This is a genomic window from Lebetimonas sp. JS032, assembly GCF_000523315.1.
Lineage (GTDB): Bacteria > Campylobacterota > Campylobacteria > Campylobacterales > Nautiliaceae > Lebetimonas.
Genome location: NZ_ATHS01000003.1, coordinates 1 through 40,467 on the forward strand (window position 1 = coordinate 1; position 40,467 = coordinate 40,467).

Annotated in this window: 47 protein-coding genes; 36 read left to right on the plus strand and 11 right to left on the minus strand. The window is 32.0% G+C overall.

Annotation, left to right across the window (positions count from 1 at the left end):
• Positions 1-81 precede the first annotated feature (81 nt).
• Positions 82-354 carry a putative sulfate exporter family transporter gene (locus DZ65_RS0109010; protein ID WP_024788289.1) on the minus strand — a complete coding sequence of 91 codons (273 nt, stop codon included), beginning with the start codon at positions 352-354 and terminating at the stop codon, positions 82-84.
• A gap of 97 nt (positions 355-451) precedes the next feature.
• Between DZ65_RS0109010 and DZ65_RS0109015 the strand changes: the two genes are divergently transcribed.
• Genes DZ65_RS0109015 through DZ65_RS0109025 form a run of 3 tightly spaced genes read left to right on the plus strand, consistent with a single transcriptional unit; the run spans position 452 to position 2,219 of the window.
• Positions 452-1,324 carry a LysR substrate-binding domain-containing protein gene (locus tag DZ65_RS0109015; RefSeq protein ID WP_024788290.1) on the plus strand — a complete coding sequence of 291 codons (873 nt, stop codon included), beginning with the start codon at positions 452-454 and terminating at the stop codon, positions 1,322-1,324.
• Complete coding sequence (locus DZ65_RS0109020; RefSeq protein ID WP_024791612.1) at positions 1,321-1,743, plus strand: hypothetical protein; 423 nt, start codon at positions 1,321-1,323, stop codon at positions 1,741-1,743. Before DZ65_RS0109015 ends, DZ65_RS0109020 begins: the two co-directional genes overlap by 4 nt.
• Positions 1,740-2,219 carry a permease gene (locus DZ65_RS0109025; protein WP_024788292.1) on the plus strand — a complete coding sequence of 160 codons (480 nt, stop codon included), beginning with the start codon at positions 1,740-1,742 and terminating at the stop codon, positions 2,217-2,219. The genes DZ65_RS0109020 and DZ65_RS0109025 overlap by 4 nt, the downstream gene beginning before the upstream one ends.
• Here the strand turns inward: DZ65_RS0109025 and DZ65_RS0109030 are convergent.
• A complete protein-coding gene (locus DZ65_RS0109030; protein WP_035907612.1) occupies positions 2,216-3,175 on the minus strand; it encodes a radical SAM protein in 960 nt (319 codons plus the stop codon). The genes DZ65_RS0109025 and DZ65_RS0109030 overlap by 4 nt on opposite strands.
• Positions 3,176-3,242: 67 nt before the next feature.
• Between DZ65_RS0109030 and DZ65_RS0109035 the strand changes: the two genes are divergently transcribed.
• From DZ65_RS0109035 to DZ65_RS0109060, 6 genes are read left to right on the plus strand one after another with little or no spacing between them, the layout of a single operon-like run.
• On the plus strand, positions 3,243-3,596 hold the full coding sequence (locus DZ65_RS0109035; RefSeq protein WP_024788294.1) for a diacylglycerol kinase: 354 nt from the start codon (positions 3,243-3,245) through the stop codon (positions 3,594-3,596).
• A 1-nt stretch (position 3,597) separates the two neighbouring features.
• Positions 3,598-4,734, plus strand: coding sequence for an MFS transporter (locus DZ65_RS0109040; RefSeq protein WP_024791046.1), 1,137 nt, complete (start codon positions 3,598-3,600; stop codon positions 4,732-4,734).
• On the plus strand, positions 4,715-5,146 hold the full coding sequence (locus DZ65_RS0109045; protein ID WP_024791613.1) for a hypothetical protein: 432 nt from the start codon (positions 4,715-4,717) through the stop codon (positions 5,144-5,146). The genes DZ65_RS0109040 and DZ65_RS0109045 overlap by 20 nt, the downstream gene beginning before the upstream one ends.
• Before the next feature lie 31 nt (positions 5,147-5,177).
• Entirely contained in the window at positions 5,178-5,444 is a 267-nt protein-coding gene (locus DZ65_RS0109050; RefSeq protein ID WP_024788297.1) for a DUF2018 family protein, read from the plus strand.
• Positions 5,437-5,814 (plus strand): hypothetical protein, encoded by a 378-nt coding sequence (locus tag DZ65_RS0109055; protein WP_024788298.1) that lies wholly within the window; start codon positions 5,437-5,439, stop codon positions 5,812-5,814. Before DZ65_RS0109050 ends, DZ65_RS0109055 begins: the two co-directional genes overlap by 8 nt.
• Position 5,815: 1 nt before the next feature.
• Positions 5,816-6,676 carry a polyprenyl synthetase family protein gene (locus DZ65_RS0109060; protein ID WP_024788299.1) on the plus strand — a complete coding sequence of 287 codons (861 nt, stop codon included), beginning with the start codon at positions 5,816-5,818 and terminating at the stop codon, positions 6,674-6,676.
• Here DZ65_RS0109060 and DZ65_RS0109065 read toward each other — a convergent pair.
• On the minus strand, positions 6,669-7,331 hold the full coding sequence (locus DZ65_RS0109065; protein ID WP_024788300.1) for a ParA family protein: 663 nt from the start codon (positions 7,329-7,331) through the stop codon (positions 6,669-6,671). The genes DZ65_RS0109060 and DZ65_RS0109065 overlap by 8 nt on opposite strands.
• Before the next feature lie 110 nt (positions 7,332-7,441).
• Here DZ65_RS0109065 and ppk2 (DZ65_RS0109070) point away from each other — a divergent pair, with 110 nt between their 5' ends.
• From ppk2 (DZ65_RS0109070) to DZ65_RS0109090, 5 genes are all read left to right on the plus strand, one after another.
• Positions 7,442-8,347: a polyphosphate kinase 2 gene (gene ppk2, locus DZ65_RS0109070; RefSeq protein WP_024788301.1), complete on the plus strand. Its 906-nt coding sequence runs from the start codon at positions 7,442-7,444 to the stop codon at positions 8,345-8,347.
• Between the two features lie 108 nt (positions 8,348-8,455).
• Positions 8,456-9,439, plus strand: coding sequence for an anthranilate phosphoribosyltransferase (gene trpD, locus DZ65_RS0109075; RefSeq protein ID WP_024791614.1), 984 nt, complete (start codon positions 8,456-8,458; stop codon positions 9,437-9,439).
• Positions 9,440-9,452: 13 nt separating this feature from the next.
• Positions 9,453-9,866, plus strand: coding sequence for a tRNA (adenosine(37)-N6)-threonylcarbamoyltransferase complex ATPase subunit type 1 TsaE (gene tsaE / locus DZ65_RS0109080; RefSeq protein ID WP_024788303.1), 414 nt, complete (start codon positions 9,453-9,455; stop codon positions 9,864-9,866).
• Positions 9,851-10,570 (plus strand): LPS export ABC transporter ATP-binding protein, encoded by a 720-nt coding sequence (gene lptB / locus DZ65_RS0109085; RefSeq protein WP_024791615.1) that lies wholly within the window; start codon positions 9,851-9,853, stop codon positions 10,568-10,570. Before tsaE ends, lptB begins: the two co-directional genes overlap by 16 nt.
• Positions 10,567-11,799, plus strand: coding sequence for an RNA polymerase factor sigma-54 (locus tag DZ65_RS0109090; protein WP_024788305.1), 1,233 nt, complete (start codon positions 10,567-10,569; stop codon positions 11,797-11,799). Before lptB ends, DZ65_RS0109090 begins: the two co-directional genes overlap by 4 nt.
• Here DZ65_RS0109090 and ybeY read toward each other — a convergent pair.
• Positions 11,782-12,195, minus strand: coding sequence for an rRNA maturation RNase YbeY (gene ybeY / locus DZ65_RS0109095; protein WP_024791048.1), 414 nt, complete (start codon positions 12,193-12,195; stop codon positions 11,782-11,784). The genes DZ65_RS0109090 and ybeY overlap by 18 nt on opposite strands.
• A gap of 78 nt (positions 12,196-12,273) precedes the next feature.
• Here ybeY and queC point away from each other — a divergent pair, with 78 nt between their 5' ends.
• The 5 genes from queC (at position 12,274) to DZ65_RS0109125 (ending at position 17,620) form a co-directional block, all read left to right on the plus strand.
• Positions 12,274-12,945 (plus strand): 7-cyano-7-deazaguanine synthase QueC, encoded by a 672-nt coding sequence (gene queC / locus DZ65_RS0109100; RefSeq protein ID WP_024791049.1) that lies wholly within the window; start codon positions 12,274-12,276, stop codon positions 12,943-12,945.
• Between the two features lie 104 nt (positions 12,946-13,049).
• Positions 13,050-13,889, plus strand: a complete 840-nt coding sequence (gene argB, locus DZ65_RS0109110; protein WP_024788308.1) for an acetylglutamate kinase — start codon at positions 13,050-13,052, stop codon at positions 13,887-13,889.
• A gap of 9 nt (positions 13,890-13,898) precedes the next feature.
• Positions 13,899-14,267 (plus strand): flagellar assembly protein FliW, encoded by a 369-nt coding sequence (gene fliW, locus DZ65_RS0109115; protein ID WP_024788309.1) that lies wholly within the window; start codon positions 13,899-13,901, stop codon positions 14,265-14,267.
• Positions 14,268-14,295: 28 nt separating this feature from the next.
• Positions 14,296-16,320: an ATP-dependent helicase gene (locus tag DZ65_RS0109120; RefSeq protein WP_024791616.1), complete on the plus strand. Its 2,025-nt coding sequence runs from the start codon at positions 14,296-14,298 to the stop codon at positions 16,318-16,320.
• A 97-nt stretch (positions 16,321-16,417) separates the two neighbouring features.
• Positions 16,418-17,620, plus strand: coding sequence for an MFS transporter (locus DZ65_RS0109125; protein WP_024791617.1), 1,203 nt, complete (start codon positions 16,418-16,420; stop codon positions 17,618-17,620).
• Here the strand turns inward: DZ65_RS0109125 and DZ65_RS0109130 are convergent.
• Entirely contained in the window at positions 17,606-17,944 is a 339-nt protein-coding gene (locus DZ65_RS0109130; protein WP_024791618.1) for a NifB/NifX family molybdenum-iron cluster-binding protein, read from the minus strand. The genes DZ65_RS0109125 and DZ65_RS0109130 overlap by 15 nt on opposite strands.
• A gap of 19 nt (positions 17,945-17,963) precedes the next feature.
• On the minus strand, positions 17,964-18,692 hold the full coding sequence (locus DZ65_RS0109135) for an NAD-dependent deacylase (protein WP_024791619.1): 729 nt from the start codon (positions 18,690-18,692) through the stop codon (positions 17,964-17,966).
• A gap of 39 nt (positions 18,693-18,731) precedes the next feature.
• On the opposite strand from DZ65_RS0109135, the gene DZ65_RS0109140 reads away from it, so the two are divergent.
• The gene (locus DZ65_RS0109140; protein ID WP_024791620.1) at positions 18,732-18,971 is read left to right on the plus strand and encodes a hypothetical protein; all 240 of its coding nucleotides are present in this window, start codon (positions 18,732-18,734) and stop codon (positions 18,969-18,971) included.
• On the opposite strand, the gene DZ65_RS0109145 is transcribed toward DZ65_RS0109140, so the two are convergent.
• Positions 18,968-19,978 (minus strand): NAD(P)-binding domain-containing protein, encoded by a 1,011-nt coding sequence (locus DZ65_RS0109145; protein WP_024791621.1) that lies wholly within the window; start codon positions 19,976-19,978, stop codon positions 18,968-18,970. The genes DZ65_RS0109140 and DZ65_RS0109145 overlap by 4 nt on opposite strands.
• Positions 19,979-20,186: 208 nt before the next feature.
• Here DZ65_RS0109145 and DZ65_RS0109150 point away from each other — a divergent pair, with 208 nt between their 5' ends.
• The 7 genes from DZ65_RS0109150 (at position 20,187) to DZ65_RS0109180 (ending at position 28,129) form a co-directional block, all read left to right on the plus strand.
• Positions 20,187-21,422, plus strand: coding sequence for a glutamate-5-semialdehyde dehydrogenase (locus DZ65_RS0109150; RefSeq protein WP_024791622.1), 1,236 nt, complete (start codon positions 20,187-20,189; stop codon positions 21,420-21,422).
• A gap of 97 nt (positions 21,423-21,519) precedes the next feature.
• Entirely contained in the window at positions 21,520-22,422 is a 903-nt protein-coding gene (locus tag DZ65_RS0109155; RefSeq protein ID WP_024791623.1) for a phosphatase, read from the plus strand.
• A 60-nt stretch (positions 22,423-22,482) separates the two neighbouring features.
• Positions 22,483-24,180 carry an acetolactate synthase large subunit gene (locus DZ65_RS0109160; protein ID WP_024791624.1) on the plus strand — a complete coding sequence of 566 codons (1,698 nt, stop codon included), beginning with the start codon at positions 22,483-22,485 and terminating at the stop codon, positions 24,178-24,180.
• On the plus strand, positions 24,177-24,638 hold the full coding sequence (gene ilvN / locus DZ65_RS0109165; RefSeq protein WP_024791625.1) for an acetolactate synthase small subunit: 462 nt from the start codon (positions 24,177-24,179) through the stop codon (positions 24,636-24,638). Before DZ65_RS0109160 ends, ilvN begins: the two co-directional genes overlap by 4 nt.
• Before the next feature lie 85 nt (positions 24,639-24,723).
• The gene (gene lpxD / locus DZ65_RS0109170; RefSeq protein ID WP_024791626.1) at positions 24,724-25,710 is read left to right on the plus strand and encodes a UDP-3-O-(3-hydroxymyristoyl)glucosamine N-acyltransferase; all 987 of its coding nucleotides are present in this window, start codon (positions 24,724-24,726) and stop codon (positions 25,708-25,710) included.
• A gap of 83 nt (positions 25,711-25,793) precedes the next feature.
• Entirely contained in the window at positions 25,794-26,966 is a 1,173-nt protein-coding gene (locus tag DZ65_RS0109175; RefSeq protein ID WP_024788321.1) for a cysteine desulfurase family protein, read from the plus strand.
• 197 nt (positions 26,967-27,163) lie between these two features.
• Complete coding sequence (locus DZ65_RS0109180; RefSeq protein ID WP_024791627.1) at positions 27,164-28,129, plus strand: iron-sulfur cluster assembly scaffold protein NifU; 966 nt, start codon at positions 27,164-27,166, stop codon at positions 28,127-28,129.
• A gap of 5 nt (positions 28,130-28,134) precedes the next feature.
• Here the strand turns inward: DZ65_RS0109180 and DZ65_RS0109185 are convergent, their stop codons facing one another.
• The gene (locus DZ65_RS0109185) at positions 28,135-29,694 is read right to left on the minus strand and encodes an L-aspartate oxidase (RefSeq protein ID WP_024791628.1); all 1,560 of its coding nucleotides are present in this window, start codon (positions 29,692-29,694) and stop codon (positions 28,135-28,137) included.
• A 42-nt stretch (positions 29,695-29,736) separates the two neighbouring features.
• Between DZ65_RS0109185 and DZ65_RS10475 the strand changes: the two genes are divergently transcribed.
• The 4 genes from DZ65_RS10475 to DZ65_RS0109205 are packed head-to-tail and all read left to right on the plus strand — an operon-like array spanning position 29,737 to position 33,177.
• Positions 29,737-30,408: a plasminogen-binding N-terminal domain-containing protein gene (locus tag DZ65_RS10475; protein WP_024788324.1), complete on the plus strand. Its 672-nt coding sequence runs from the start codon at positions 29,737-29,739 to the stop codon at positions 30,406-30,408.
• Position 30,409: 1 nt separating this feature from the next.
• Positions 30,410-31,792, plus strand: a complete 1,383-nt coding sequence (locus DZ65_RS0109195; RefSeq protein WP_024791629.1) for an FAD-binding oxidoreductase — start codon at positions 30,410-30,412, stop codon at positions 31,790-31,792.
• A 44-nt stretch (positions 31,793-31,836) separates the two neighbouring features.
• Positions 31,837-32,592: an exodeoxyribonuclease III gene (gene xth, locus DZ65_RS0109200; protein ID WP_024788326.1), complete on the plus strand. Its 756-nt coding sequence runs from the start codon at positions 31,837-31,839 to the stop codon at positions 32,590-32,592.
• A 9-nt stretch (positions 32,593-32,601) separates the two neighbouring features.
• Positions 32,602-33,177 (plus strand): DedA family protein, encoded by a 576-nt coding sequence (locus DZ65_RS0109205; protein WP_024790399.1) that lies wholly within the window; start codon positions 32,602-32,604, stop codon positions 33,175-33,177.
• On the opposite strand, the gene DZ65_RS0109210 is transcribed toward DZ65_RS0109205, so the two are convergent.
• The 3 genes from DZ65_RS0109210 to DZ65_RS0109220 are packed head-to-tail and all read right to left on the minus strand — an operon-like array spanning position 33,170 to position 35,506.
• The gene (locus DZ65_RS0109210; protein ID WP_024791630.1) at positions 33,170-34,072 is read right to left on the minus strand and encodes a hypothetical protein; all 903 of its coding nucleotides are present in this window, start codon (positions 34,070-34,072) and stop codon (positions 33,170-33,172) included. The two genes, DZ65_RS0109205 and DZ65_RS0109210, sit on opposite strands and share 8 nt — an antisense overlap.
• The gene (locus tag DZ65_RS0109215) at positions 34,059-34,343 is read right to left on the minus strand and encodes a Dabb family protein (protein WP_024788329.1); all 285 of its coding nucleotides are present in this window, start codon (positions 34,341-34,343) and stop codon (positions 34,059-34,061) included. Before DZ65_RS0109215 ends, DZ65_RS0109210 begins: the two co-directional genes overlap by 14 nt.
• A complete protein-coding gene (locus DZ65_RS0109220) occupies positions 34,340-35,506 on the minus strand; it encodes a pyridoxal phosphate-dependent aminotransferase (protein WP_024791631.1) in 1,167 nt (388 codons plus the stop codon). Before DZ65_RS0109220 ends, DZ65_RS0109215 begins: the two co-directional genes overlap by 4 nt.
• An 86-nt stretch (positions 35,507-35,592) precedes the next feature.
• On the opposite strand from DZ65_RS0109220, the gene ppk2 (DZ65_RS0109225) reads away from it, so the two are divergent.
• From ppk2 (DZ65_RS0109225) to DZ65_RS0109250, 5 genes are all read left to right on the plus strand, one after another.
• Positions 35,593-36,501, plus strand: a complete 909-nt coding sequence (gene ppk2 / locus DZ65_RS0109225; RefSeq protein ID WP_024788331.1) for a polyphosphate kinase 2 — start codon at positions 35,593-35,595, stop codon at positions 36,499-36,501.
• A 508-nt stretch (positions 36,502-37,009) separates the two neighbouring features.
• Positions 37,010-37,948 (plus strand): DNA adenine methylase, encoded by a 939-nt coding sequence (locus DZ65_RS0109235; RefSeq protein ID WP_035907623.1) that lies wholly within the window; start codon positions 37,010-37,012, stop codon positions 37,946-37,948.
• Complete coding sequence (locus tag DZ65_RS0109240) at positions 37,920-38,816, plus strand: type II restriction endonuclease (RefSeq protein WP_024791632.1); 897 nt, start codon at positions 37,920-37,922, stop codon at positions 38,814-38,816. Before DZ65_RS0109235 ends, DZ65_RS0109240 begins: the two co-directional genes overlap by 29 nt.
• Positions 38,813-39,346, plus strand: a complete 534-nt coding sequence (locus tag DZ65_RS0109245; protein ID WP_024791055.1) for a hypothetical protein — start codon at positions 38,813-38,815, stop codon at positions 39,344-39,346. Before DZ65_RS0109240 ends, DZ65_RS0109245 begins: the two co-directional genes overlap by 4 nt.
• Entirely contained in the window at positions 39,339-40,178 is an 840-nt protein-coding gene (locus DZ65_RS0109250; protein WP_024791633.1) for a site-specific DNA-methyltransferase, read from the plus strand. Before DZ65_RS0109245 ends, DZ65_RS0109250 begins: the two co-directional genes overlap by 8 nt.
• Positions 40,179-40,467: the final 289 nt, after the last annotated feature.

A 40,467-nucleotide genomic window follows, 5' to 3' on the forward strand; every position in this document is an offset into this window, starting at 1 on the left:
AGATGTGTATAAGAGACAGGATAATAAATGTAAAAGTTACAATCATAGTAGATGCGAAAATTCCAGGAATTCCTACAGCCGCTATGTTTGAAATGTGATTCTGAATCCGTAAAATATGATAGCGGCCCTAAGCAGGGTTTTTGTTGAAAAATTAATTCCAGGATTCCATTCTTGGGGCAGATGATTTCTCAAGGTATTTGCATAAAAAGCTCCTATAACTATACCTATAATCAAAGGTGAAAGTCCTAAATTTTTAAAAAAAGAAAAACTTGCAATATACCATGCTGCAGTTGAAAACAGCCCCACAAATAAAATTCCGTTTAGTGTATGGGGTAATTGGGTTTTTGTAAACATATAACTCCTTTTTTTTTGTGAAATTATAAATATTTGTTTTAGGTTTAAAAAATTAAAAAAATTTGTTAAAATAATTAAAAAAATTAATGGATAAAAAATGACCCTTAAAGAATTGAATATATTTTACGAACTTTGCAAATATAATTCTCCTAGTGCGGTTGCCAAAAGATTAAATATTTCTCAAAGTGCGGTATCACTTGCATTAAAATCCCTTGAAGAGGATTTGGGAGTTAATTTATTTAACAGAATCGGAAAAAAACTTGTTTTAAATGAATACGGCCGTGTTTTTAAAGAAAAAACATATAAAAATTATACCGAGTTAATAGATGCCAAGCATCTTTTCAATGAAAATAATTTAATAGGAGAAATGAATATTATTGCCAGTAAAACCATAGGAAGTTTTGTTTTACCTGAAATTATTTATAAATTTAAACAAAATTATCCCAAAATTTCAATAAATAAAAAAAATGAAAATTCAAAATTTATTGTTAATTCCATTCTTGAGGGAAAAAGCGATTTTGGTTTTATTGAAAGTGAAATTGAAAATAAAAACATAATCAGAGAAAAAATCGGGGAGGACAGGCTGATAATTGTAAGCAGTGATAAAAAATTAAAAAAAGAATACTTTATAGATGAACTTTTCAATAAAAGATGGATTTTAAGAGAAACTGGTTCCGGTACAAGAGAAATGTTTTTAAATGCAATTTATGATATCGATTTACCTGTTTTTTATGAAACAAACTCAATAAGCGAAATAAAAATGCTTTTAAAAAATCCTGATGTAATAACCTGTATTTCCGAATATGCTGTTAAAGAAGAAATAAAAAGAGGTGAATTATTTAAAATAAAAATAAAGAATTTAAATTTAAAAAGGGATTTTTATCTTGTTTATCATAAAAATAAAATAAAAACCAAAATATTCGAAAAATTTAGTGAATTTATAAAAAAGAATTTAAAGACCATTCAATGAAAAGATTTTTTTTTATTTTAAAAAATTCTTTTAAAGAGCTAATTTTTATGCTCCCTCTTTTTTTAGCAGTAATCGGGCTTGTGGGGCTTTTTCAGGTTTTTGTATCAAAAGATTTATTGGCTTCTTTTTTTAGCGGAAATCCTGTAACGGATACGCTTAGCGGAACTGTTGCGGGGGCTGTGGCCGTGGGGCAGGCGATTGTCAGTTATATTATAGGCGGAGAACTGTTAAAAGAAGGGGTCTCAATGTATGCTGTGAGCTCTTTCATTCTGGCATGGGTAACTCTTGGTATTGTCCAGCTTCCGGCGGAAGCTGAGATTTTAGGTGTTAAATTTACAGTTTACAGAAATCTACTCTCCTTTATTTTTACCATTATTGTTTCTGTGTCTGTTGTATTGACACTAAAGTCAATAAATTGAATTTTCGTGGAATAAAATTTTTAACAAGTGTTATAGTTGTATATACAATTGTTGCTGTTTTCAATTATGATAAATTTGTTTTTGCTTTGGAAAAAAGTGAAAAAATTTTAATAAGAATAATACCGATTTTATTGGTAGTGGTTTTAATAACGGCTATTATAAATTATTTTGTAAGCCCTAAAAAACTGATTAAATATTTTTCAAATAAAAAAATGGGATATTTTATAGCTTTAATTGCGGGTGTTGTTTCCCACGGTCCAATGTACGGATGGTATCCTCTGATTGAAAATTTGATAAAAAAAGGTTTAAATTACGGATATATTGCAACTTTTTTTTATGCAAGGGCTATAAAAGTTCCGCTTCTTCCTGTTATGCTAAATTATTTCGGCTGGAAATTTACTTTTTTTATTTCTTTGTATACACTGATTGCGGCACTGATGGAAGGGCTGATTATTGATAAAATTTTTAAGAATTAAACAGCTTCTTTTTTTAAAATTCTTGAAAAATAATAATGGTTGTTGTAAAAAGTTTTTTTTATTAACTGTTTTTTTATAAGATTTTCAACATTCTGCCATGAGGCATTGGATTTTTTTAAAAATTTCTCAAGTGCGTCTTCTCTTATCGGATGCACTGATGTAATGGCAAGGATGTCTTTTTCAAAATCATTTGTATATGTAAAATTATCTCCTTCGTATTGAACTAAAAGTTCGGTGTTTAACCCGTAATCATTGAAAATTAAATATGCTCTGTTTATATCTTCTTCATCCGGAATTTGAATATTATTTTCTGCCGGAGGTCTTATTGGAATTGAAATATAGGCTTTATTAGGATTTAAAGTTTTTATAAATCCGGCTGTTTTTTTAAGGGATTCTTCATCGTCATTTATGTTTTTTACAAGCATTGTTTCGGTATTTAATAAACCTTTGTATTTTTTTGAAAAATCAATATATCCTTTTTTTATATCTTCAAAATTCAATTTTCCGTGGGGTCTGTCTATTTTTTTCCAGACGGATTTAACTGCGAAATCAACTTTTAAACTGACCCACTCAAATTGCATTAAATCGTTTTGCACATCTTCCCTGTACATTAAAGAACCGTTGGTTATTATTGCAAGTTTTATGTTAAATTCTTTTAAAAGGTTCGCTTCTTTGGCTAGATTTATGTCTAAAGTAGGTTCTCCGTCGGGCACAAATGCAAGATAATCAATTTTTTCGTTTTTTTCTTTTAAAGAAGAAATCCTTTTTTTTGCACTTAAATAAATATCCTCAGGATTATAAAAAGATTTTCTTTCAATGCTCATTTTTAAAGTGTTTCCCAGCTGGCAGTAAATACACGCATATGAACATATTTTTGCAGGAATATTGTTTATTCCCAGACTTCTTCCAAGTCTTCTTGAAGGAACAGGCCCGTATGTCAGTTTGTTTATATCCATTTTTAAGCTTTCAAATTTTTAATATTTAAAATTATAACATAGTATAATTTCATAAAAAAAGAAAAAAATGAAACCGAAATATTCTTTAAAAAACAATTTTTTATATGCAATGGACGGTGCAAAAGAAGTATTTAAAGAAGTTTCTTTCAAAATAGAAATATTCTTTTTTGTTTTGATGAGTGTTGTATTGGTAATACTTCCTTATCCTTTGTGGGCGAAAATATTTATGTTTTCAAGTATGCTTTTCCCGGTTATTGCGGAAATTTTTAACACAGCTATAGAAAAAACGGTCGATTTGGCAAGCGAAGATTTTCATCATTTGGCGAAAAAAGCAAAAGATATTTCCGCATTTGGGGTTTTTGTAAGTGTTTTTATACCTGTTTTTGTCTGGGGAGGGTTTATAATTTATTTTTGGAGTTAAAATGATAAATAAAAATATTGTGGCTTTAGGGTTTGTAAGTTTTTTTACGGATATGGCAAGCAGTATGGTTACTTCTATTTTGCCTCTTTTTATTGTTTACGTTTTAAACGAAGGTGTTGATAAACTGGGATATGTCGTTGCAATTGCAACTTTTGTGTCATATATTTTCAGAATTTTTTTTGGTTTTTTATCCGACAGATATCAGATTGTAAAACCGTTTGTTGTTACAGGTTATATAATTTCGGCCGTTACAAAACCTTTGCTTTATTTTTCACATACTTATAAAAGCATAGCCCTTTTAAGGGCTCTTGAGAGAATGGGAAAGGCGATAAGGGCGGCGAGCAAAGACAGTTTAATCAGCGCTTACAGCGGAGCTAAAAGTGGAAAAAGTTTCGGTTTTCATAAAATGCTTGACGTCGCGGGTGAAATGAGCGGGGCTGTGATTGCTTTTTTGGCTCTTTATTATCTGGGGAAAAATGAAAATATTTTCAGGGATATTTTTGTATTTACATTGATACCGGGAATCATAGCGGTAATAATTGTCGCTTTTTTTGTGAATGACGCCCCGTACAAAAGAAAAAAAACAGAATTTGATTTTTCAAAAGACAGAAAACTTCTTGGAATTTTAGTTATATATTTTCTGTTTATTTTTTTTATGTTTAACGATTCGTTTTTTATAATAAAAGCTAAGGAAGCAGGAATTGATATGGCTTTTATTCCTTTATTTATAGTGCTTTATAATTTTACTCAGACAGTTTCAAGTTATTATTTTGGAATTCAGATAGATAAAATCGGCAGTAAAAGTATTTTGTCTATAGGTTTTGTATTTGGAATTCTTTCTATGCTTATGCTTTTATACAATGAAATTGTTTTAGCTTTTATATTTTTGGGTATTTTTACGGTTTCAAGCTTAAATGCAATAAGGAGTTATATTTCAAAGTTTGCAGTGAATAAATCAACCGTTTATGGTATATTTTACGGAGGTGTCGCAATAAGCGGAGCTCTTGGGGCAGGTGTTATAGGAAATATCTGGCAGTTTTTCGGGGAAATGAAAGCCCTTTATTTTTCCTTAACAGGTTTATGTGTTGTGTTTTTATATTTTATTATAAAGGAGATTTATGTTAAAACCGATAATTGAACATCAAAAAGAGATAAAAGATATTTATAAAAAAATGAAATTTTTAAGGGATAATTTTAATTTGGAAAATCAGGATGCCTTTTATGAAGAATTAATGGATTTAATTAAAGATATAAGAAGTGAATTAGATTATCATTTTAATTTACAGTTTTATTCTGTTACAAATGAAAAAGCTAAAAAATTTGTTTTGGAAAACAAATTAGTAAGGGATATCCTTTTTAGGATGCTGGATTTTATGAAAGCAAAATGTGTGGAAAAAAGTATGGATGCGTTTTTGAAATTTGATGATTTTGAAGAAATTTTAAGGGCTTATTTTAAAAAAGAAAAAGGTCTTTTTATTCAGGAATTAAAATCGGTTTTAGATGAAAAAGAAATAGAAGAAATTGAAAATAATTTGCAAAAATTGATTTAATATGTTAAATTAAATAAAAAAAAGGTTTATTATGAATGATTTTTTTGATGAAAACAAAACACCCAAAGACAAATTTTTTGAAATTGTTTTTAATGCAAATAAAAATTTAGTAATTGACGAATTGGAAGACGTGTTCAAAAGGCTTGCAGCATTGGAAATTTTGGCTGAAGAGAGTTTTGGGGATGAAGTGGATCAAAAAATAAACGAGGTTGTTTTCAATAAATCTGATGAATTTGAAGAGATGCAAAATGATTTGTATATTGATACCATGTCAAAGATTCTGACAAAAAATGAATAAAATTTTTTTATTATTTTTACCTCTTTTTCTTTTGGCTGTGCCTCTCAGATTCCCGCATACTGTTAAATTAAAAAAAGACCAGCTTTTTAAAATGGATGTTTATTATTTAAAGAAAGTTTATCCGTTTGAGATGAGATGGACTTTATATATCAACGATATTATTACCGTTTTATACAGATATGATAATTTTCCAGGACAGGTTGAGCTTCAGCAGGTTTTTTCCCAAAACGCATTTAAAGTTCCCGTTGCCAAAATTCCCGATAATTATCCATATTTTTATATAAAATTTGACGGTTTTAATGGTAAAATTGCAATATTTACAATATATCTGTTTAACGGTAAAAAAGTAAAAGCGGATTTAAAGGAATAAAATGTATTTTGATATTTTAGATGATATGTTTAGGGATTTTGAAGAATATAAAGATATACAAAAAGGAAAAGGCGTCAGGGGTAAACTGATAACAATTATAAACCCTGAGGCTGAAAAACTGGCCGCTGTGGTAGAAGCAGTGCATTTGGCAAGTTTATTGCATGATGATGTGATTGACGAAGCCGACATACGAAGAGGTGTGAAATCCATTAATGCAAAATACGGGGAATTTAGTGCTGTTATGCTTGGGGATATTATTTATTCAAGGGCTTTTTACGAACTTGTTGATTTTGGTGAAAAAATAGCCAAAATTATTTCAAATGCAGTATATTTGCTTTCTCAGGGAGAGCTTGAAGATGTGAAACTCTCAAACAAAATAAACCTTGATAAAAATAAATATATGCAGATGATTTATAAAAAAACAGCTTCATTGATTGAAGCGGCATGCAGGGCGGCTGCACTTACAAAAGGTTTTGATGAAAACGATTTCGGATTGTACGGTAAAAACATAGGGCTTGCTTTTCAGATAGTTGATGATGTTTTGGATATTACCCAGGATGAAAAAACGCTTGGAAAACCAAATATGCATGATTTTAAAGAAGGAAAAACCACGCTTCCTTATATTTATCTGTTTGAAAGATTAAATAATGAAGAAAAAGAAAAATTGGTTTCACTGTTTAAAAAAGATTTAAATGAAAATGAAAAAAACTGGATAAAAGAGAAAATGCAAGAGGATTTGATTATAGAAAAATGTCTGCTGGAAGCCAAAAATTTGGTGGACAGTGCTAAAAAAGCAATTGAAAAATATAATATACAAAAATTAGAAATTCTGGCGGATAAAATTGTAAACAGGTCTAAATAATCTCTTTTAAAAGTTTTTCATAGGCTCTTGATATTTTGTCTTTGGGATATTTTTCCACTACGCTCATTTTATCAACAGCCATTCTCTCGATTCTTTCGTCTTTTGGAATATACGTTTTAAGATACTGTGATTTAGGAAGCTTTAAAATACATTTTATAATTTCCCTGTGCGTGGGCTTTCTTTCAAAGGCGTTTACAAAAAGTTTAATGTTTTTATTTAAATTCTCTTTTACCAGCTGGTTATAAGTCCTTAGTGATAAAATATTGGGAAGAACCGGAACAATTACAATGTCCGAATATTTTACGATGTCTTTTGTAAGGGGGCTTAAAACCGCAGGGGCGTCTATGATTATTATATCATATAAGTTTTTTATGTCCTGAAGTATTGTTTTTATCGAATTTTTATATCTTTCAAGTGAAGTGTCTGCTGGAATTATGTAGATATTGCTGTATTTTGTATTTTTGATTATTTTTTCTACAGGCTTTTTATAAATTTTTCTTTTTTTCGGATTTTTATTAAAAAAATAACTGCTAGCTCCCTGAATGTCTAAGTCCCATAATAAAACTTTACTGTTTTTGGCAGCCGCATATGTTAAATTAACAGATGTTGTGGTTTTGCCCACGCCTCCTTTTATATTATAAATGGCTATAATCAATAAAATCCCCTTTTTAAAAATTAAAAGTATAAAGTGACATTTTTTCATTTTTCAATTTTAACTTTTCACTTGTTAATTGGTATAATATCAAAAAATACCGGGGGTTGTAAATGCAGGAAATTAACATAAATGAAATTAAAAATCCGGAATATGTATTAGTCGGCAATAAAAAAATGAAACTGGATGATTTGATAAATGATTATGTTGAGTTAAAATATTCCAATAAAAAAGCGTTAAAAAAATATTTGCAGGAACAGCAGTTAAAGCCATATCAGGCCGAGCTTATAAAACTGCAAAATTATTTGGAAGAAAATTCTGTAAGAATGGTTGTTTTGTTTGAAGGAAGAGACGCAGCGGGAAAAGGCGGGACTATTAGAAGAATTGTCAGATATATGAACGAAAAACACTACCGTGTGGTTGCCCTTGGTAAACCGAGCGATGTTCAAAAAACCCAATGGTATTTTCAAAGATATGTAGAACAGTTTCCAAGAGGCGGAGAAATGGTATTGTTTGACCGTAGCTGGTACAACAGGGCAATGGTTGAACCCGTTTTTGGATTTTGCACTCAGCAGCAGTATGAAACTTTTATTGAAGAATGCCCTATGTTTGAAAAATCCCTTGTAATGGAAGGGACAATTTTAGTTAAGATATATCTTTCAATTTCAAAAGAAGAACAGGCTAAAAGGTTTGAGAAAAGAAGAAGAGACCCTTTGAGGCAGTGGAAACTAAGTGAAATAGACCTGCAGGCACAGGATAAATGGGATGAATTTACAGAAATGAAATATAAAATGCTAAAAGCAACTCACACGCATTACGCCCCTTGGACTGTTATCAGAAGTGATGATAAGCATTTGGCAAGGTTAAATGCTATGAAAGTAATTTTAAATGCCGTTGATTATAAAGAGCGCAACAATGAACTTAATTATGTGCCTGATGAAGGAATAGTCGTAAGCGGTGCAAGGGAAATTGAGATTATGGAAGCGGACAGAATCAGAAGCGGAAAGTTTGTAAGCTAAATTGAGAGTGAAAGTGTGAAAATGGTGAAAATAGTGAATGGTGAATGGTGAGTGGTGAGTAGCCAAGTTGCCAAGTTCCAAGTTAAAAATTTTTAATAAGGAGAATAAATGGAGTATAATGAGGCAAGAGAAAAATTTGAGAAACTTTTTAATAATGAAATGAGAGAAGATGAAGCAAAAGATTTTTTGATTGAACTCTATAAAAAAGGGGAAAGCCCCAGCGAAATAGCCGCCGCCGCTGATGTTATGAGAGAGCATTCCGTTAAACTCCCTGTGAGTGATGAACTAAGAGACAAATTAATTGATATTGTAGGAACGGGCGGGGATAAATCCAACAGTTTTAATATTTCTTCCACAACAGCCCTTTTAATATCATCTCTTGGAAGTGTTGTGGCAAAACACGGAAACAGAAGCATTACAAGTAAGTCCGGAAGTGCGGATATGCTTGAAGCTTTAGGAATTAATCTTAATCTGACTCCCCAAAATCAGGTAAAAATGTTAGAAGAGGCTCACTTTACATTTATTTTTGCAATAAATCATCATCCGGCAATGAAATATATTATGCCAATTAGAAAAAGTTTGAGTCATAGGACTATTTTTAATATTTTAGGTCCTCTTACCAATCCCGCCGGAGCAAAAAAATATTTGTTAGGAGTTTTTTCTCCCGATTTTGTGGAAAAAATTGCATCAGCCTTAACTCTTATGGATATAAATTCGGCTATGGTTGTAAGCAGTCTTGACGGAATGGATGAAATTTCAGTTGCAGCGCCAACCAAAGCTGTTTATTATAACGGGGTTAAATTAGAGGATTTAACAATCAGACCTGAAAGTTTTGGAATCAACGGGAAAAAAGAAGATTTAGTAGGAGGAGATGCAAAAGAAAATGCAAAAATCACCAGAGGAATTTTAGAAGGAGTTATAAAGGATGCTAAAAGAGAAGCAGTTTTATTAAATGCCGGTGCCGCACTTTTTGTAGACGGAAAAGCAAATTCAATTGAGGAAGGTTTAAATTTGGCTGCCGAAGCGATTGACAGCGGCAGGGCTGTAAAACATCTTAAAAAAATAATAGAAATCAGCAATAAACTAAAATAATGGAAAATGTATAATGGAAAATGGAAAATTTGAGATAAAAACAATTGAAGATTTAAAAAATGTAATTGATTGTATAAAAAATAGTGGTAAAAATATTATTATTTTAAGCGGGACTCTTGGAAGCGGAAAAACCACACTTGTTAAAGAGTTTGTCAAAAGGATGGGTATAAAAGAAAATGCCACTTCCCCCACTTTTGCTATTCAAAATATTTATGAAGGCATAATTTTTCATTATGATTTATACAATAAAGGTGTAAATGAATTTTTAAGTCTCGGGCTTTTGGATGAACTTGAAAAAGAGGGATATCATTTTATCGAATGGGGAGAAGATTTAACCCCTGTTTTGGAAAGTTTCGGAATTGAATATCTTTTTATAAAAATTACGATAGATAATGATAAAAGGCTTTTTGAATGTCAAAACTTATAGCAAAAAATCTTAAAAAATCTTTTAAAATAAATTTAATTATAAAAGGTGTCAGCATTGAGGCTAAAAGAGGGGAGGTTGTAGGATTACTCGGGCCTAACGGTGCCGGAAAAACAACAACTTTTTATCTAATCTGCGGACTTTTAAAACCTGATAGCGGGGAAGTTATTTATGAAAACAAAGATGTGACAAAACTCCCTTTATATAAAAAAGCCAGGTTAGGTATCGGTTATCTGCCGCAGGAGAGCTCAATTTTCAGGGATTTGAGTGTTGAAGATAATTTATATATTGTTGCGGAAGAATATTATGACAAAAAAGAAAAAGAAAAAGTGGTGGAAGATTTGCTTGAAAAATTCAATATTGAGCCTATAAGAAAAAGAAAAGGTATAAATTTGAGCGGAGGTGAAAGAAGAAGGGTGGAAATAGCAAGGGCTCTTGTCGTAAAACCCAAATTTCTGTTTCTTGATGAGCCTTTTGCCGGGGTGGACCCTGTGAATGTAAATGACATTAAGCATCTGATAACTTTTCTTTCAAAGGAAAATATCGGTATAATTATTACAGACCATAATGTCAGGGAGACGCTTTCAATATGCGACAGGGCCTATGTTTTAAAAGACGGACTTATATTGACTGAGGGCAAAGCCGAAGAAATTGTATCTCATAAAGAAGTCAGAAAAAGCTATTTGGGAGAGGATTTTTCTTTATGAAATTAAAAACAAAAATAACAAATAAACTTTCTACAAAACTGCTGAATTTTTTACCGTTTTTAAAAGCAAGCGTAGATGATTTGTTTGAAGAAATAAATGAAATTTCAAAAGAAAATCCTTTTTTGGAGGTTAAAAACAAAAGATTTATTACAATCAGTAATCTTAAAAATGCCAACACTGACGAAATAGAAGCTTTAACCACTTCTAAATCTACTTTATATGAAACATTGATAAAACAGATAGAAAATTCCCACTTTTTCCCTACACAGAAATCAAAAAGCATTGCTTTAGAAATTATCCAGGATTTAAACAATGAAGGTTATTTTGAAGGTGATATTAAAAAAATAGCGCAAAAAACAGGTGTGGAGCCTGAAAAAGTGGAAAAAATAAGAAAACGTTTTATTTATCTACAGCCCTCAGGTGTAGGTGCAAAAGATATGAAAGAAGCTATGCTTTTTCAGATTGAAACTCTGAATATAGATGAAAAGGTATATAGACTTTCAAAAGCCATAATAAAAGATTTGGAGCATATAGACAGATATGTTGATGAAGATGGTTATGAAGAGAGTTTAAAAGTAATAAAACAGCTTAACATTATTCCTGCGGGTGAATTTTTTAAGGACGAGGAAATTATTCCTGAAATTATAGTTTTAAATAATGACGGAAATCTGGAAATAAAACTAAATGACGAACATTATCCCGAAGTAAATATAAATAAAAAAGAATTAAACAATGAATATGTAAAAGAAAAATTTAAAGAGGCGAGAAATATAGTCGAAGCACTTGAAATGAGAAAGGAGACTTTAAAAAAAATTGCCCTTATGATTGTTGAGATTCAGTATGAATTTTTCTTAGGCGGAGTTATAAAACCCATGAAAATAAAAGATTTGGCTGATGAGTTGGGATATGCGCCTTCCACTATCAGCAGAGCTATTGCAAACAAATATCTTTTATGTGACAAAGGTACAATACCTCTTAAAAATTTTTTTTCTTTCGGCCTGGATGAAGAAATTTCAGCAAGACAGATAAAAGAAGAAATAAAAGAGCTTATTAAAAATGAAAATAAAAGCAAGCCTTTAAGCGACGATAAATTAACGGATATTATAAATGAAAAATATAATCTTAATTTAGTAAGAAGGACTATTTCCAAATACAGGGACGCCCTTGAAATCCCCAGCTCCAGAGAGAGGAAAAAACTTTATAAAATCAATTTAGCTTCTAACAATTAAACTTTCAGGCAGATTGAATTTTTTAATTATTTCAGCCTCTTTTTGTCTCATCTCCCCGTTGTCAATTTCATGATCATATCCAAGCAGGTGCAAAAGCCCGTGGATAAAAAGCAGTGTTATTTCTTCATCAATTGAGTGACCAAAATTAACAGAGCCTTCTTTTGCCTTATCAATTGAAATTACAATACTGCCAAGTGGCATACCGGGAATATTTTCAAGAGGAAAACTTAATACATCTGTGGGTTTATCCAGTTTGCGGTATTCTTTATTTAAAGCTTTAATTTCATTATTATCTGTTAAAATCAGTTCTATATCTTTATCTGTGAGATATTCATAAACCGGTTTTAATTTGTTTATATTAAAATTATAATTACTCCTGTTGTCAAAATCTATCATTATTTTCCTTTTTTTAGTAAAATTATAATAAATAATGTAAATTTTTGATTAAGGCAGTGTTTAATATTAGGAGTAAAAATGAAAAAAGCCGTTGTAATTTTGAGCGGTGGAATGGATTCCACTACAGCTTTGTTTATTGCAAAAAAAGAAGGATATGACATAATACCTGTTCATTTTAATTATGGACAAAGAACCCAAAAAAGGGAATTAAAAGCATTTAACGATATTTGTGAATTTGCAAAAATTACCAATAAGTATATAATTGATTTGCCTTTTTTTACCCAAATCGGGGCAAGCGCCCTTGTGGATACACATCTTGAAGTGCCGACGGAGGGGATAAAACCCGGAATTCCGATTACATATGTTCCGTTTAGAAACGGTATATTTCTTTCAATTGCAGCAGCTATTGCGGAAAAAGAAAAAGCATGCGCCGTTTTTATAGGGGTTGTGGAGGAAGACAGCAGCGGTTATCCGGACTGCAGGGAAGATTTTATAAAAAAAATGCAAAATGCAATTAATGCCGGAACGAAACCTGAAACCGTTATTGAAATTAAAACCCCTTTAATTCATCTAAAAAAAGAAGATATTGTAAAAGAAGCCATTAAAGTCAATGCGCCGCTTGAACTTACCTGGAGCTGCTATAAAAATGAAGAGGAGGCCTGCGGAGTATGCGACAGTTGCAGACTAAGGCTCAAGGGCTTTGAAAAGGCGGGAATAAAAGATCCTATTAAATATAAAACGAGTTTGTAATGGTAAGCAATTTAATATTTAACAAAAAAATAAGAAATAATTTATTTAAACAGTTTTTTAAAGAAATAAAAGAATTTATAGATTTCATTTTTTAAAGGGATAAAATGCAAAAAAAGATAAAAACGGTTGAAACACTTCTTGACGCCCTTCCTTTTATAAAGGAATTTTACGGAAAAACAATTGTTATAAAATACGGCGGTGCGGCTCAGATTGACGAAAGATTAAAAGAGAGTTTTGCCATTGATATTACTATGCTTTATATGGTCGGGATAAAACCTGTTATTGTCCACGGCGGAGGCAAAAGAATTACGGAAATTTTAAACGCCCTGAATGTAAAAACTGAATTTAAAGACGGAATAAGAGTTACTACAAAAGAATCAATAAAAATTGCCGAAATGGTATTAAGCGGTGAAATTAATAAGGAAATAGTGAATATGTTAAATCAGCACGGGGCAAAAGCAATAGGTATAAACGGAAAAGATATGTCTTTTATGAGGGCTAAATCTTTAATGGGATACACCGGAAAAATTACTTCGGTTAACGGGGTTTTTATAAATAAATTGGTTTTGGAAAACTTAATTCCGGTAATTGCGCCGATAGCGGCAGGGGAGAGTGCAACTCATCCGGGATATAATATCAATGCAGATACCGCTGCAAGTGAAATAGCCGCTTCCCTTAAAGCTAAAAAAGTGATATTTTTAACGGATACGCCCGGAGTTTTGGATAAAGAGAAAAATTTAATTTCTTCTCTTACAAAAGAAGAAATAGAAAATTTAAAAAAAGACGGCACAATTGCCGGAGGAATGATTCCAAAAGTTGAAGCTGCACTTGATGCAGTGGAAAAAGGGGTTGAAAAAGCCCATATTATAGATGGGCGAATAGAGCATTCCATTTTGCTTGAATTATTAACAAGCGAAGGAATAGGGACAGAAATTAAAAATTAAGGAGAAATGATGAAATTTTCAGTTAAAAAACCGATTTTTGGATTTGAAAAAATAAACGAAGTGGAACTTCAAAAGATTGATGAAACGTTTGCAGTTTTAAAAGATGTTAAAGGGAATGTTTTATTTACATTGATTAATCCTTTTATTTTAAAAAATAATTTTGATTTTGAAGTGCCAAACGATGTAAAAGTACTTTTGGATTTGAATGAAAATTCTGATATAGAAGTGTTTTGCAATGTTGTAATGAAAGAGCCTATTACAGAAGCGGTTGTTAATTTTAAAGCCCCTTTTATTTTTAATAAATCAAACAAAACCTGTTCCCAGATTATTTTAGATAATGAAGGTTATGCAAAAATAGGAGAATTTATAAAAGAATAATAGTATAATTCCACCAAAAAGGGTGCTTTTGCCTTTATCGAAATTAAATAAAGAACAATTTGTCGCTGCAAGCGCTCCGCTTGGTCATAATTTGGTAATAGCAAGTGCCGGTACGGGAAAAACTTCAACAATTATAGGAAGAATCGCATATCTGCTTCAAAACGGTTTAAAACCGGAAGAAATACTGCTTTTAACCTTTACAAACAAAGCCGCAAATGAAATGAAAGAAAGGGTTTCTCGCTTTATTCCGAGTGCTAAAAATATTGAAGCAGGAACATTTCACGCCGTAAGTTACAGATGGTTAAGGAAATTAAATAAAAATATAGTATTAAAAACACCTAAAGATATGAAGATTTTATTCCGTTCTATTTATGCAAAAAGGGATTTTAACAGAATATTGGGGGAAGAAAAGCCTTACAGCGCCAATTATCTTTTTGAACTTTATTCTATGTTTTTAAATTCAAATGAAGAAAATTTTGAGAATTTTTTAGAAAAAAAAGCACCCAGCCAGCTTGAATATTCAATTATTTATGAGGATATATTTGAGGAATATGAAGAAATTAAAAAAAAACATAATCTTGTTGATTTTGATTCACTGTTAATATATATGATTAATGAGCTCAAAAACGGAATTGAAAATCCATATACGGAGGTATTGGTTGATGAATACCAGGATACTAATCCCCTGCAAAACGAATTTATAGAAAATGTTAAAAAAAATCTTTTTTGTGTCGGGGATTATGACCAGAGTATTTACGCCTTTAACGGAGCGGATATTAATATTATTTCCACATTTGATAAACGATATAATAATGCAAAAATTTTTACACTGACGAAAAATTACAGAAGTTACGGGGAAATTTTATCAATTGCAAATAAAGTGATAGCCTATAATCCGAGAGTTTATCCAAAAAGTTTGGAAGTGACAAGGGGATATTCGGGAGAATTTCCAAAAGTATTGATTTATAACGATACATTTGAGGAATATAGAGACTTGGCAAACAGGATTTTAAATTCCACTACGGCAAAAAACGAAACAGCGGTACTTTTTAGAAACAATTCATCGGCAGATGCCATTGAGGCGGTTTTAAGGGAAAAAGGAATTGAATGCAGGAGAAAAGGCGGGGTCGGTTTTTTTGAATCAAAAGAAATCAAAATAACCCTTGATATGTTATATTTTATTTTAAATCCCAAAGACATTATGTCTTTTATTCATATAGTGGAAAATGCAAAAGGAATAGGAAATTCCATCGCAACCGATTTATTTGAGGCTTTGAGTGTTTTGGGAAACGGAAATGTGATAGAAGGGTTTTTAAAACCGGATTTGAATAAAAAAATATTTACAGCAAAAAAGACATCTTATCAGTTGGGTCTTTTTGATGATTTTATAGAACTGGGGAGTTTAAGCAGATTTAAAAATTTGGGATTTGAGGAGAAATTTTTGGAAAATCCTATTTTAAAACATCCCAAACTTGGAATTGAAGGCGCCGAATTTTTATATAATTTTTATCTGTTTTTAAAAAGAATAAAAATTTTAAAAAACCCACATTCTATTTTTAATGAACTTATTCATTCCAAAATATTTGATCATATAATTTCAAATTTGGCAAAAGAGCGTTCCCGTGACAAAAACGGAAAAATAGATACAGCTTTGTATGAAGAAAAAAAAGATGCAATAAAAAGAAAAGTGGAAATTTTAAAAAATTTACTTAAAAATTATTCATCTTTGGAAAAATTTATAAATGCGTTGGTACTCGGGGGAAATGAAATGAGCGAAGGCAGGGGTGTCAATTTATTAACGGTGCATGCAAGTAAAGGATTGGAATTTAAAGAAGTTTATATCGTGGATTTAATGGAAAAAAGATTTCCGAATATCAAACTTTCAAAACCGGCAGGGGGAATTGAAGAAGAGAGACGCCTTTTTTATGTAGCCGTAACAAGGGCGAAAGATAAACTTTTTTTTATGCTGGCAAAAAGAGACAGAATTAAAAATATACAATACGCTCCAAGCAGATTTTTAAGTGAGGCGGGATATAATATAAGTGAGTGGTGAGTGGTGAGTGGTGAGTGGTGAGTGGTGAGTGGTGAGTGGTGAACTTGCCCGGCCGATTGAAAAGCGGCGGGGTGGTGAGTAAATATGAAAGGAAATAATGAATTATAAAGAAAATAATATAAAAAATATACTGCACGGATTTTTTTTGGCAGTTGCAATGAGCGTGGCCGAGCCTTCGACTATTTTACCTCTTATTGTCCACCATTTCAGCCAGAGCGTTATACTTGTGGGTATTTTTACTTCTCTTTTAAGGGGAGGGGCGATAATTGTTCAGCTTTTTGCGGCTTTTTATGCACAGAGTTATAAAATAGTAATGCCTTATATGAGAGGTGTTTTTTTTGTAAGGTTTTTAAGCTGGTTTTTAATAGGTGTTGTAATTTTATTTATAGGAGATAAAACCCCTTCTCTTACATTGCTGCTTTTCGGAATACTTCTTTTTGTTTTTTCTTTTTCGGCAGGATTTGGGGCTGTATATTTCAGTGAGATAATTGCAAAAATTTTTAATAAAACCGAGCGCGGTAAATCAATGGCAAACAGACAGTTTTTTTCCGCCGTAGGTGCAATTATTAGCGGCGGGATTGCAGGATGGGTGCTTAATACATTCGAGGCGCCTCAAAGTTACGGATTTCTTTTTATGGTAAGTGCTTTTTTGTTCGGTATAGGTGTTTTTGCATTTTCAACCATAAAAGAACCTGTTAAAGAAAATATAAGAATTAAAGAAGAGAGTTTTTTTAAATTTTTGAAAAATTCATATATTTTTTTAAAAACGGACAAAGCACTTCAAATTCAGATATTAACTATTCTTTTAAGTTATTCTGTTTTATTTGCGCTTCCTTTTGTAATTTTAAAAGCCAAAAGCTCCATACATTTAACCGGCTGGATTGTGGGAAGTTTTGTCACTATACAGATGTTTGGGGCACTTTGCGGCAATATAGTCTGGAAAAAACTGGCCCCTTTTTATAAGAAAATTATTTTATCTTCTTATACATTGGTAATTACGGCTTTTATAATTGCAATGTTTGCTAAAAATATTGTAAGTTATGCTGCTGTTTTCTTTTTAATAGGTTTTGCAATGGACGGGTTTAAAATAAGCGGTATGAATCTGCTTTTCGAAATAGCCCCTGAAGATAAAAGACCCATATATGTGGCAATTCAAAACACAATAACTTCTATTGGATTATTTTTTGCCATCCCGGGAGGAATAACCCTTAAATATTTGGGATATAATGTTTTATTTATGTTTAGTGTTTGTATGCTTTTAATAGGTCTTTTATTTGCAACAAAATTAAAAGCCGAGTAATATATCCTCTATTTTGTCCGAATCGGTAATTTTATAATTTATTTCAAAAATTTCCAGATTATCGAGTATTCCCTCCCCTAAACTTTTTGCAATTAACATTTCAATACCGAATGATTTTAAATATTTTGGAATTATTTCTCCTGTATGAAGGCCGTTTTCACCGCATTCTTTTTTCTTTATTTTTTCTTTTTTTACAATTTCAAACATCGGGTTTTCTATTAATTTTCTTATATTTGTATCAGTGTCTATTATAAGAAAATGTTTACAAAAAGGAATATATTCGCAAATGTTTTTTTCATTTGAAGTAGGAATGGCGATTTTCATTTTTTTTCCTTTTTTGATGTTATATTAGCAGTTTTTGTAATTTTTCACAAGCTTTGGTTGCTTTTAGAGGAATATAAATATCTGTTATAGTGTCTGTATAAGTTGATTTATCCGGATTTATTTCAATAATTTTAGCACCGTTTTCTTTTGCTAAATAAGGTATCTGACTTGCAGGCATTATTTCCCCAGTTGTTCCGATAATAATCATTAAATCGCACTTTTGGGCAAGTTCTATGGATTTTTCAAATGCTTCTTTTGGTATAGGCTCAGAAAAAAATACGAAATCCGGTTTTAAAATTCCTCCGCATTCCGGACAGAGCGGCGGTAATTTATCCAAAGATATTTTATTTGAAACATATTTTGTTTTACATTTTATGCATTCCAGTTTTTTGGTAGTGCCGTGAAATTCAATAACATTTTTGCTTCCGGCGTCCTGATGCAGATTATCTATGTTTTGTGTAATTATACCTTTTAGTTTTCCCAAGTTTTCAAGTTTTGTCAGGCAGTAATGGGCAATGTTCGGTTTGGCGTTATACATATAATCGTAAAATATTTCTTTTATGTATTTCCAGCTGATATCGGGATGATTTAAAAAGAAATTCATATCCAAAATCTCAGGATTATATTTACTCCATAGGCCGTTTGGCCCTCTAAACGGCGGAATACCGCTTTCAACAGATATACCCGCACCTGTAAACGAAACCGTGTAATTGGAAGTTTGAATTAATTCTGCCGCCTTTTTTAGCATTTTGTCTCCTTATGATATAATTTCTAAAAAAGGATTGATGTGCTGAAAGATTTTATCAAAAAAATGACTGAGTGGGCTTTGGAAAAAGAGGAGGAAGCTGCGAAAGAATGTGCCATTCCGATGGAACAGATTGAAAAAGAGCTTCAAATTTTACAGGAAAAAAGAGACGAACTTCAAAAAAAATGTGAAGAACAGTTAAACGAACTGGATGAACTGATAAAAAGAGTAAATAAAATCAAATCTATAGAAATTTTAAAATGCGATGCCAAAAAAAATTAAAGTTTTTTGGCTATATCTTTGAGAGCAAGATGTGCATGGTTAAATGCCAAGGCTATACTTCCGGCACTTGTAACAACATCTCCTATTGTATATAATCCTTTTATATTTGTTTCCATTGTTTCGGGGTTATAATGAGGCTCACCCCATTCATTTAGTTTAATTCCGCTGTTTTTTAAAAAATCAACCGGGCTTGTTCCGCCTAAGGCATAAACAACTCTGTCAAAAATTTCGCTTGTAGAGTCTTTATAATTTACTTTTACCCTCGGAGGAGTGACGTCATCATCTTCCACAGGTTCCACGCTTTCTATATCCACACCGAGTTTTGAATGAATTTTTTCTTCGTTTATATATTTTTCAACCATATCTTTATTTGTAGGGTTCATTCTTATGATTTTATCTCTTCTGTAATTTAATGTGACATCGCATCCGATATTCATATCCACAAGGCCGTATGCATACTCCCCGGCTGTATCTCCGCCGCCGACTATCAAGACTTTTTCTCCCGGTTGCACTTTATCAAGGTTAAAATTAAGTCTTGGTCTTATGGCTCCCGGGAATTTATAAGCCGGTTTATTCGGTTTTCCCATTCTTCCTATTGAAATTATTACATTTTTTGTAAGAATTGCTCCGAGTTCATGGTCTGTCGCAACGGCAAAAATATCATCACATATTTTTTTAACTGCATATACATGGTGATTATAATAAAATCTGCCTTCGATTTTATTCTCTTTTATTTTTTTGTCCATCTGGGCTAAATATTCTTCTTTTGAACATTCTTCAAAAGTTACGTTTCCGATAAATTCAAATTTTTTACCCTGCCAGTCTTTATCGACTCTTTTCCCCGGTTTATAAAATTTTCTAATCATATCGTTATGATTGTCGGCTTTTTCCACAATCATAAATTTATTTATACCCGCAAGTTTTGCTTCTATAGCACTTGCCACACCTCCGGGACCAGCTCCTATAATTATTAAATCATATAATTTATCACATGAATTTTGAGGCATTTACACTCCTTTTTTTTTCTTTTATTATAACTCAATTGTTTATCAATGTTTCAAATATTCTCAATTATTAATTTTTATGTGTAAAAAAGTAACGGTTTTTAAAAAGCAATATATTTTTAAAAATTTAATGAATAAATATTCATTATTTTACGGGCTTTTTTTATTAAATTTTTAATTATGGTAAAATAATATATAAAAAAGGATTAATATGGAAGAAGTGTTACAAAAAGTAAAAGAAGCAAGCAGAATAACGGCAACCTTAAAAGCGGATATAAAAAGAAAAGTTTTAAATGAAATGGCTGATGAAATTGAAAAAAACAAAGAAAAAATAATAAATGCAAATAAAAAAGATTTGGAATATGCCCGAAATGCCAAACTTTCAAATGCACTTATTGACAGACTTTTATTGAATGAAAAAAGAATAAAATCAATGGCCGAGGCCCTCAGGGATATTGCCAAATTAAAAGACCCTGTGGGAAGAATAATTGACGGTTGGGTTTTGGATAACGGCCTTAGGATTGAAAAAGTAAAAATTCCTATCGGTGTAATAGGTATAATTTATGAATCCCGTCCAAATGTTACAAGCGATGCCGCAGCACTTTGTTTTATGAGCGGAAATGCATGTATTTTAAAAGGCGGAAAAGAGGCTATGCATTCAAATATAATTATTATTGAGCTGCTTCAATATGTTTTGGAAAAAAACTCACTTCCAAAAGATGCAATTTCCTTAATACCGGATTACAGCAGGGAAGGGGTCAGCACTCTTATAAAACAGGATAAATTTGTAGATTTAATTATTCCAAGGGGAGGGGAAAAATTAATTAAATTTGTAAGTGAAAATTCAAAAGTCCCGGTGGTCAAACACGATAAAGGTCTGTGTCATGTATATGTCCATAAAGATGCTAAATTGGATGAAGCGCTAAATATATGTATAAACGCAAAGGTTCAAAGACCAGGCGTTTGTAACGCAATGGAGACATTATTAGTGGACAGAGAAATTGCGGGAAAATTTTTGCCCAAAATAAAAGAGGCAATGGAAAATGAAGGGGTTGAGCTTAGAGGTTGCGAAATTACATTGGAATATATTGATATAAATAAAGCCACAGAAGAAGACTGGTTTGCAGAATATTTGGATAAAATACTCTCAATCAGAATAGTTGATAATGCAAAAGATGCGATTGAACATATTCAAAAATACGGTTCAGGGCACAGTGACAGTATTATAACAGAAAATTATTCCGTGGCGGAAGAATTTTTAAACAGGGTTGACAGTGCCTGTGTATATGTGAATGCATCTACTCGTTTTACAGACGGGGGTGTTTTCGGATTTGGGGCAGAAGTCGGTATTTCAACAAACAAGCTTCACGCAAGAGGCCCTATGGGGATAGATGATTTAACAACATATAAATATAAAATATATGGAAACGGGCAGATAAGGGAATAGTGAAAATGGTGAAAGTCTGCCCGGCCGCTTGAAAAGCGGCGGGGTTGTGAGTTGTGAGTAGTGAATTTTGAATTATAAATTAAATAGAAAGGCAGAAATGATAGCAATTGATTTAGGAAGCAACACAATTAGGGCTATTAAATATGATTGTGCTACAAATGAAAAGCTGAACGAATTTGAAAGAATCATAAAAACGGCCGACAGGCTGGTTGAGACAGGCCGAATCTCCGACGAGGCAATAAATAGAATTATAGATGCTATTAAAGATATAAAAAAACTATTTGGTGAATATAAGATAAAAGCTGTGGCAACGGAAGCTTTAAGAAGTGCTAAAAATAAAGAATATGTGTTAAATAAAATAAAAGAGGCAACAGGTGTGGAATTTGAGATAATCACTCCTTTTGAGGAAGCAAATTATACGGCGGTTGCGGTAGAAAACTGTTTAAAAAAATGTGGATTTGAAAATGAAAGATTTTTTTTGATTGATATAGGTGGAGGCTCTACTGAATTTATATTAAAAAATAAAGACAATATAATGGCTGAAAGTTTTAAATTAGGGATTGTAACTTTTACGCAAAAATATAAAACACCTGACGCAATAAAAATAGCCGTTAAGAAAAAGGCCAAAATTTTTAAAGATTTTATAGACCTTGCATTTTCAACACACAAAAAACCAAAAAATTTTGTTGCAAGCAGCGGAACCCCGACTTCCATAGCGGCTTTGAAAAAAGGTATGAATTATAATACATACAATCCGGAAAAAATAAACGGAACTGTTATAACTTTGGCAGATTTGGATTATTGGGCAGATAAACTTATGAAAATGGAAATGAAAAAAAGAGAGAAATTAGTGGGTGTTGGCAGAGGTGATTTGATAATTACCGGAATTTATATATTCAGGGAAATTTTTAAACTTACCAAATACAAAGAATGTATAGTGTGTGATGACGGTGTGAGAGAAGGCGTTGCTATATCTAAATGTAAAATGGAAAATAAATGATGGAAAATGAAAAGTGTAAAATTAATGAAAATTGGTATAATTTCATAAAAAAGGCAGTAAATGAAAATGACGGGTGCTCAAATGGTAATAGAGAGTTTGATAAAAGAAAATGTTGAGGTTGTTTTCGGATATCCGGGCGGGGCAATAATGAATGTTTATGACGAAATTTATAAACAGAAATCTTTTCAGCATATTTTAGCCAAACACGAACAGGGTGCCGTTCATATGGCGGACGGTTATGCAAGGGCCACGGGTAAAGTAGGGGTTTCAATGGTTACGAGCGGTCCCGGAATTACAAATGCAATAACAGGAATTGCAACTGCGTATGCAGATTCTATTCCTCTTGTAATTATTTCGGGGCAGGTGCCGACTTTCGCAATCGGTACCGATGCATTCCAAGAAGTTGACGCTGTCGGAATTACAAGACCTGTTACAAAACATAACTTTTTAGTAAAAAACGTAGAAGATTTAGCATATGTTATTAAAGAAGCTTTTTATCTTGCAAGAAGCGGAAGACCTGGACCTGTACATATAGATATTCCAAAAGACGTAACCGCCGCCAAAACATTTTTTAAATATCCTGAAAAAATAGATTTAATAACTTATAAACCTACATATAAAGGCAATGCAAGAGCTATTAAAAGAGCTGCAGAAGCCATTAAAAAAGCAAAAAAACCTGTATTTTATATAGGCGGTGGTGCAGTACTCAGCACAGCGGCTGATATTATAAGAGAAATAGTCAAAATAACAAAAATACCGGCAGTCGAGACATTAATGGCAAGAGGTGTTTTAAGATATAACTGTCCTTATTTACTTGGAATGGTTGGAATGCATGGGACATTTGCTGCAAATATGGCTATGAATGATGCCGATTTGATAATTTCCTTAGGGGCCAGATTTGATGACAGGGTTACAGGAAAAATAGACGAATTCGCTAAAAATGCAGATATTGTTCATATTGATATAGACCCCAGTCAAATAGGTAAAGTGGTTAAGACTAAATATCCTATAGTAGGGGATTTAAAATTAGTACTCGAAGATATGATGCCGTTTTTGGTAGAGGGTGTAAAACCTGAAAAGTTTGAAGAATGGCGCGAAATTTTAAACAGATATAAAGAACTTTACCCTTTGGCTTACAATGACAGCGATGAAGTGATAAAACCTCAATGGGTAATACAAAAAACCGGTGAAATTGTTCCCGAAGACGCAATAATTACTACAGATGTCGGTCAACATCAGATGTGGGCTGCCCAGTTTTATCCGTTTACAAAGCCAAGACAGATGATTACAAGCGGAGGTTTGGGAACAATGGGATACGGTTTTCCGGCAGCGCTTGGAGCTAAAAGAGGGGTTAATGAAAAACTGGTTGTTAATTTCAGCGGTGACGGAAGTATTATGATGAATATCCAGGAAGTTTTAACAGGATACAAATATAATCTGCCTGTAATAAATATTATTTTGAATAATAATTATCTTGGAATGGTAAGACAGTGGCAGAGTATGTTTTATAATGACAGACTTAGTGAAACCGATTTAAGTGATGTTCAGGCCGATTTTGTAGAACTTGCCGAGAGTATGGGCGCAGTAGGTTACAGGGTTAGTAAAAAAGATGAATTTATCGATGCATTAAACGACGCTTTAACTCAAAATAAAGTGGCATTTATTGATGTTCAGGTTGACAGAAGGGAAGATGTGCTTCCAATGGTGCCGCCTAACAGCCCTCTTAAAAATATGCTTGTATTTAAGGAAGACAAATGAAAAGAATAATATCTGTAATAGTTGAAAATGAACACGGAGTTTTGGCAAGAGTGGTGAATATGTTTGCTGCAAGGGGATATAATATTACATCATTGACTGTAGCCCCGATTCCAAATACCGGGTTTTCAAGAATGACAATAATGAGTGAAGGTGATCCAAAAGTGTTTGAACAGATTGTTAAGCAGCTTTATAAGTTGATTCCGGTTTATAAAGTAATTGAAAGCAGTGATTTTATAGAAAAAGAAATGACAATGGTTAAATTTTCGATAGAAAACAACCTCTCAGATATCGACGCACTTGCCAGATGTTATAACGGAAGTATAAGCAATGTCGGGGAAAAGCATGTGATTGTAAGTGTTGTTGACAGACCCGAGAGAATTGATAATTTTTTAAAGGCAATTAAAAGATTTAAACCTGTTGATATTGTCAGAAGCGGTGTCAGTGTAATTGAAAGATAAAATAGTGAGTAGTGAATAGTGAATAGAAAGGATAAAGGAATAATAAATAATGGATATGAAAAAATAAAAATAGGAAAGTAAAAATATGGCAAAAGAATGTAAAATGGCAAATGAGATTAAAGAGTTTAATTTAAAAGAAATATGTAAATATTTGGATATTGACTGTCCGGACAGTGATAAAAAAATTATTGGAATAAATACTTTGCATGACGCAGGGAAAAATGAAATAAGTTTTTTGGAAAATAAAAAATATGAAAAATTTTTAAAAAATACAAAAGCGGGGGCTGTTTTAGTAAGAGAGGAAGATGCCAAAAAATTACCTCAAAATATAATTCCTTTAATTACAGAAGAACCGTATTTAAAACTGGCCCTTCTTACAAAATTGTTTGTTTTTGCCCCATGGGAAAACGGAGGATATCAGATAAATAAAGATGCGTTAGTGGACAGTTCCGTTAGGATTGGAAAAGGTGCAAGAATAGGCAAAAATGTTGTAGTTATGCCAAATGCCGTAATAGGACCTTACGTTGAAATAGATGAGGGAAGTATAATATACCCGAATGTAACTATTTACAGGAATACAAAAATAGGTAAAAACGTAATAATTCACGCAGGAAGCGTTATAGGAAGCGACGGATTTGGATATGCGCATACAAAAGAAGGAAAACATATAAAAATATACCATTTAGGAAAAGTTGTAATAGAAGATGATGTTGAAATAGGGGCAAATACCACTGTTGACAGAGCGGTATTTGGTGAAACACTGATAAAAAAAGGTTCTAAAATAGATAATCTTGTTCAAATAGGACATAACTGTGAAATAGGCGAATATTCCATTTTGGTTTCACAAGTCGGGCTTTCAGGTTCTTCCAAACTTGGAAGAAATGTCATAATGGGCGGACAGAGTGCAACCGCCGGTCATCTTGAAATTGCTCCGTTTACTACAATTGCAGCAAGAGGAGGTGTTACAAAAACTATAAAAAATCCCGGAATTTACGGAGGATTTCCTTTAATGCCCCATAAAAGCTGGTTGAAACTGCAAGCAATTCTTTCAAAACTTCTAAAAAAAGATTGATTTTTTATTTTTTCTTGATATATGTCAATTTTTTTTTACCTTCTTTATATTACAATAAGAAAAACTTATAATAAGGGTGTAAAATGAAAGTATATTTGGATAATAATTCCACAACACCAATGGATGAAAAAGTAAAAAAGATATATTGCCAAAGCAGCGATATTTTCGGGAATGTAAATGTTATTTATGATTTGGGAATAGAGGCAAGAGAGGCCATGAACAAAGCATATGACATTATTTATCCCGGAATTGGCGCAAGTGACGAAGACGATATTTTAATTACCTCTTCCACAACGGAGGGAAACAATGCCGTTATTAAAACTTTTTTGGATGCCTATCTTAAAGGAAGTGAAAAAAAACATATAATTACAACTATTGCAGAACACAGCTCAATAAAAGCGCCATGTGCTTATGCAAAAACTTTGGGGATGGAGGTTACATATCTTTATACCGATGAAAACGGAAGAATAAGGCTTGATGAACTGGTTGATGCAATAAGAGATGATACTGCTCTTATTAGTGTATTATTTGCAAGTAATGAAAGCGGTGCGATTCAACCTATTAAAGAGATTGGAGAAATAGCAAAAAAATATAATATCCCTTTTCACTGTGACGGAGCCCAGGCTATAGGAAAATCGAGGGTTAATGTAAGAGAACTCGGAGTTGATTATTTTACATTTTCGGCTCATAAATTTCACGGACCAAAAGGAATTGGAGGATTATATATTAAAAAAGGCGCTCCTTTTGTCAATTTGATACACGGGGGAAATCAAATGGGAGGAAAAAGAGGAGGCAGTGTATACTTAAACGGAATGGTTGCAATGGCTGAAGCTTTAAGATTGGCAAATGAGCATTTGGATGAAATGTACACAAAAGTTTCTTCACTCAGAGATAAACTTGAAGATGCAATTTTACAAATTCCTGACACTAAAACATATGTAGATAAAAAACAGAGGCTTCCAAACAGTGTAATTGCATCATTTAAGGGAATTGAAGGTGAAGCTATGCTATGGGATTTGAATTTAAATAAAATATATGCTGCAACAGGAAGCAGCTGCTCAAGTGAAAGGCTTGAAGGAAGCGAAGTGCTTGAGGCTTTGGGGGAAGACCCTGAAATAGCACATACCGGTATAATTTTTTCATTAAGCAGATTTACGACTGAAGAAGAAATAGATTATGTAATAGAAAAGTTACCAAAAATTGTTGAGAGACTAAGAAGCATATCAATGTCATATGCCAAGGTGAAACCTAATTAATAGTGAGTAGTGAGTAGTGAGTTGTGAGCCTGCCCGGCCGCTTGAAAAGCGGCGGGGTGGTGAGTAGTGAATGGAAAAGCGAATTTATTCGCTAATAATTATATGAGACTAAAGCCTTATCTCCAATATGAATATGTTTTAGAAGTTACGAATTTATTCGCACAAATTGAATTTAAATTTTTATACAAGGAGTAATAATGGGTAGAAACGATTTAATAACCGGAAATGTCTGGGAACAGTATTCAAATAAAGTGATTGAAAGAATGAATAATCCGAAATTTTTGGGAGAATTCAGTGAAGAAGACGCTAAAAAAAGAGGGGCAAAATTGGTGGTTGCCGATTTTGGAAGTGAAGCGTGCGGGGACAGTGTAAGACTTTACTGGCTGGTTGATCCTAATACAGATAAAATAATTGATGCGAGATTTAAATCTTTCGGATGCGGAACGGCGATAGCCTCTTCGGATATGATGACAGAACTTACCATCGGTAAAACAGTGGATGAGGCTATGAAAATTACAAATCTGGATGTTGAAAAAGCATTGAGGGACGAACCGGACAAACCCGCATTTCCACCTCAGAAAATGCACTGCAGCGTAATGGCGTATGATGTAATTATTGAAGCGGCAGCCAAATATAAAGGCGAAGATGCAAAAAAACTTAAAAACAGTGAAATAGTCTGTGAATGTGCAAGAGTCACAAGAGGGGAAATCGAAGAAATAGTAAGAAAACATAATGTAAAAAGCGTAGAAGAGCTTCAAAAATATACTGACGCAGGTACATATTGCAAAAGCTGTGTAGCACCCGGGGGACATGAAGAAAGGGATGTTTATCTGGTGGATATTATAAAAGAAGTACAAGAAGAAATGAAAAAAGAAAAACTTCAAAAAGGGGCTGAGTCTCAAAAATTTGAAGATATGAGTCTGGTTAAAAAAATTAAAGCGGTTGAAGAGATACTTGATAAAAAAATAAAACCGGCTTTAGCAATGGACGGAGGAAGTCTGGAACTCATTGATGTAAAGGAAAACGGCGATAAATTTGAAGTGTATGTAAGATATCTCGGGGCATGTGCTTCATGTGCTAGCGGAATGATGACATTAATGGGTATAGAAGATGAGCTCAACAGAAGTTTAAATACTGATAAAATAAAAGTAATACAAATATAAGAGGATTATTCCTCTATTTTTGTAACAGTGTGATGAGTAAATGAATAATCCTGTTCAGGATAATCAAGTCTGAAATGGGCACCTCTGCTTTCTTCCCTGTAAAGTGCCGCTTTTGCCAAGGCTTTAGAAATATCAATTGCATTTACACATTCCAATTTTTCTTTTAAATTTGAATTTTTTTCATCATTTCCATTTAAAGAATTTTTGATGGTTTTTAATTTTTCGAGTGCTTTTTTTATTGCATATCCGTTTCTTAAAATACCTACTTTTTTAAATAACAGTTCGCCTATTTCATGTTTTATTTTTTTTGCATCTATTTTTGTACTTTTTAATTTGTTTATTAATTCTATGTCTTTTTGTATTGTATCATCCGGTATGTCGACAAATGTTTTTTGCCTGAAAGAATATTTAACGGCTTCGTATCCTGTGATTTTTCCAAATACAGCCCCTTCACTTAAAGAATTGCCTCCAAGCCTGTTTGCACCGTTTACACCGTTATTTCCCGCTTCTCCGGCATAAAAAACACCTTCTATGCTTGTAAAACCGAATGTGTCCGTTTTAATACCCCCCATGGTATAATGGGCTAACGGATTTAAAGGAATCGGCTCTTTGCTTATATCTATTCCTTTTAGTGATTTAACTCTTTTTTTAAGATTAATAAGTTTTGTATTTATTATCTCTTCATCTATCATTGTCAAATCCAGATATACTTTTTTGCCTTTATTTAATTGTTTTACTATTGCACGGGTAACAAAATCTCTTGTATTGAGTTCATCTACAAATTCTTTCCCGTCGCTGTTTATAAGTTTTCCTCCCTCCGCTCTTGCAGCCTCGGAAATTAAATAGTTTGTCCCTTCAAGACCTGTCGGATGAAATTGTATAAATTCCAAATCCATGGCTTCCAGCCCGGCTCTAAGCCCCATTGCTACTCCGTCGCCCGTCGCGTCTGTAATATTTGTAGTATATCCTCTGTAAAGCCCCGCATATCCTCCTGTTGCGACTATAACCGCTTTTGCTTTTATTATTTTTATTTCTTCATTGGTTTCATCTAAAAATGTGGCCCCTGCAACTTTCCCATCGTTTATTAATAAATTAATTGCAAAATGATTTGTAATACTCGGAATATCAAGTTCTTTTATTGTTTTACTCAGTGCTTTCATAATTGCGGGACCTGTAGCATCGGCTGAGAAACATGTTCTTTTGAATTTTGTTCCGCCAAAGGGTCTTTGGGCAAGTCTTCCATCGGGAAGTGTGGTAAAAGGAACTTTGTATTTTCTGTGCAGATTTCTGATTACCTGAGGAGCGTTTTCGCAAAAAATTCTGACTGCTTCTTCTTCCGCCAGTCCTATACCGCTTTTTAATGTGTCTTCTATGTGATGTTCAATTGAATCTCCGTCTTTCATATTATTAAGAGCGGCGTTTATTCCGCCTTTTGCCATAAATGAATTGTTGGCCATAGGAGATTTTTTTGTAACAATTGCAACATTGCTTCCAAGTTCTTTTGCTTCAATGGCAGCCATCATTCCTGCAATTCCGCTGCCAATTACCAAAATATCATATTGCATCAGTTTCCTTTTTGATATAATTGTACCAAAAAAAGGTTTTTAATGAAGAGGATTTTAATCTTATTTGTTTTAATAAGCTCTTTAATGGGTTATGAAGTTACAATTAAAAGTATACAAAATGATAAAATAAGTGTAGACAAATATGTAAAAAAAGGTGTAAGCGGAATAGTTTTGTGTCCTTATGAAAATAAAAATATAATTTGTGCGAAGGCCACACTTTTTGGCACCGAAGGTAAATTAAGTGTTTATGATAATTTGGAAAACGACTCTTTCGCTCTTCCTGTAGCCATACCAAAACCCGGTGATAAAATCATCCTGGCAAAAAATTACAACAGAATAATGATTATCGCCCCAAATCAGCAAAGTTATTTAAAAGCCAAAGAGTTATTTAAAAATAAAACACTGATTTCTCCTGATATTTTTGCGACATTTTTGGAAGAAAATCCGACTAGGGATGATTTTATAAATTTTGCAAAAAAGATGGATATAGGTTTGTATGCTTTTGTTTTGGATAAAATATATCTTGTGGATTCATACAGCTTTTATGCCATAAAAGAGTTTTCAGCTGAAAAAAATTATAAATACACCGAGCCTTTTTTTGTAACCTATCCAAATTTTCATATAGAGGGAAATGTTTTTTCAAAAGTTAAAAATCTGTTTAAACAAAGTATCGGTTCGTATGCCAAATATTACAAAAGTTTAATAAAGGAATAAAATGATTGAAAGCAGACATATAGAGAATTTAAAAAACATTGTGGGTGATGATGATATCAAAACAGACAAAGCTCATTTAAGGGCGTATTCCTATGATGCCACAAAAGAACATTTTTACCCAGATGCGGTAATATTTCCTGAAAATGAAAAAGAAGTGAGTGACATTTTAAAATATTGCAATAATAATAAAATAGCTGTAATTCCAAGAGGTGCGGGAAGCGGATTTACAGGCGGGGCGCTTCCGGTAAACGGAGGGATTATACTGGCTGTGGAAAAATATATGAATAAAATAATTGAAATTGACGAAAAAGATATGGTTGCTGTTGTACAGCCTGGTGTTATTAATTCAGAGCTTCAAAAAGAAGTGGAAAAAAAGGGTCTTTTTTATCCGCCGGATCCCGCAAGTATGGATTATTCCACAATAGGCGGAAATGTGGCTGAAAATGCAGGCGGGATGAGAGCTGCAAAATACGGACTTACAAAAGATTATGTAATGTGTCTCAGGGCTGTTTTACCAAACGGAGATATTATAAGGGCAGGGAAAAGGACAATAAAAGATGTAGCCGGATATAATGTGGCGGGAATATTAATAGCAAGCGAAGGAACTTTGGCCGTATTGACGGAAATAACGCTGAAACTGCGTCCAAAGCCTAAAATGAAAAAAACATATATGGGAATTTTTGAAAATGTGGTAGATGCAATGAATGCCGTTTATAAATCCCTTTCATCCGGGGCTGTTCCTGTTGCCATGGAATTTATGGATTCTCTTGTTGTAAAAGCGCTGAGGGAAAAATTAGGGGTTAATCTGCCTGAATGGGCCGGGGCTTTACTTGTAGGCGATGTTGACGGGAATGTCGAGGAAGAAATTGATTATCAATTAAAAATTTTGGAAAAATCATTTAAGCAAAACGGGGCTAAAGAATTTATTGCAACGGCAGATAAAGAAAAATCAGAAGAAATATGGTTTGCAAGAAGGAATGCAAGTCAGTCTATTACAATATACGGAAGTAAAAAATTAAATGAAGATATATCCGTTCCAAGGAGTAAACTTCCGGATGCACTAAAAGGAATAGAGGAAATAGGGAAAAAATATAATGTAACAATTCCCTGTTTTGGGCATTCCGGGGACGGAAATATCCATGTAAATGTAATGGTTGACGGTGAAAATGAAGATGAGGTTAAAAAGGGTTATAAAGCGGTGGAAGAAATTTTTAAACTTGTTATTTCACTTGAGGGTACACTCAGCGGGGAGCACGGAATAGGTCTTAGCAAGGCTCCTTTTATGAAACTTGCATTCAGTGCGGCTGAAATGAATCTGTTTAAACGAATAAAAAATGCATTTGATCCAAACGGAATACTTAATCCCGGTAAAATGGGAATATAAAATAGTGAGTAGTGAGTAGTGAGTAGTGAGTAATAAGGAGTGAAATGAAATTATGTACTTTTAATGTAAATTCTATAAGACAAAGAGAAGAAATTGTAAAAAATATTATAAATGAATATAATGTGGATGTTATATGTATGCAGGAAATTAAAACCGAAGAGGATAATTTTCCAAAATTCGACAATATGCACTGCATTATTCACGGTCAAAAAAAATTAAACGGTGTGGCGACATGCAGCGTTTTTGAAATTGAAAATTATCAAAAAGGTTTTGAGGGAGAACTTAGCGAATCGAGATTTATTTATACATTGATTAATAATATTCATATTATCAATATTTATGCGCCTCTGGGAGACAATTACGGCGAAAGGTTTGAATATAAAATTTATTTTTATAATAAACTGTTTGAATTTTTGAAACGATTTGATTTAAACAAGCAAAAAGTTTTAATATGCGGTGATTTCAATATATCACATACATCTCTTGATGTCTGGGACGAAGAAATCTGGGACGGTGAAGTGACCCATTTACCCGAAGAGAGGGCAATTTTGTCTAAATTTTTAGACAGCGGATTTATAGATGTTATAAGAAAAAAACATCCTAATGAAAAAGTCTTTTCATTTTACGATTACAGAGGCGCCGCGGTTTATAAAAACGAAGGGCTCAGGCTTGATTATATATTGGTGAGTGAGCCTCTTTTTGAAAAATTTAAAGATGTGGAAATTTTAACCGAAATCAGGCGAAAAAGAAAACCGACTCCATCTGACCATGTGCCGTTAGTTGCAGAATTTGATATTTAAAGGTTTAGGTTGTTAAATGAAATAATAAACTTTTTGGTGAATTTTGCTCATTCTTTAGGATATATAGGTATTTATTTTTATATGCTTTTAGTCGGCACTTTTATACCGGTTCCAAGTGAGCTTGTTTTACTGCCGGCCGGATATCTTGCGGCAACAGGTAAAATGAATCTGATCAGTGTTTGGTTATGCGCTGCACTCGGCAGTTTAAGCGGCGCTCTTATAAATTATTTTTTGGCAAAATTTTTGGTAAATAAAATCTTAAAAGACAAACCTGTAATAGAAAAAGTAACAAAATTTTGGAAAAATCATGGAAAAATTTCCGCCTTTTTAGCTCCTCTTACGCCTGGACTTGGACAGTATATTTCTATTCCCGCCGGTTTATCCCATATGCCGCTTAAATGGTTTATTCCTCTTACTTTTTCGGCAAATCTGATATGGACCGGATTTTTAATAATGGTAGGTTTTTTATTTGGAACCGGAGAAAAAGCGCATAAAAGTGCTGTCTTCGGAAGTTTGATTTTACTCGGGAGTGTGATAATTATAGCCACTGTTTATGTGTTCAGTGAACTGAAAAAGACTAAATAAATCTTTTTATGTCTTCTCCGGAATATATAATAATTTCAGCTTTTATATTTTTAAGTTTTTTTTGAATCAATTCAGTTAGTCTTTTTTGTGTTTTATTTAAGTCCATTTTTTCAGGTTCTATAAAAATTATTACAATTTTATTTTGATAATGATAAATTTTGTCACTTCTTCTTATATTGTTTTTTAATATTTTAGAAATTTCTTTTATCGTCTTTTCAGAGGGGATATTCTCAGAAATAATTTTCAGCAGTGCAAAATTTTTCCCGTATCTTTGATATCTGTTTTGCAAAACATTAAGAGTTTCTTCCAGATGATATAAATTATAAAGTTTACTTACAGGATTTTTAAGTGTTTTTATATTCAGACTTTTACTTATTACACTGTAAACAATATAAATACTCACAAGTGTTGTAAGTACTGAAATTATGGATATTAAAATTATAAAAAACAGAATTTTTTGTGTTTTATTCTCCATTGCCTTTGCTATATAAATTACAAGAGGGTCTGCCGTTTCCCAGCTTTGTTCGCTTAAAATATATAATTTGTTTTTATTTTTAGTTTTTTTTATTTTTTCCCAGTTGTTTTTTAAACTGTAAAAATTTTTCTTAAAAAAATCCATAGCTTCATATGGAATGATGTCTTTATAGATGTTTTCAACATCTGAATATTTATTGTCAATATATTTTTTTACGTCTTTGATTTTTTCTTTATCTTTTCCTATCAGCGCAAGTTTGCAGTATCTTTGTGTTCCTCCCCTTATTTGCCCCAGTTTATTTATAATGTATGCATTTTTTATTTGATTGTTTTGTACTAAATATATTACAGAAAAAGAATTAACAAGAATAACTAAAAAAATAAAAAAAAGAAGAAAAATTATTGTTTTAGTGTGTTTCATAATCCACAACTCTTCTTTCGAGTATAAAAGGCTTTATGAAATCAATGATTTCCAAATGTTTTGGATGTGTGGCGTAAATTTTTAAATCTTCAATGTTTTTCACTTCGGTAATTACGCAAAAATCACTGGAATTTTCATCAAATTTTATATCAATTCCCACTTCTATATGTTTAATTTCTTTAATCAGATTTTTTAAATTTTCTATTTGTTTTTTAAACTCCAAAAGGGGGGCATTTTTTTTTGTTTTAAAAATAACTACATGTCTAATCATAATATTTCTTTTACAAATTCTTCTATTCTTTTTATGCCTTTGTTTATAGTTTCAAAATCGGTTGCAAATGAAAATCTGAAATATCCCTCACTTCCGAATCCAAGTCCCGGAACCACGGCAACGCCTTTTTCTTCAAGCAAATCAAGGGCAAAATTCATTGAATCGTTTACAATTTTTTTATGATTTACAAAAATATAAAAAGCGCCCTGCGGTTTTATGGCACTGAGCCCCTCAATTGAATTGAAAGCCTCGTATACAAAATCTCTTCTTCTTTTAAATTCATTTACCATTTTTTTTATATCTTCGTCTGCTTTTCCAAGAAGTGCCGGAATAGCCGCTTTTTGTGTTATTGTGTTTATATTTGATGTGCTTTGTGATTGAAGGGTTATCATTTTTTTTACAAGCTCTTTGTTTTTACTTGCACAGTATCCGAATCTCCAGCCTGTCATTGCATGGGATTTAGACAGGCCGTTTACAGTAACAGTTCTTTTATACATATCTTCATTTATACTTGCCGCCGCAACAAATTCTCCCTCATAAATGAGTTTTTCATACATTTCATCACTTATAACCCAGATATTCGTTTCTTTTAAAATTTCGGCAATTGCACTTAATTCTTTTTTTGAATATATGCTTCCTGTGGGATTACTCGGGGATGTAAGCATTAATGCTTTTGTTTTTGGTGTAATTGCTTTTTTTAACATATCAGGCGTTATTTTAAAATTTGTTTTTTCATTTGTCTGGATTATAACAGGTGTCCCTCCATGATATTTTACAAGCTCGGGATATGTAACCCAGTAAGGAGCCGGGATTATTACCTCGTCACCTTCATCCACAATAGCTGCAAATATGTTAAAAAGGGATTGTTTTGCCCCGTTGCTTACTATTATTTCATCCATTTCGTAGTCCAAATGGTTATCTCTTTTCAGTTTTATTTTTATAGCTTCCAAAAGTTCCGGAATTCCGGCAACATTTGTATATTTTGTAAATCCTTCGGTAATGGCTTTTATTGCTTCATATTTAATAACTTCAGGTGTGTCAAAATCAGGTTCTCCCGCACTGAAAGCCAAAATATCCCTGCCCTGGGCTTTTAAATCCCTTGCTTTTTGAGAAATTGCTATTGTTAATGAGGGAGAAAGTTTTTGTATTCTTTTACTGAACATTATATACCTTTTTTAACAAAATTATAGCAAATTAGGATAAATTGTGTGTTATAATAAATAAAAGATATTAAATAACAAGGAGAAAAATGAAAACGATAATGCAGAGTTTAGAAGAGCTTAAAAAAAATATTGAAAATCCGGAATTAAAAACAAAAATAAATTTGGTTGAAGATGCATTTAGAAAATTAAGGACAAAATCCGGTCTCAGCGGGCTGGTTAAAAAGAAAAAATTAAGAAAAATTTTAAAAACAGTTGAATATGAAGAGGAATTAATAAGATTACAAATAGAACTGATTAAACTTCAAAACTGGGTTTTTGAAAATAAAAAAAGGGTTATGATTATTTTTGAAGGAAGGGATGCCGCAGGAAAAGGCGGGGCTATTAAAAGATTTGCCGAGCATTTAAATCCAAGAAAATACAGGGTTGTGGCTCTTCCAAAACCTACAGAAGTTGAATCGGGGCAATTTTATTTTCAAAGATATTTCAGACATTTGCCGGATCCCGGTGAAATAGCTTTTTTTGACAGAAGCTGGTACAACAGGGCGATAGTTGAGCCTGTTTTCGGATTTTGTACAAAAGAGCAGTATGAAAAATTCATCAGAGAAGTCCCGGAAATGGAAAATGCCCTAATAGATGACGGAATCATATTAATTAAATTTTGGTTTTCTATTTCAAAAGAAACCCAAAAAAGAAGATTTGAAGAGAGAATGAGGAACCCATTAAAACAGTGGAAACTCTCTCCTGTTGATAAAAAAGCCCAGGAACTTTGGGATCAGATAACATATTATAAAGAGGAAATGTTTTCCAAAACACATACCAGCTATTCGCCTTGGATTATTGTAAATTCCAATGATAAAAAAACCGCAAGGTTAGAAAGTATCAGATATGTGCTTTCCCAGATTCCTTATGAAGGTAAAGAAAAGGCAAAAGTTTCACTCCATCCTGACCCGGATATAGTCCAAAGATATCACAGAAAAAATATTCAATTGGATTAATCAGCGGTTTTTAAGGGCTTCTAAATAATCCCTGTATTTTTTTTCTATTTCCTCTGATTTCCTCAATTTTAGAAAAATAAAAATATAATTTATAAGCATTTTGTGAGGTAAAACTTAAAAAGTAGGTGTTTCATTTACAGAAAACAGGAATAAAACACTCTTTTTCCTATTTTGGATTAGCAAATGAGATTTACCTACATCTGGGATGAAAATGAATTTGATTTTTGCTTTTTTTTATGATATATTTGTTATATTAAATAATAGTAAACTTTTATAGACACAAAAGTTTACCGATGATGAAATTTATATTCATGTAAGTACAAAAACCTTTTAGAATAAAAATAATTCATTTGACAGTTTCTTTAGGAGAATGCGAGATATGAATAAAAAAACAAAAAATAACGCTCATTTAGAGGGAAGCATATACAAACATTTTGCTTATCTTTCTAATAAATCATATCTAAACAGTTTGAATATGAACAAGTTAGGCACAATAAAAAAAACACAGATGGATAATATAAAACAAATAGATAAAATAGTAAAACCGTTTATAAAATGGGCCGGTGGGAAAACACAATTATTAGATGAAATTAATAATCTAATTCCTGATTACATTAAACAAACTCAATTTACATATATTGAGCCGTTTGTTGGTGGAGGTGCTGTTCTGTTTTGGATTTTACAAAAATACCAAAATATTAAAAAAGCGATAATCAATGATATAAATGCAGATTTAATCAACGCTTACAAAACAATAAAAGAAAATGTTGAAGAATTAATATCCATTTTAAAAATATGGGAAAAGGAATACCATTTGTTAAAAGACAAACCCGAAGAAAAAAAAGAATACTATTATACAAAGAGAACTTTATTTAATAGTAGAAAATCTGATAAAACAATTCAAGCGGCACTGTTTATATTTCTTAATCGAACTTGTTTTAACGGTTTATATCGTGTTAACAGAAAAAATGAATTTAATGTGCCAATTGGAAGTTATAAAACACCAATGATTTGTGATGAAAAAAATTTAAGAGCCGTAAATAAAGTTCTTCAAAAAGTAATTATATTAAACGGTGATTTTGAAGAAACGTTGAAATATGCAAAAGGAAATACACTGTTTTATTTCGATCCACCTTATAAACCTTTAAGCAAAACATCAAGTTTTAATTCTTATGTAAAAGATGAATTCGATGATAACGAACAAATAAGGCTTGCTAAATTCTGTAAAAAAATTGATTTACTCGGATATCAATGGATATTAAGTAATTCAGATGTTAAAGGAAAAGATTCAAATAACAATTTCTTTGATGAGCTGTATAGTGAATTTAAGATAAAAAGAGTTTTAGCAAGAAGGAATATTAACTCAAAACCAAATAAAAGAGGAGAATTAACAGAATTGTTAATTACAAATAATGCTTATGAAAAAATTATGTCAATTGCTCAATAAAACAGAAGATGAACTTTTTGAAGAGATTACATCATCTTTTAAAGATAAGATTACACAATGGGATTATTTTGTAAACTGGAAAAAAGTTTTACAAAATATTGAGCCGATTGAAAAAGAATTGAACCTACTTAATTATCTTATTGGTAAAAAGAATTTACATAAAGAAATCATTGATTTATTGCAGAAATATCCAGAAACAATTAAAGCAATTCCATTACTTCTTGCAATTAGAAACAAATCTTTGAAGGTTTTGATAGATACAAGAAATTTTATTTATAGGGAATTTAATTTTTCAAAAAAAAGTTATTCAAAAACTGAAATAAAAATATTTGCTGATTTTATATTAAAGAGTGGCTTGGGAGAGCTTTTAAAAGATAAGAAAATTAAGAATTTGGTTGATTATGCAACCGGTGTTGAAGTCGGTTTGGATAGTAATGGCAGAAAAAATCGTGGAGGAACTTTAATGGAAAATATTGTGGAAGAGTTTGTAAGAGATACAACAAAAGAATTAAACATTAAATATATGCCACAAGCGACCGCAAAGAAAATTAAAGACAAATGGAATATTGATGTTAAAGTTGATAAGTCATCAAGAATTATTGATTTTGCTGTTAACAAAAACGGTAAGCTTTATTTTATCGAGGTTAATTTTTATGGTGGCGGGGGTTCCAAACTTAAATCTACTGCAACTGAATATATTAGAATGAATGATTATTGGAACAACCAAGGCATTGAATTTATTTGGATAACCGATGGAGCCGGCTGGAAATCAACTTTAAAACCATTGAGAGAATATTTTGATAAAGCGGATTATCTTTTGAATTTGGAAATGTTAAGAAACGGAGTATTAAAAAGGATATTGGAATGAAAAAAAACTACTACACACATTCTGTTGATTTAAAGAAAATTGAGATAAAAAATAAATCACGAGAAGAATTTGTGAAAATTCTTGAAAAAATAGAATACCGAGGTTATGAAGTCGAACAATTAAAAAATGGAAATAAAATTGTTATTACAAAACCTGGTGGAAAGACAGTTTACGGACGACCTAAAAAAGAAGACTTTCTCGTTTTTATTTATAATCCGAAAGAAAGTGGATTATGGCAAATAACACATAAACAGATATTCCAAGATATTGAAGAAAAATCGCAAGAGAATAAAAAACTCACTATCGAACTTATTGATTTATTAGAACGAGTAAAAAATGGTGAAGAACCAAATGAATTTATAGAAGAAATTGACCTATTAAAATTTAATACTGGAGAAAGTCCAGAAGCTCTGTTAAAGGCTTATAAATGGATTTGGGGGCAAGAAGATGTAAACTATCCAAATGGTGAAGGACGTGAGATGTCGTGGAAAAGTATTGAAGAATTTAGAGAAAAAATTAAAAATGATTAAATCTTATTTTAAATCAAAAGATAAAAAATTTATCTTATTACACGGAGATGTATTTGAATTATTACAGCATTTTAATTGCAATTTTAATATGGTTTTTGCCGATCCGCCATATTTTTTATCAAACGATGGTTTAACCATAAAAAACGGGAAAATTACCAGTGTTAATAAAGGGAAATGGGATAAATCTAAAGGTTTTGAATATATAAATGATTTTAACCGCAGATGGCTAAAACTTGTTCGAGATAAAATGAAAGATGACGCTACTATTTGGATAAGTGGCACTATGCACAATATTTTTAGTATCGGACAGATTTTAACAGAATTAGATTTTAAAATTCTTAACATAATTACTTGGCAAAAAACAAATCCACCGCCAAACTTTTCGTGCCGTTATTTTACACACTCAACAGAACAAATCATCTGGGCGAGAAAAAATACAAAAGTTCCACATTATTTTAACTATGAATTGATGAAAGAAATCAACGCTGGTAAACAAATGAAAGATGTTTGGACATTACCAGCCATAGCAAAATGGGAAAAATCGTGCGGAAAGCATCCAACACAAAAACCGTTATCCGTATTAACAAGAATAATTCTTGCTTCAAGTAAACGAGGAGATTGGGTTTTAGATCCATTTACCGGAAGTAGCACTACCGGAATAGCTGCAAATTTGTTAGAAAGGAAATTTTTGGGAATTGATATTGAGGATGAATATCTTAAAATAAGTAAAAACAGAAAACTTGAAATAGAAAACAAACAAATCTTTAATAAATACCACAACAAATTACAAAACTTTATAAATATCAAAAAATTCACAACCCTCAACTCTTAAAAGGTAATTAGGTCTTAATGTCAATTCATATCAGAAAAAAATAGTTTTATTTTTTCTGCTTATTCTTTTGTGTTCTAAATTTGAATAGGAAGAAGTCTATACATCTTTTGAAAAAGATGTCAATAAGAGTATCCGGATATAGTGTGTAAATCCTAATATAGATGTTGAGAGATGATAAAATAAAAAAATAAAAGTAAAGGATTTACACATGAGTATTTTAAACATTGAAGAATATAAAAGAAGATTAAAATCAGGAAATCCAGTGACAATTGAAGAGATTGAAAAAGAA

What these genes read in the sequence shown, in the direction of transcription:
- DZ65_RS0109010 (WP_024788289.1), bottom strand. Translation starts at nt 354, where the DNA reads ATGTTTACAAAAACCCAATTACCCCATACACTAAACGGAATTTTATTT.
- DZ65_RS0109015 (WP_024788290.1), top strand. Translation starts at nt 452, where the DNA reads ATGACCCTTAAAGAATTGAATATATTTTACGAACTTTGCAAATATAAT.
- DZ65_RS0109020 (WP_024791612.1), top strand. Translation starts at nt 1,321, where the DNA reads ATGAAAAGATTTTTTTTTATTTTAAAAAATTCTTTTAAAGAGCTAATT.
- DZ65_RS0109030 (WP_035907612.1), bottom strand. Translation starts at nt 3,175, where the DNA reads ATGGATATAAACAAACTGACATACGGGCCTGTTCCTTCAAGAAGACTT.
- DZ65_RS0109035 (WP_024788294.1), top strand. Translation starts at nt 3,243, where the DNA reads ATGAAACCGAAATATTCTTTAAAAAACAATTTTTTATATGCAATGGAC.
- DZ65_RS0109040 (WP_024791046.1), top strand. Translation starts at nt 3,598, where the DNA reads ATGATAAATAAAAATATTGTGGCTTTAGGGTTTGTAAGTTTTTTTACG.
- DZ65_RS0109045 (WP_024791613.1), top strand. Translation starts at nt 4,715, where the DNA reads ATGTTAAAACCGATAATTGAACATCAAAAAGAGATAAAAGATATTTAT.
- DZ65_RS0109050 (WP_024788297.1), top strand. Translation starts at nt 5,178, where the DNA reads ATGAATGATTTTTTTGATGAAAACAAAACACCCAAAGACAAATTTTTT.
- DZ65_RS0109055 (WP_024788298.1), top strand. Translation starts at nt 5,437, where the DNA reads ATGAATAAAATTTTTTTATTATTTTTACCTCTTTTTCTTTTGGCTGTG.
- DZ65_RS0109060 (WP_024788299.1), top strand. Translation starts at nt 5,816, where the DNA reads ATGTATTTTGATATTTTAGATGATATGTTTAGGGATTTTGAAGAATAT.
- ppk2 (WP_024788301.1), top strand. Translation starts at nt 7,442, where the DNA reads ATGCAGGAAATTAACATAAATGAAATTAAAAATCCGGAATATGTATTA.
- trpD (WP_024791614.1), top strand. Translation starts at nt 8,456, where the DNA reads ATGGAGTATAATGAGGCAAGAGAAAAATTTGAGAAACTTTTTAATAAT.
- tsaE (WP_024788303.1), top strand. Translation starts at nt 9,453, where the DNA reads ATGGAAAATGGAAAATTTGAGATAAAAACAATTGAAGATTTAAAAAAT.
- lptB (WP_024791615.1), top strand. Translation starts at nt 9,851, where the DNA reads ATGTCAAAACTTATAGCAAAAAATCTTAAAAAATCTTTTAAAATAAAT.
- DZ65_RS0109090 (WP_024788305.1), top strand. Translation starts at nt 10,567, where the DNA reads ATGAAATTAAAAACAAAAATAACAAATAAACTTTCTACAAAACTGCTG.
- ybeY (WP_024791048.1), bottom strand. Translation starts at nt 12,195, where the DNA reads ATGATAGATTTTGACAACAGGAGTAATTATAATTTTAATATAAACAAA.
- queC (WP_024791049.1), top strand. Translation starts at nt 12,274, where the DNA reads ATGAAAAAAGCCGTTGTAATTTTGAGCGGTGGAATGGATTCCACTACA.
- argB (WP_024788308.1), top strand. Translation starts at nt 13,050, where the DNA reads ATGCAAAAAAAGATAAAAACGGTTGAAACACTTCTTGACGCCCTTCCT.
- fliW (WP_024788309.1), top strand. Translation starts at nt 13,899, where the DNA reads ATGAAATTTTCAGTTAAAAAACCGATTTTTGGATTTGAAAAAATAAAC.
- DZ65_RS0109125 (WP_024791617.1), top strand. Translation starts at nt 16,418, where the DNA reads ATGAATTATAAAGAAAATAATATAAAAAATATACTGCACGGATTTTTT.
- DZ65_RS0109130 (WP_024791618.1), bottom strand. Translation starts at nt 17,944, where the DNA reads ATGAAAATCGCCATTCCTACTTCAAATGAAAAAAACATTTGCGAATAT.
- DZ65_RS0109135 (WP_024791619.1), bottom strand. Translation starts at nt 18,692, where the DNA reads ATGCTAAAAAAGGCGGCAGAATTAATTCAAACTTCCAATTACACGGTT.
- DZ65_RS0109145 (WP_024791621.1), bottom strand. Translation starts at nt 19,978, where the DNA reads ATGCCTCAAAATTCATGTGATAAATTATATGATTTAATAATTATAGGA.
- DZ65_RS0109150 (WP_024791622.1), top strand. Translation starts at nt 20,187, where the DNA reads ATGGAAGAAGTGTTACAAAAAGTAAAAGAAGCAAGCAGAATAACGGCA.
- DZ65_RS0109155 (WP_024791623.1), top strand. Translation starts at nt 21,520, where the DNA reads ATGATAGCAATTGATTTAGGAAGCAACACAATTAGGGCTATTAAATAT.
- DZ65_RS0109160 (WP_024791624.1), top strand. Translation starts at nt 22,483, where the DNA reads ATGAAAATGACGGGTGCTCAAATGGTAATAGAGAGTTTGATAAAAGAA.
- ilvN (WP_024791625.1), top strand. Translation starts at nt 24,177, where the DNA reads ATGAAAAGAATAATATCTGTAATAGTTGAAAATGAACACGGAGTTTTG.
- lpxD (WP_024791626.1), top strand. Translation starts at nt 24,724, where the DNA reads ATGGCAAAAGAATGTAAAATGGCAAATGAGATTAAAGAGTTTAATTTA.
- DZ65_RS0109175 (WP_024788321.1), top strand. Translation starts at nt 25,794, where the DNA reads ATGAAAGTATATTTGGATAATAATTCCACAACACCAATGGATGAAAAA.
- DZ65_RS0109180 (WP_024791627.1), top strand. Translation starts at nt 27,164, where the DNA reads ATGGGTAGAAACGATTTAATAACCGGAAATGTCTGGGAACAGTATTCA.
- DZ65_RS0109185 (WP_024791628.1), bottom strand. Translation starts at nt 29,694, where the DNA reads ATGCAATATGATATTTTGGTAATTGGCAGCGGAATTGCAGGAATGATG.
- DZ65_RS10475 (WP_024788324.1), top strand. Translation starts at nt 29,737, where the DNA reads ATGAAGAGGATTTTAATCTTATTTGTTTTAATAAGCTCTTTAATGGGT.
- DZ65_RS0109195 (WP_024791629.1), top strand. Translation starts at nt 30,410, where the DNA reads ATGATTGAAAGCAGACATATAGAGAATTTAAAAAACATTGTGGGTGAT.
- xth (WP_024788326.1), top strand. Translation starts at nt 31,837, where the DNA reads ATGAAATTATGTACTTTTAATGTAAATTCTATAAGACAAAGAGAAGAA.
- DZ65_RS0109210 (WP_024791630.1), bottom strand. Translation starts at nt 34,072, where the DNA reads ATGAAACACACTAAAACAATAATTTTTCTTCTTTTTTTTATTTTTTTA.
- DZ65_RS0109215 (WP_024788329.1), bottom strand. Translation starts at nt 34,343, where the DNA reads ATGATTAGACATGTAGTTATTTTTAAAACAAAAAAAAATGCCCCCCTT.
- DZ65_RS0109220 (WP_024791631.1), bottom strand. Translation starts at nt 35,506, where the DNA reads ATGTTCAGTAAAAGAATACAAAAACTTTCTCCCTCATTAACAATAGCA.
- ppk2 (WP_024788331.1), top strand. Translation starts at nt 35,593, where the DNA reads ATGAAAACGATAATGCAGAGTTTAGAAGAGCTTAAAAAAAATATTGAA.
- DZ65_RS0109235 (WP_035907623.1), top strand. Translation starts at nt 37,010, where the DNA reads ATGGATAATATAAAACAAATAGATAAAATAGTAAAACCGTTTATAAAA.
- DZ65_RS0109240 (WP_024791632.1), top strand. Translation starts at nt 37,920, where the DNA reads ATGAAAAAATTATGTCAATTGCTCAATAAAACAGAAGATGAACTTTTT.
- DZ65_RS0109245 (WP_024791055.1), top strand. Translation starts at nt 38,813, where the DNA reads ATGAAAAAAAACTACTACACACATTCTGTTGATTTAAAGAAAATTGAG.
- DZ65_RS0109250 (WP_024791633.1), top strand. Translation starts at nt 39,339, where the DNA reads ATGATTAAATCTTATTTTAAATCAAAAGATAAAAAATTTATCTTATTA.